The organism is Streptomyces fractus (assembly GCF_049844455.1).
GTDB lineage: Bacteria > Actinomycetota > Actinomycetes > Streptomycetales > Streptomycetaceae > Streptomyces > Streptomyces fractus.
Genome location: NZ_JBMYHI010000002.1, coordinates 8,639,956 through 8,694,874, shown reverse-complemented (window position 1 = coordinate 8,694,874; position 54,919 = coordinate 8,639,956). Strand labels below are relative to the sequence as shown.

Annotated in this window: 53 protein-coding genes and 6 pseudogenes (2 of these 59 running past the window's edge); 28 read left to right on the top strand and 31 right to left on the bottom strand. The window is 69.9% G+C overall.

Translation table 11 applies throughout. The features are described 5' to 3' along the window. The 5 genes from ACP4E5_RS41620 to ACP4E5_RS41600 form a co-directional block, all read right to left on the bottom strand. Positions 1-1,061: the 5' portion of a TIGR02680 family protein gene (locus ACP4E5_RS41620; RefSeq protein ID WP_425838969.1), read on the bottom strand. 3,181 nt of this gene lie to the left of the window's left edge; 1,061 of the gene's 4,242 nt are visible here — the first part of the coding sequence; it begins with the start codon at positions 1,059-1,061; its stop codon lies off the left edge, out of view. Between the two features lie 2 nt (positions 1,062-1,063). Then, positions 1,064-2,293, bottom strand: a complete 1,230-nt coding sequence (locus ACP4E5_RS41615) for a TIGR02678 family protein (protein ID WP_425838966.1) — start codon at positions 2,291-2,293, stop codon at positions 1,064-1,066. After that, positions 2,290-3,891: a TIGR02677 family protein gene (locus ACP4E5_RS41610; RefSeq protein ID WP_425838964.1), complete on the bottom strand. Its 1,602-nt coding sequence runs from the start codon at positions 3,889-3,891 to the stop codon at positions 2,290-2,292. The genes ACP4E5_RS41615 and ACP4E5_RS41610 overlap by 4 nt, the downstream gene beginning before the upstream one ends. A gap of 319 nt (positions 3,892-4,210) precedes the next feature. Beyond that, positions 4,211-6,973 carry a helix-turn-helix transcriptional regulator gene (locus ACP4E5_RS41605; protein WP_425838962.1) on the bottom strand — a complete coding sequence of 921 codons (2,763 nt, stop codon included), beginning with the start codon at positions 6,971-6,973 and terminating at the stop codon, positions 4,211-4,213. A gap of 168 nt (positions 6,974-7,141) precedes the next feature. Next, positions 7,142-9,025, bottom strand: a complete 1,884-nt coding sequence (locus ACP4E5_RS41600) for an ABC transporter ATP-binding protein (RefSeq protein ID WP_425842061.1) — start codon at positions 9,023-9,025, stop codon at positions 7,142-7,144. 187 nt (positions 9,026-9,212) lie between these two features. Here ACP4E5_RS41600 and bglX point away from each other — a divergent pair, with 187 nt between their 5' ends. Then, complete coding sequence (bglX, locus tag ACP4E5_RS41595) at positions 9,213-11,486, top strand: beta-glucosidase BglX (protein WP_425838960.1); 2,274 nt, start codon at positions 9,213-9,215, stop codon at positions 11,484-11,486. Between the two features lie 87 nt (positions 11,487-11,573). Next, positions 11,574-12,374, top strand: a complete 801-nt coding sequence (locus ACP4E5_RS41590) for a crotonase/enoyl-CoA hydratase family protein (protein WP_425838958.1) — start codon at positions 11,574-11,576, stop codon at positions 12,372-12,374. 88 nt (positions 12,375-12,462) lie between these two features. Here the strand turns inward: ACP4E5_RS41590 and ACP4E5_RS41585 are convergent, their stop codons facing one another. Continuing rightward, positions 12,463-13,320 (bottom strand): GNAT family N-acetyltransferase, encoded by an 858-nt coding sequence (locus ACP4E5_RS41585; protein WP_425838955.1) that lies wholly within the window; start codon positions 13,318-13,320, stop codon positions 12,463-12,465. A 136-nt stretch (positions 13,321-13,456) separates the two neighbouring features. On the opposite strand from ACP4E5_RS41585, the gene ACP4E5_RS41580 reads away from it, so the two are divergent. Beyond that, a complete protein-coding gene (locus tag ACP4E5_RS41580) occupies positions 13,457-14,281 on the top strand; it encodes an SAM-dependent methyltransferase (protein ID WP_425838953.1) in 825 nt (274 codons plus the stop codon). Between the two features lie 134 nt (positions 14,282-14,415). Then, positions 14,416-14,592: a hypothetical protein gene (locus ACP4E5_RS41575; protein WP_425838950.1), complete on the top strand. Its 177-nt coding sequence runs from the start codon at positions 14,416-14,418 to the stop codon at positions 14,590-14,592. Positions 14,593-14,617: 25 nt separating this feature from the next. On the opposite strand, the gene ACP4E5_RS45815 is transcribed toward ACP4E5_RS41575, so the two are convergent. Beyond that, positions 14,618-14,695, bottom strand: a complete 78-nt coding sequence (locus ACP4E5_RS45815) for a 50S ribosomal protein bL37 (protein ID WP_466231358.1) — start codon at positions 14,693-14,695, stop codon at positions 14,618-14,620. Positions 14,696-14,834: 139 nt separating this feature from the next. On the opposite strand from ACP4E5_RS45815, the gene ACP4E5_RS41570 reads away from it, so the two are divergent. Beyond that, positions 14,835-15,740, top strand: coding sequence for an aminoglycoside phosphotransferase family protein (locus ACP4E5_RS41570; RefSeq protein WP_425838947.1), 906 nt, complete (start codon positions 14,835-14,837; stop codon positions 15,738-15,740). Positions 15,741-15,797: 57 nt separating this feature from the next. On the opposite strand, the pseudogene ACP4E5_RS41565 reads toward ACP4E5_RS41570, so the two are convergent. Beyond that, positions 15,798-15,923: pseudogene (locus ACP4E5_RS41565) on the bottom strand (YceI family protein); the annotation flags it as partial. Between the two features lie 123 nt (positions 15,924-16,046). Between ACP4E5_RS41565 and ACP4E5_RS41560 the strand changes: the two are divergent. Then, on the top strand, positions 16,047-16,190 hold the full coding sequence (locus ACP4E5_RS41560) for a helix-turn-helix domain-containing protein (protein WP_425838944.1): 144 nt from the start codon (positions 16,047-16,049) through the stop codon (positions 16,188-16,190). A gap of 191 nt (positions 16,191-16,381) precedes the next feature. Here ACP4E5_RS41560 and ACP4E5_RS41555 read toward each other — a convergent pair whose 3' ends face one another. The 3 genes from ACP4E5_RS41555 to ACP4E5_RS41545 are packed head-to-tail and all read right to left on the bottom strand — an operon-like array spanning position 16,382 to position 16,976. Beyond that, positions 16,382-16,573: a hypothetical protein gene (locus ACP4E5_RS41555; protein ID WP_425838941.1), complete on the bottom strand. Its 192-nt coding sequence runs from the start codon at positions 16,571-16,573 to the stop codon at positions 16,382-16,384. Then, on the bottom strand, positions 16,570-16,731 hold the full coding sequence (locus ACP4E5_RS41550; protein ID WP_425838938.1) for a hypothetical protein: 162 nt from the start codon (positions 16,729-16,731) through the stop codon (positions 16,570-16,572). The genes ACP4E5_RS41555 and ACP4E5_RS41550 overlap by 4 nt, the downstream gene beginning before the upstream one ends. Beyond that, a complete protein-coding gene (locus ACP4E5_RS41545) occupies positions 16,728-16,976 on the bottom strand; it encodes a hypothetical protein (protein ID WP_425838935.1) in 249 nt (82 codons plus the stop codon). Before ACP4E5_RS41545 ends, ACP4E5_RS41550 begins: the two co-directional genes overlap by 4 nt. Before the next feature lie 37 nt (positions 16,977-17,013). Here ACP4E5_RS41545 and ACP4E5_RS41540 point away from each other — a divergent pair, with 37 nt between their 5' ends. The 4 genes and pseudogenes from ACP4E5_RS41540 to ACP4E5_RS41525 form a co-directional block, all read left to right on the top strand. Next, on the top strand, positions 17,014-17,487 hold the full coding sequence (locus ACP4E5_RS41540) for a DNA-processing protein DprA (protein WP_425838932.1): 474 nt from the start codon (positions 17,014-17,016) through the stop codon (positions 17,485-17,487). A gap of 25 nt (positions 17,488-17,512) precedes the next feature. Continuing rightward, positions 17,513-18,847 (top strand): NsdA family TPR-like regulatory protein, encoded by a 1,335-nt coding sequence (locus tag ACP4E5_RS41535; RefSeq protein WP_425838930.1) that lies wholly within the window; start codon positions 17,513-17,515, stop codon positions 18,845-18,847. A gap of 270 nt (positions 18,848-19,117) precedes the next feature. Then, the gene (locus ACP4E5_RS41530; RefSeq protein WP_425838927.1) at positions 19,118-19,663 is read left to right on the top strand and encodes a transposase; all 546 of its coding nucleotides are present in this window, start codon (positions 19,118-19,120) and stop codon (positions 19,661-19,663) included. Between the two features lie 41 nt (positions 19,664-19,704). Continuing rightward, positions 19,705-20,634 (top strand): annotated as a pseudogene (locus ACP4E5_RS41525) (IS3 family transposase); the annotation flags it as partial. A 192-nt stretch (positions 20,635-20,826) separates the two neighbouring features. Here ACP4E5_RS41525 and ACP4E5_RS41520 read toward each other — a convergent pair. Continuing rightward, a complete protein-coding gene (locus tag ACP4E5_RS41520) occupies positions 20,827-21,723 on the bottom strand; it encodes an SDR family NAD(P)-dependent oxidoreductase (RefSeq protein ID WP_425838924.1) in 897 nt (298 codons plus the stop codon). Positions 21,724-21,774: 51 nt separating this feature from the next. Here ACP4E5_RS41520 and ACP4E5_RS41515 point away from each other — a divergent pair, with 51 nt between their 5' ends. Both ACP4E5_RS41515 and ACP4E5_RS41510 read left to right on the top strand, forming a co-directional pair. After that, positions 21,775-22,341, top strand: coding sequence for a TetR/AcrR family transcriptional regulator (locus tag ACP4E5_RS41515; protein WP_425838921.1), 567 nt, complete (start codon positions 21,775-21,777; stop codon positions 22,339-22,341). A 54-nt stretch (positions 22,342-22,395) separates the two neighbouring features. Beyond that, a protein-coding gene (locus ACP4E5_RS41510) for an IS5 family transposase (protein WP_425842058.1) occupies positions 22,396-23,228 on the top strand; the annotation gives its coding sequence in 2 pieces (ribosomal slippage) (positions 22,396-22,891 and positions 22,891-23,228; 834 coding nt in all). A gap of 9 nt (positions 23,229-23,237) precedes the next feature. Here the strand turns inward: ACP4E5_RS41510 and ACP4E5_RS41505 are convergent. Beyond that, positions 23,238-24,152 (bottom strand): alpha/beta hydrolase, encoded by a 915-nt coding sequence (locus ACP4E5_RS41505; RefSeq protein WP_425838918.1) that lies wholly within the window; start codon positions 24,150-24,152, stop codon positions 23,238-23,240. 107 nt (positions 24,153-24,259) lie between these two features. Here ACP4E5_RS41505 and ACP4E5_RS41500 point away from each other — a divergent pair, with 107 nt between their 5' ends. Beyond that, a complete protein-coding gene (locus ACP4E5_RS41500; protein ID WP_425838915.1) occupies positions 24,260-24,694 on the top strand; it encodes a MarR family winged helix-turn-helix transcriptional regulator in 435 nt (144 codons plus the stop codon). Between the two features lie 66 nt (positions 24,695-24,760). Here the strand turns inward: ACP4E5_RS41500 and ACP4E5_RS41495 are convergent. Next, positions 24,761-24,880, bottom strand: a pseudogene (locus tag ACP4E5_RS41495) (IS630 family transposase); the annotation flags it as partial. Positions 24,881-25,285: 405 nt separating this feature from the next. On the opposite strand from ACP4E5_RS41495, the gene ACP4E5_RS41490 reads away from it, so the two are divergent. Further along, complete coding sequence (locus tag ACP4E5_RS41490) at positions 25,286-25,474, top strand: CsbD family protein (RefSeq protein WP_425838912.1); 189 nt, start codon at positions 25,286-25,288, stop codon at positions 25,472-25,474. Between the two features lie 316 nt (positions 25,475-25,790). Here the strand turns inward: ACP4E5_RS41490 and ACP4E5_RS41485 are convergent. The 9 genes and pseudogenes from ACP4E5_RS41485 to ACP4E5_RS41445 form a co-directional block, all read right to left on the bottom strand. Then, positions 25,791-26,221 (bottom strand): annotated as a pseudogene (locus ACP4E5_RS41485) (IS30 family transposase); the annotation flags it as partial. Further along, positions 26,124-26,804, bottom strand: a complete 681-nt coding sequence (locus tag ACP4E5_RS41480; protein WP_425838909.1) for an IS3 family transposase — start codon at positions 26,802-26,804, stop codon at positions 26,124-26,126. The pseudogene ACP4E5_RS41485 and the gene ACP4E5_RS41480, both read right to left, overlap by 98 nt. Further along, a complete protein-coding gene (locus ACP4E5_RS41475; RefSeq protein ID WP_425838906.1) occupies positions 26,786-27,100 on the bottom strand; it encodes an IS3 family transposase in 315 nt (104 codons plus the stop codon). The genes ACP4E5_RS41480 and ACP4E5_RS41475 overlap by 19 nt, the downstream gene beginning before the upstream one ends. Before the next feature lie 62 nt (positions 27,101-27,162). Then, positions 27,163-27,468 carry a transposase gene (locus ACP4E5_RS41470; RefSeq protein WP_425838903.1) on the bottom strand — a complete coding sequence of 102 codons (306 nt, stop codon included), beginning with the start codon at positions 27,466-27,468 and terminating at the stop codon, positions 27,163-27,165. 1,005 nt (positions 27,469-28,473) lie between these two features. After that, the gene (locus ACP4E5_RS41465; RefSeq protein ID WP_425838900.1) at positions 28,474-28,740 is read right to left on the bottom strand and encodes a hypothetical protein; all 267 of its coding nucleotides are present in this window, start codon (positions 28,738-28,740) and stop codon (positions 28,474-28,476) included. Beyond that, entirely contained in the window at positions 28,737-29,042 is a 306-nt protein-coding gene (locus tag ACP4E5_RS41460) for a hypothetical protein (RefSeq protein WP_425838897.1), read from the bottom strand. Before ACP4E5_RS41460 ends, ACP4E5_RS41465 begins: the two co-directional genes overlap by 4 nt. Positions 29,043-29,070: 28 nt before the next feature. Then, positions 29,071-29,439, bottom strand: a complete 369-nt coding sequence (locus ACP4E5_RS41455) for a hypothetical protein (RefSeq protein WP_425838895.1) — start codon at positions 29,437-29,439, stop codon at positions 29,071-29,073. Between the two features lie 123 nt (positions 29,440-29,562). Beyond that, positions 29,563-30,722 (bottom strand): annotated as a pseudogene (locus ACP4E5_RS41450) (IS3 family transposase). Positions 30,723-30,825: 103 nt separating this feature from the next. Further along, on the bottom strand, positions 30,826-31,080 hold the full coding sequence (locus ACP4E5_RS41445) for a hypothetical protein (protein WP_425838892.1): 255 nt from the start codon (positions 31,078-31,080) through the stop codon (positions 30,826-30,828). A 304-nt stretch (positions 31,081-31,384) separates the two neighbouring features. On the opposite strand from ACP4E5_RS41445, the gene ACP4E5_RS41440 reads away from it, so the two are divergent. Continuing rightward, a complete protein-coding gene (locus ACP4E5_RS41440) occupies positions 31,385-31,672 on the top strand; it encodes a hypothetical protein (RefSeq protein WP_425838889.1) in 288 nt (95 codons plus the stop codon). A 63-nt stretch (positions 31,673-31,735) separates the two neighbouring features. On the opposite strand, the gene ACP4E5_RS41435 is transcribed toward ACP4E5_RS41440, so the two are convergent. Then, positions 31,736-32,077, bottom strand: a complete 342-nt coding sequence (locus ACP4E5_RS41435) for a hypothetical protein (protein ID WP_425838887.1) — start codon at positions 32,075-32,077, stop codon at positions 31,736-31,738. Between the two features lie 605 nt (positions 32,078-32,682). Next, a pseudogene (locus ACP4E5_RS41430) lies at positions 32,683-32,946 on the bottom strand (helix-turn-helix domain-containing protein); the annotation flags it as partial. Between the two features lie 84 nt (positions 32,947-33,030). Between ACP4E5_RS41430 and ACP4E5_RS41425 the strand changes: the two are divergent. After that, positions 33,031-33,354, top strand: a complete 324-nt coding sequence (locus ACP4E5_RS41425) for a tyrosine-type recombinase/integrase (protein ID WP_425838884.1) — start codon at positions 33,031-33,033, stop codon at positions 33,352-33,354. Between the two features lie 149 nt (positions 33,355-33,503). On the opposite strand, the gene ACP4E5_RS41420 is transcribed toward ACP4E5_RS41425, so the two are convergent. Further along, a complete protein-coding gene (locus ACP4E5_RS41420) occupies positions 33,504-34,412 on the bottom strand; it encodes a YceI family protein (RefSeq protein ID WP_425838881.1) in 909 nt (302 codons plus the stop codon). A gap of 279 nt (positions 34,413-34,691) precedes the next feature. On the opposite strand from ACP4E5_RS41420, the gene ACP4E5_RS41415 reads away from it, so the two are divergent. The 9 genes from ACP4E5_RS41415 (at position 34,692) to ACP4E5_RS41375 (ending at position 44,836) form a co-directional block, all read left to right on the top strand. After that, the gene (locus ACP4E5_RS41415) at positions 34,692-35,909 is read left to right on the top strand and encodes a hypothetical protein (protein WP_425838879.1); all 1,218 of its coding nucleotides are present in this window, start codon (positions 34,692-34,694) and stop codon (positions 35,907-35,909) included. Continuing rightward, positions 35,906-37,084 carry a hypothetical protein gene (locus ACP4E5_RS41410; protein WP_425838876.1) on the top strand — a complete coding sequence of 393 codons (1,179 nt, stop codon included), beginning with the start codon at positions 35,906-35,908 and terminating at the stop codon, positions 37,082-37,084. Before ACP4E5_RS41415 ends, ACP4E5_RS41410 begins: the two co-directional genes overlap by 4 nt. 144 nt (positions 37,085-37,228) lie before the next feature. Continuing rightward, positions 37,229-38,392, top strand: coding sequence for an ROK family protein (locus ACP4E5_RS41405; RefSeq protein ID WP_425838873.1), 1,164 nt, complete (start codon positions 37,229-37,231; stop codon positions 38,390-38,392). 41 nt (positions 38,393-38,433) lie between these two features. Next, the gene (locus tag ACP4E5_RS41400; protein ID WP_425838870.1) at positions 38,434-39,702 is read left to right on the top strand and encodes an ABC transporter substrate-binding protein; all 1,269 of its coding nucleotides are present in this window, start codon (positions 38,434-38,436) and stop codon (positions 39,700-39,702) included. Next, complete coding sequence (locus ACP4E5_RS41395) at positions 39,702-40,670, top strand: carbohydrate ABC transporter permease (protein ID WP_425838867.1); 969 nt, start codon at positions 39,702-39,704, stop codon at positions 40,668-40,670. The genes ACP4E5_RS41400 and ACP4E5_RS41395 overlap by 1 nt, the downstream gene beginning before the upstream one ends. Continuing rightward, positions 40,663-41,499: a carbohydrate ABC transporter permease gene (locus ACP4E5_RS41390; RefSeq protein ID WP_425838864.1), complete on the top strand. Its 837-nt coding sequence runs from the start codon at positions 40,663-40,665 to the stop codon at positions 41,497-41,499. The genes ACP4E5_RS41395 and ACP4E5_RS41390 overlap by 8 nt, the downstream gene beginning before the upstream one ends. Before the next feature lie 40 nt (positions 41,500-41,539). Next, a complete protein-coding gene (locus ACP4E5_RS41385; protein ID WP_425838861.1) occupies positions 41,540-42,556 on the top strand; it encodes a Gfo/Idh/MocA family protein in 1,017 nt (338 codons plus the stop codon). Further along, positions 42,553-43,578, top strand: coding sequence for a Gfo/Idh/MocA family protein (locus ACP4E5_RS41380; RefSeq protein WP_425838858.1), 1,026 nt, complete (start codon positions 42,553-42,555; stop codon positions 43,576-43,578). Before ACP4E5_RS41385 ends, ACP4E5_RS41380 begins: the two co-directional genes overlap by 4 nt. A gap of 160 nt (positions 43,579-43,738) precedes the next feature. After that, positions 43,739-44,836: a mechanosensitive ion channel family protein gene (locus tag ACP4E5_RS41375; RefSeq protein WP_425838855.1), complete on the top strand. Its 1,098-nt coding sequence runs from the start codon at positions 43,739-43,741 to the stop codon at positions 44,834-44,836. A 40-nt stretch (positions 44,837-44,876) separates the two neighbouring features. On the opposite strand, the gene ACP4E5_RS41370 is transcribed toward ACP4E5_RS41375, so the two are convergent. Then, complete coding sequence (locus ACP4E5_RS41370) at positions 44,877-45,443, bottom strand: TetR/AcrR family transcriptional regulator (RefSeq protein WP_425838852.1); 567 nt, start codon at positions 45,441-45,443, stop codon at positions 44,877-44,879. Between the two features lie 141 nt (positions 45,444-45,584). On the opposite strand from ACP4E5_RS41370, the gene ACP4E5_RS41365 reads away from it, so the two are divergent. After that, complete coding sequence (locus ACP4E5_RS41365) at positions 45,585-47,063, top strand: MFS transporter (RefSeq protein ID WP_425842056.1); 1,479 nt, start codon at positions 45,585-45,587, stop codon at positions 47,061-47,063. 29 nt (positions 47,064-47,092) lie between these two features. Here ACP4E5_RS41365 and ACP4E5_RS41360 read toward each other — a convergent pair whose 3' ends face one another. Continuing rightward, the gene (locus tag ACP4E5_RS41360; protein WP_425838849.1) at positions 47,093-47,992 is read right to left on the bottom strand and encodes an aminoglycoside phosphotransferase family protein; all 900 of its coding nucleotides are present in this window, start codon (positions 47,990-47,992) and stop codon (positions 47,093-47,095) included. A gap of 92 nt (positions 47,993-48,084) precedes the next feature. After that, positions 48,085-50,199, bottom strand: a complete 2,115-nt coding sequence (locus ACP4E5_RS41355; protein WP_425838846.1) for a phosphocholine-specific phospholipase C — start codon at positions 50,197-50,199, stop codon at positions 48,085-48,087. Between the two features lie 201 nt (positions 50,200-50,400). On the opposite strand from ACP4E5_RS41355, the gene ACP4E5_RS41350 reads away from it, so the two are divergent. Together ACP4E5_RS41350 and ACP4E5_RS41345 are read left to right on the top strand one after the other, a co-directional pair. Continuing rightward, a complete protein-coding gene (locus tag ACP4E5_RS41350; RefSeq protein WP_425838843.1) occupies positions 50,401-51,150 on the top strand; it encodes a DeoR/GlpR family DNA-binding transcription regulator in 750 nt (249 codons plus the stop codon). Continuing rightward, positions 51,147-52,490, top strand: coding sequence for a 6-phospho-beta-glucosidase (locus ACP4E5_RS41345; RefSeq protein WP_425838840.1), 1,344 nt, complete (start codon positions 51,147-51,149; stop codon positions 52,488-52,490). Before ACP4E5_RS41350 ends, ACP4E5_RS41345 begins: the two co-directional genes overlap by 4 nt. On the opposite strand, the gene ACP4E5_RS41340 is transcribed toward ACP4E5_RS41345, so the two are convergent. Together ACP4E5_RS41340 and ACP4E5_RS41335 are read right to left on the bottom strand one after the other, a co-directional pair. Further along, complete coding sequence (locus ACP4E5_RS41340; RefSeq protein ID WP_425842053.1) at positions 52,478-53,881, bottom strand: amino acid permease; 1,404 nt, start codon at positions 53,879-53,881, stop codon at positions 52,478-52,480. The two genes, ACP4E5_RS41345 and ACP4E5_RS41340, sit on opposite strands and share 13 nt — an antisense overlap. Positions 53,882-53,994: 113 nt before the next feature. Then, on the bottom strand, positions 53,995-54,919 hold the 3' portion of the coding sequence (locus ACP4E5_RS41335; RefSeq protein WP_425838837.1) for a proline racemase family protein. 77 nt of this gene lie beyond the right edge of the window; the window shows 925 of its 1,002 coding nt (coding positions 78-1,002); the start codon falls outside the window, past its right edge — the gene reads right to left on this strand; its stop codon occupies positions 53,995-53,997.

Below are 54,919 nucleotides of genomic sequence, written 5' to 3'. Positions count from 1 at the left end.
GCGTCCCGCATTTCCGGGCCCTCGCGCAGGGCCGTGTCCTGCGCGGTGAGTCGGGCGGAGGTCTCGGCCAGCCCGGCGAGCCGCTCGGCGGCCGTGTCCCGGTCCGCTTCCGCGGTGGACTTCTCGCCCTGGTGCCGGTTCAGGTCCCGATGGAGGGTCTCGTACCGTACGTGTTCCTCACGCGGGAGCCGGGCGCGGCGGCGGGAGACGACACGGGCGTAGCGGCGGTAGTGATCGAGGAACGCGGTCGCGGCGCGCTGTGCCTCACCGGCGGCGCGCAATTCCTCCTTCTCCTCGTCGAGGGAGCGGAACGCCTCGGCGACGTCCGCGACCACGGCCTGGTCCATCGGCGGGAGCGCTTCGGTCAAGGCCCGTGACAGGGCCGCCTCGTTGGGGCGTTTGGACAGCTGTGGCTGGCGGAGTTGGACGAGCAGGTCGACGAGGGCGGTGTAGCGCTGTTCCCCTAGCCCGAACAGAGCCTCGTCCACGGCCCGGCGGTATGCCCTCGCGGTGTCGTGGACCATGCCGTGCCCGGCGACGGCCTCGGCGAGCCGGTCGCGGGAGAGTGCCGTGCGGGTGGCGTCGAGGAGGCTGAGGTCCCGCCCGATCCGCTGGTCGGTGACGGCGAACCAGTGGCGGGCGATGCCCCGCCCCGCCACGGCTTTCAGGCCGCATACGAGAGTACGGAAGTGGTCCTCACCCGTGGCCTCGTCGCGGCGCCCGAACTCGATCCAGGTGTAGCCGAGACGTTCGGAGTGCGGGTGCTCGCCGCCGAGCAGCAGGTTCCACTCCATGCGCTTGTGCGGGTCACCGTCCGGCTCGACGCGCCGCGCGGAGAGGTCGCCGTCGAGGAGGAACGGCAGTGTCAGTGCGAGGACCTTGGACTTTCCTGTTCCGTTGTTGCCGCGCAGCAGGAGCTGACCGTCACGGAACCAGAACTCCTCGTCGTCGTAGTAGAAGAGGTCGACGAGCCCGATCCGCAGTGGCTTCCAGCGGCCCGGCGCCGGTTCGGGAAGCGCCTTGAGGGGCTGTGTGGTGGGCAGGTCGGCAGGGGCGGTCATGGTCACGTGCCCTTCCGGGGTGTGGCGGTGCGGGTGGTCCGGGTGTCGAGTACGACGGTCTCGCCGACGGCGTAGCGGGCCAGCGCGGGCCGCGCCCGCACGGTGGCGCCGTCACGTGCGACCAGGCCCAGGGCTTCGAGCCGGGTGACGGCTCGCTCGACGAGCTCGGGTTCGGCCCCCGGCTCCTTCGCAGTCTTGGACCAGAAGCTGCCGTGCTCCGCGGCGAGTTCGCGTACGCGTGCGTGCAGTGCGGTCAGGGTGACGGGTTCGGCCCGGGCAGCGAGGTGTTCGGCAAGGAGCAGGGTGATGTGTCCGTGGGTGCCCTGCTCGGGCATGCGGAGATCGGTGAGCTCGTCCTTCGGGTCGACCATCGCTATGCCCTCGGCTCGCACCTCGGCGACGAGTCCCGTCAGTTCGGTGATCCGGGCGGTCAGGAAGGAGCGCTGACGGGTCAGGTACGAGAGTTCCGCGTCGGTGAGTTCGTCGTAGTAGAGGACGGGGTCGTCGAGCAGACGTCGGGTGAGGGTGTGGCGGATGGCTCGGAAGCGAAGGTCGTCGCTGTCGAGGGCTGTTTCGGCTGCCAGTGCGACGAGACGATCCTCGAAGGTGGCGGCGTCGACGAGCGAGGGGCCGACCCGCGTGGCGAGCAGTCCGGCTAGCACGCGGCGCTCGACGTCGTAGAGGACGTCGCCCGCGCCGTTGACGTACGCGTCCTCGTCCCCGGCGACCCGGCGCAGCACGCCCAGGCGCAGCAAGAGACGCACGACAGCGGCAAGGTCGAGGCGTTCGTCGCGCCGGTCCAGGGTGAACTCGATTCCGGTGGCCGCGAGTTGAGGGTCGGCGGCGTCGAGGACGATGTGGTCCGCGAGCCGGCCGAGTGCGATCTGCGCCTCGCCGCGCTCCAGGGCCGCGAGGGCGAGGCACAGCAGGACGTAGCGGCGCCGTGTGAAGGGGCGGGCCGCCGTGTTCGGCTCGCGCGCGGGGTGGGTGGCATCGTGGCGGGTGCCGGGGGTCTTGCGCAGGCGGGCGGCCTGCGCGTCGACCCGCAGTGTCCAGCCGGTGTTGCGGTCGAACCAGTCCCGCAGGTCGTCGGCGTGCGCTCGCACCAGCCGGAACTCGTCCGCGTACGGGCCGGTGGCGAGCAACAGCGGCTCCTTGAGCAGCGCCCGCGCGGCCCGCTGGAAGTCGGCGGCGCGCTGCCCGTCGAGGACTTCGGTGGTCGGCGTGGTCATTCGGCGACTCCGTCCAAGGCGGCGTCTTCCGCAGCGACGTCCGCGTGGCCCGCCGTCAGGTCGACGATCTCCACGAGATGGTCGGGCCCCCGGAAGATCCCGTCCGGCATCCGGATCTCGGCCTGGCCCGAGTCGCCGGGCAGGGCGGTGAGCCGGATCTCCATGGCTCCGTCGTTACTGGTCGCGACGGTCCGCGTCATCCCGGGCCGCCAGGTGGCAAGGGCATCACCGAGCAATTGCAGGAACAGGCCGAAGGCGAGCGGATCGAGTTCACCAAGCCGGGAAAGGCGTATCTCCCCGTGGGTGGCGAGCCGGGCGCGCGCGACGGCGGTCTGCGCGGACTGCTTCGCTGCGAGCGCCGCGAGGTGGCGTCGGGCGTCCGAGCGGTCCTCGACCCTTCGAGCCTTGCCCCGCCGCTCGTAGCTTCCGGTGCGACGTAGCTGAGGGCTGATGCGCAGAGGTGGCGCCTGTGCCCAGGGGGTCGCGGCGCCAACCGGCCGAGTGCCCCGCTCGCGCTCCGTCTCCGCGTCCACGGAGAGGTGCCGGGCGGGGTAGAGGCCGAAGGCGGTGCGCCACAGCTGGTGCCGGGCCGCGTCGTCGGGAGCCTCGGCGAACCAGCGGGCGAGCGTACGGAAGTCCGCCGACCGGTCCGAGCGCCCGGCCCGTCGGTCGTTCAACGATCGCACTACAGCCAAGAGTTGGGGGATGGCGCCGAGCGCCCGGCCGCGCAGGAGGCGCGCCTGGGACTCCCGTCCGGCCCCGGAGACGAACCAGGCGGCCAGACCGCCCCAGCGCCCGCTCCATCGTTCATGGGCCAGCTTCTCGGCCCGGTCCGCCTCCTCCGGCGCCGCGTCCCCGGCCTCGCGCGCCGCTGCTATCCGTAGCAGCGGTTCGACGCGTCCCTCCAGCTCCCCGATGAGCTGGGCGATACGTCCGCCGAGCGTGATCAGGTCCTGGACGAACCGCTGGAGGTATTCGATGAGCCGGTCCTTGTAGGCGAGGAACACCTCGACCTCGACGCCGTGCAGGTCGATGGTGCTCTGCAGGGACCCCATGAACGCGCGGGCATTGTCGGCCAGCTCCGCGAACCGATGGGTGAGGGCCCCCAGCGTCAGGTGCACCTTCGCCGGATCGCCCGCCCCCGCCTCCACGTCCGAGGCGAGGACGAGCAGGGCACGCAGCTGCGTGATGATGTCCTCCAGGGCGACGGCCTGCAGCGCACCGCGCCGCCCGAGCGCGTCGTCGTACGCCCGCAGCGCCTCCTCCGCGGCCTCGCCCGCCCGCGTCAGTTGATAGATGAACCGCTTGCGGTAGAAGTCCTCGACGGCAGTGACGCGCGCCGTGTCGGGGTCGGCCCGCAGGTTCCCCCACCGCACCAGGGCATCGAGCGCCAAGCCGACCTGCTCGACGTCGGCGGGGCGCTGCTCGACCGGCAGCATCCCGTGCACATCCTCGGGCCGCAGGTGCACGGCGAAGCGCTCCTTCGCCTCGAGGAAGGTGCGCATGACCGCGCGGTACAGGGCGGCGTTCGGCACGGTGAGGTGCGCGAAGGGTGAGTAGTCCTCCGCGGCGGCGTGCGGTGGTCGTTCTTCGATCATCGCCGCCCATTGTCCCCGACGACGCAAGCGCGCGAACGAGTAATCGACACATCACAGCCGGTCAGAGGCGTCGCAGGCGGCCGGAGCCCGCGCGGCGGCGCCGACTGCATCACCTGGCGTACTCCCCTGGCGCCCGATCCCAGGGTTTTCCCCGTGGCCCAGGGGCCCGGCCGGGTCCATCGTGGAGACACGAAAGCACACGGGGGCTTTCGTCACGGGGGAACCGACGGGGGAACAACGGGGAACCCACGGGGGATACGGGGGACTGGGGGTGCCCGATGTGGGCACCCCCACTGTCTTGCCGCACCTTCACGGCGGGTCAGACGTGCGCCGACTCGCTGAGCAGGCGCACGAGTTGGGCCCGCCGGTGCACCCCGTCCAGCTTGCGGTAGATGTTGCCCAGGTGGAACTCGACCGTCTTGACGCTGAGGAAGAGCTGTTCCGCCGCCTGATGGTTGGTGACGCCGCGGCCGACGGCCAGGGCCACGCGGAGCTCCTGAGGGGTCAGGGCGTCCAGCGGGGTGGGGCCCGAGTCGACGCGGTCGCCGCCCGCCGCGTGGAGTTCGGCGGCGGCGCGGCCCGCCCAGCCCGCCGCACCGAGGCGTTCGAAAGTGGCGAGGGCGCGCTGAAGCCGGCGGCGGGCCTCGCTGCGGCGGCCCAGGCGGCGCAGGAGTTCTCCGCACGCGAAGTCGGTGCGTCCCCGCTCGAACGGGGCCTGAATGTCGGCCAGTTCGGCGAGGGCGCGGTCCATGTGCCGCTCGGCGTAGGCCGGTTCGAGCATGCCGCGGCAGCGGGCGGCCGCCGCCGCGGTGATGGGGCGCCTGCCGCGGCCCGCCTCGTGTTCAAGGACGCGCAGCACCTCGTACGCCTCGTCGGTGCGGTGCAGATGGACGTAGGCCTCGGCGAGGTCGGCGGCCCAGGAGAGATAGAGGCCGTCGCCGCGGCCGTTGGCGAGGGAGAAGGCGCGTACTACTTCCAGATGGGCTGCCGCCTCTTCGTAGTGGCCGAGGCCGAGTTCGAGGAGGCCGAGGGCGCCACGCGCGCGTGCCGCGTCCATGGGGAGTTCGGCGGCCGCGGCCAGGGAGCGGCACTGCGCCTCGTGGTCGCGGCAGTCCGCCTCCCTGCCCAGGACCGCTTCCGTGCGGGCCTGGGCCGCCAGAGCGCGGCACACCTCGATGACGCGGCCGGTGTCCTCGCCGAGCCGGACGGATTCGTCTGCGTGGGCGAGCGAGGCGTTCCACTCGCCGCGCCAGAACTCGACGACGGAGAGCGTGCCGAGGAGGTGGGCGAGGAGGCCGACCGTGCTGGAGGAGCGGGCCGCGTGCACGGCGCGGTCGAGGAGCGCGTAGCCCTGGTCGAGTTCTTCCGTCGCGAGGTAGCACAGGCCGCCGACGCCCGGGACCGGATAGGGGAAGGACAGGTCCGGTACGGCCAGGGGCTTTTCGAGGTCGTGGAGCAGGGCGCGGCCTTCCGCCGCGTCGCCGCCGAGGAGTTCGACCAGCGCGTGCAGGAGGCGTACGGGCAGGGCCGCCGCCGCGTCGCCGAAGGCGTTCGCGAGCTGCATCGACTCGGCGGACGTGGCGCGGGCCGCCGTGAGGTCGCCGATGGCGAGTTCGGTGAGGGTGATGCCGCCGAGCATGACGGCGGCGAGCGCGGGGTCGACGCGGCGGGCCTCGTCGACGGCGGAGCGCAGCTGTTCGCGCGCGCGGGCCGGGCGTCCGCGTTGGATGTCGACGTAGCAGCGCAGTTGGCGCAGGTCCAGGCGGGTGCGTTCGTGGGCGGCGTGGTCGAGGGCGCGGTCCAGGAGGTCGGCCGCCTCGTCGAGGGAACCGGCGGCCTGGGCGGCGCGGGCGGCGGCGAGCAGGCGGCGCGCCTTGCCCTCGTCGTCGGGGGTGAAGCGGGCGGCGTGGGCGTACAGGCGGGCGGCGAGCGGGAAGGTGAGGCTGCCGGGGCCGCCCGAGGCCGCCTTCGCGAGCGCGGCGGCGACCTCTTCGTCCGGGTCGGCGCCCGATTCGGACAGGTGCCAGGCGTAGCGTTCCAGCGCGGCGGGGGCGCGGGCGCCCCGGAGGGCGAGCGCGACGGTGCGGTGGGCGCGCCAGCGGCGGACGGCGCTCGCGCCGTGGTAGACGCCGGAGCGGACGAGCGGGTGGCGGAAGATGTACGCGCCTTCCTCGACCGTCATCAGGCCGGCCCGTTCGGCCGGTTCGAGGTCCGCGTACGTCAACTGGTGTGCGCGCAGGACCCGTTCGGTGCCGGCGAGGGGGCGGGGGCCGAGGACCGCGAGCAGCAGCATGGCGTCCCGGGTGGCGTCGGGGAGCCGCGTGATGGCGCTGTGGAAGGTGCGGGCGAGGATGTCGCCGATGGGCAACGGGGCGCCGCTGTCGGGGCGGTGGCCGCCGTGGGCGATGAGGGCGGGAAGTTCGACGAGGGCGAGGGGGTTGCCGCGGGCCTCGGACAGCAGCCACTGGACGTCGTGCGGAGGCAGCGGCTGCGCGGCCTCCTCGGCGACGAGTTCGCGCGCCGCCCCGGCGTCGAGGCCCCGGAGGCTGAGGGAGTCCACGGGCGCGAGACGGGAGGCCGTCTCGTCGGTGTCGCGGGTGGCGAACAGGGCGACGACGCCTTCGCGGCCCAGACGGCGGGTCGCGAAGGCAAGGGCGTCCAGGGAGTACGGGTCGAGCCACTGGGCATCGTCGACGACGACGAGGACCGGCCCGGACTCGCTGATCGCGCCCAGCAGGCTGAGCGTCCCCGCGGCGACCGCGAACCGGTCCTGCGCGACGGCCGGGCCGAGGGCGAGCGCGCCGGTGAGGGCGGCCGCCTGCCGTTCGGGGATGCGGTCGAGGTGGTCGGTGACCGGCCGGAACAGGTCCGCGAGCCCCACGTACGGCAGTTCGCTCTCCGCCTCGATGCCCTGTGTGCGCAGCCGTGTGAGGTCGCGGGCGACGGTCTCGGCGTAGCCGAGCAGGCTGGTCTTCCCGATGCCCGCCTCGCCACGGACGACCAGGGCGGCGCTGTGCCCGGTGCGCGCCCCGTCGACGAGGTCCGCGAGGCGCGCGCATTCCGCTGTACGGCCCACCAGCATGCGATCAGGGTAACCCGCGGTCACGCTGGGCGGGAGTTGCCAACTGGCCTGCTGTGCGGACGTATTGGGAACTCCACGCCCCTGTGACGGGTGGGCAGATCAAGCCCCTGCGGCGATTGAGCAGCGGGGCCCGGGGCAGAGCCCCGAGACCGCAACCACGGCGCCCGGTCACGCCGCCTCCGCGACCTCCGCTCCGCCGAACTGCGTCCGGTACAGCTCCTCGTACCGGCCGCCGCTCTCCACCAACTCCTCGTGCGTGCCCCGCTCCACGACCCGCCCGTCCTCCACCACGAGGATCTGGTCCGCGGACCGGATCGTCGACAGGCGGTGGGCGATGACGACCGCCGTACGCCCCTCCAGCGCCTCGGCGAGAGCCTCCTGCACGGCCGCCTCCGAGGTGTTGTCGAGGTGCGCGGTGGCCTCGTCGAGGATGACGACGCGCTGGCGGGCGAGGAGCAGCCGGGCGATGGTCATGCGCTGCCGCTCCCCGCCGGAGAGGCGGTAGCCGCGTTCGCCGACGACCGTGTCGAGGCCGTCCGGCAGGTCGCGGACGAGCGCGTCGAGGCGGGCGCGGGTCAGGACGTCCCACAGGTCGCTCTCGCTCGCTTCGGGGCGGGCGAGCAGCAGGTTCGCGCGGATGCTGTCGTGGAAGAGGTGTCCGTCCTGCGTGACCATGCCGAGCGTGGCGCGCAGCGAGACGGCACTGGCGTCGCGCACGTCGAGGCCGCCGATGCGGACGGCCCCGCCATCGGTGTCGTAGAGCCGCGGCAGCAGTGACGCGATGGTCGACTTGCCGGCTCCGGACGAGCCGACGAGCGCCACCGTCTGGCCGGGTTCGGCGCGGAAGGAGACTCCGTGCAGCACCTCGGCGCCGCCGCGTGTGTCGAGGGTGGCGACCTCTTCGAGCGACGCCAGCGACACCTTGTCGGCGGACGGGTAGGCGAAGCGGACGTCGTCGAACTCGACGGCGACGGGGCCGTCCGGGATCGCGCGGGCGTCGGGCTTCTCGTCGATGAGCGGCTTGAGGTCGAGCACCTCGAAGACCCGCTCGAAGCTGACGAGGGCGCTCATGACCTCGACGCGGGCGCCGGCGAGCGAGGTGAGTGGCGCGTACAGGCGGGTCAGGAGCAGCGCCAGGGAGACGACCGCGCCCGCCTTCAGGGTGCCGGTCAGCGCGAACCAGCCGCCGAGTCCGTAGACCAGGGCGAGTGCGAGCGCGGAGACGAGGGTCAGCGCCGTGACGAACGCCGACTGCGCCATGGCGGTGCGGACGCCGATGTCGCGCACCCGGCGCGCGCGTTCCGCGAACTCGGCCGACTCGTCGCCGGGGCGCCCGAACAGCTTGATGAGGGTGGCGCCCGGCGCGGAGAACCGCTCGGTCATCCGCGTCCCCATGGCCGCGTTGTGCGCGGCGGCCTCGCGCTGGAGGCGGGCCATGCGGGAGCCCATGCGGCGGGCGGGAAGCACGAAGACCGGCAGGAGGACGAGGGCGAGCAGCGTGATCTGCCAGGACAGCGTCAGCATGACGGCCAGGGTCAGGATGAGCGTGACCACGTTTCCGACGACGCCCGACAGCGTGTTGCTGAAGGCGCGCTGCGCGCCGATCACGTCGTTGTTGAGGCGGCTGACCAGGGCTCCCGTGCGGGTCCTGGTGAAGAAGGCGACGGGCATGCGCTGTACGTGGTCGAAGACGGCCGTCCGCAGGTCGAGGATGAGGCTCTCGCCGAGGTTCGCCGAGAGCCAGCGGGCCAGCAGCCCGATGCCCGCCTCGGCGATCGCGATGACCGCGATGAGGAGGGCGAGGCGGATGACGTGGCCCTCGTCGTGACCGCTCACGATCGCGTTGACGACGGTGCCCGCGAGCATCGGGGTCGCCACGGCGAGCAGTGCGGTCAGGATGCTCAGGAACACGAACTGGGCGATGCGGCGCCGGTGCGGCCGGGCGAAGACGGCGATCCTGCGAAGGGTCGCGCGGGCGAAGGGGCGGCCTTTCGGGCCGCCGTCCTGTGCATTCATGACGCTGTGCAGCTGCGTCCAGGCTGTGGTCTCCATGCTCATGTCGATGAGGTTAGAACCTCAAGCAATCTTGAGGTCAAGACCGAAGGTCACGAACGAGGCCGAACGCCGGCCGACATCCCGGTCGCATCTCTTGACCCTCAGGTAACCGGAACGTAACTTCGCTTCAATTCTTGTGCCCGCCACACAAGTTGCGGGCCTCGGTCTATCGGGAAGCGAACACATGCCGCAGCTGCACAGGCGTACCCTGCTGTCCGCGATCGGCGTTACCGCCGCCGCTAGTGCCGTCGTGACCAGCCAGGCCAGTGGCGCGACCGCCGCGGTCAGGGGAAAGCAGAACCCGTACGAGGCCAAGGTCCAGAGCCTCCTCGCACGTATGACTCTCGAAGAGAAGCTGGGCCAGCTCCAGCAGCTCCCCTGGTCCTACGACCTCAATCCGGGCTCGGGCACGACGAAGGCGGTCGAGGACGCGGCGCGGGCCGGGCGGGTCGGTTCGGTGTTCAGCATCTTCGGCGCGAAGACCACCAACGAGTTGCAGCGCCTCGCCGTCGAGGAGTCCCGGCTCGGCATCCCGCTGCTGCTCGGCCTCGACGTCATCCACGGCTTCTGGACGAACTTCCCGATCCCGCTCGCCCAGGCGTCCAGCTTCGACCCGGACGTGGCCCGCGCGGACGCCGAGGTGTCGGCCAAGGAGGCCCGCTCCAACGGTGTGCACTGGACGTTCGCCCCGATGATGGACGTCACGCACGAGCCGCGCTGGGGCCGCATCGCCGAGGGCAACGGCGAAGACCCTTATCTGACAGCCCAGTTGGCGGCGGCCAAGGTGAAGGGCTACCAGGGGTCTGGCTACGGCTCGAAGGACACCGTCGCCGCGTGCGCGAAGCACTTCGTGGCGTACGGCGGCGCGGAGGGCGGGCGCGACTACAACACGGTCGACGTGTCCGAGTCGCGTCTGCGCAACCTCTATCTCCCGCCGTTCAAGGCGGCGTTGGACGCGGGCGTCGCCACGGTGATGGCCTCCTTCAACACGATCAGCGGCGTCCCGGCGCACGGCAACGCGCACACGCTCACCGACATCCTCAAGAAGGAGTGGGGGTTCGAGGGGCTCGTCGTCAGCGACTACACGGGCGTTCAGGAGCTGATCGCGCACGGCTTCGCCGAGGACGGCGCGGACGCGGCCCGGCTCGCCCTCAACGCCGGCGTCGACATGGAGATGACCAGCACCAACCTCCTCACCAACGGCAAGAAGCTGGTGCGCGCCGGGAAGATCAAGGAGCGGCGGATCGACGACGCGGTGGCCCGAGTGCTCCGCCTGAAGTACGAACTCGGCCTGTTCGACGACCCGTACGTGGAGGAGTCGAAGGCGATCGACGAACCGTCGGCGGAGGCCCGCAAGGCGGCGCGCACGGCGGCGTCCCGCTCGATGGTCCTGCTCAAGAACGAGCAGGGCGCGCTCCCGCTGAAGAAGTCGGCCAAGTCCCTCGCCGTCGTCGGCCCGTTCGGCGATTCCTCGGATCTGCTGGGTACGTGGGTGGTGCCCGCGTCGGCCGAGAAGTTCCCTTCGGTGAAGGTGCTCGACGCCGTGAAGAAGGCGGCGCCCGGCGCCAAGGTCACGTACGCGCGCGGCGTCGACCCGGAGGGCAAGGACACCAGCGGCATCGCCGACGCGGTGGCCGCCGCCAAGTCGGCGGACGTCACGGTCGTGGTCGTCGGCGAGCCGCCGTCGATGAGCGGCGAGGCCGCGGCCCGCAGCGACATCTCGCTGCCGGGCGCGCAGGAGAAGCTGATCGCGGCGATCGCGGAGACCGGCAAGCCGTTCGTGGTGGTCCTGGTGGGCGGCCGGCCGTTCACCGTCGGCGACTGGCTGGACAGCGCGCCCGCCGTCCTGGAGGCCTGGCACCCCGGCATCGAGGCGGGCAACGCGATCGCGGACGTCCTGTTCGGCACGGTCAACCCCGGCGGCAAGCTGCCGGTGTCCTTCCCCCGGACGACCGGCCAGATCCCGATCCACTACAACCACGAGTCGACGGGCCGCCCGTACGACAAGGACAACAAGTACACGTCGAAGTACCTGGACCTGCCGCCGACCCCGCAGTTCCCCTTCGGGTACGGCCTCAGCTACACGACGTTCGCCTTCGGCACGCCGAAGCTGAGCCGCGCCTCGATCCCGGCGGCCGCGCTGCGCAAGGGCGACACCTTCGAGGTCTCCGTCGAGGTCCGCAACACGGGCTCGCGCGCGGGCGACGAGGTCGCGCAGCTGTACGTACGCGATGTGGCGGCCTCGCTCACCCAACCGGTGCGCAGGCTCCGCGGGTTCAAGCGGGTCACGCTGGACGCGGGCGCGTCGACGACGGTCCGGTTCCGGCTCGGCGCGGAGGACCTGGGCTTCTGGACGAACGACTCCAGCGGCGAATTCCGGGTCGAGGAGGGCGCTTTCGAGCTGTACGTGGGGAACAGTTCGACGGCGGATGCGAAGCTGAAGCTCACCGTCAGCTAGGTCCTGTCGTTCGGTCCTGCCGTTAGGACCTGCCGTTAGGACCAGGCCATAGCCGGCCATAGCCCGCCCCTCCGAAAGGTTCCCTTCATGTCGCCCGTCCGCGTCGAACGCCAAGGCCCGGTCACCACGGTCGTCCTGTCCCGCCCCGAGGCCCGCAACGCGGTCGACGGGCCGACGGCGGCCCAACTGGCGGACGCCTTCCGCGCGTTCGAGGCGAACGACGAGGCGCGGGTCGCCGTGCTGTGGGGCGAGGGCGGCACGTTCTGCGCGGGCGCCGACCTCAAGGCGATCGGCACGGAGCGCGGGAACCGGGTGGCGGAGGACGGGGAGGGGCCGATGGGCCCGACCCGCCTCCGCCTGACGAAGCCCGTCATCGCGGCGATCGCGGGCCACGCGGTGGCGGGCGGCCTCGAACTCGCCCTCTGGTGCGACCTGCGGGTCGCCGAGGAGGACGCGGTGTTCGGCGTCTTCTGCCGCCGCTGGGGCGTCCCGCTCATCGACGGCGGCACGGTCCGCCTCCCCCGCCTCATCGGCGAGAGCCGCGCGAGCGACCTGATCCTGACCGGCCGCCCCGTACCGGCACGGGAGGCGTACGAGATCGGCCTCGCGAACCGCCTCGCACCGCCCGGTGGTTCCCGCGCGGCGGCGGAGACGCTCGCCGCGCAGATCGCCGCCTTCCCGCAGGACTGCCTGCGCAGCGACCGGGCGTCCCTGCGGGAACAGCACGGCCGGGACGAGGCGGCGGCGATGGGCACCGAACTCCGGTACGGAATGGGTGTGTTGGGTGGGGCGCTCGAAGGGGCGGGACGGTTCGCGGCGGGGGCGGGGCGGCACGGGACGTTCGAGGACCATGGGGGCCATGGGGGCCACGGGCCGGGGCGCGACTGAGGCTGTAGCGCCACTGAAGGCGGACCGCAGCTGATCCCACCCCAGCTCAAGAGCCGACTTCCCCCGAGCTCAAGAGCTGACTAACACCTCACCCGAGCTCAAGCGTCGTCACGGCGAAAACCCGCTCCTGGGCGAACTCCCGGACCGGCCCGGTGTACATCCGCGCCGTCTCGAACCCCGGCACGAGACCCCGCCCCTCCGCGAGGGCGACCGCCGCTGGGTTCGAGGCGGGCACATCCAGGCCGACCGGCCGCCCCGCCGGAGCGAGCGCGTCGAACAGGGCCCGCGCGTCGTCCGCCGTGTCCGCGAACAGCGGCCCGATCCGGGGCATGTCCTGCCCCTCGCGCAGCACGCCGTACCCGGTGACGCGCCCGCCGACGACACGGGCGCGGGCCACGTGCCCCTCCGTGGTCAGCCAGGACTCCAGGAAACGGGGCCGGTCCGCCGGGTAGCAGCCGCTGTCGTACGCGAGGAGTGGCGCGAGATCGCCGTCGACCGGCACGACGCCGTCGGCGGTCCCGGGAGCTGCGCCGGTCGCGATCCCGGTGAACCGGACGGTCCGGTGGGCGAGTTCGAAGCCGGACTTGCGGTAGTTGCCCTGCTGGGCGACGACACCGTCCAGGCCGACGGTGCGCCCGCCCGCGTGCGCGAGCCCCGCCTTCCAAGTGGCGATGCCATGGCCGAGGCCGCGCAGGTCGGGACGGACGAGGTAGCAGCCCAGAAAGGCGTACGCGTCCCCGTAGTTGACGACGGAGACGGCCGACACCGGTTCGCCGTCGATCCGGCCGAGGAAGAACCCCTCGGGGTCCTGGGCGAAGAAGCTCACCCCGTCCGCCAGGCCGGGGTTCCAGCCCTCGTCGGCGGCCCACCCGCGGATCACGGGCCAGTCGTCGAGCGTGGCCCGGGAGATGTCGAGGCGTGCGGGACGCCGGGGGACGTCACTCATGCGCGGTGCTCCTGTCGCAGATTCCACTCCGACCCGCCATCCTCTCCCATTGCGGCCACACACTTCACACACGTACGGCAGGATGCTCGTGCACCTGCCCGAACATCCCCGGACGACAAGGGAGTTGCTGACCTCCATGCCCTCGACGCCCGACACTTCCCCCACTCCACCGCGCATCGACACCAGCAGGCCGCACCCGGCGCGGGTGTACGACTGGTACCTCGGCGGCAAGGACAACTATCCGGTGGACGAGGAGCTCGGCCGGCAGATCACGACGCTGGAGCCGACGTCCAAGTACGTTGCGCGGCACAACCGTTGGTTCATGCACCGCGCGACCCGGATGCTCGCGGCGCGCACTGGCGTCACCCAGTTCCTCGACATCGGCACCGGCATCCCGACCGAGCCGAACCTGCACCGCATCGCCCAACTCGCGGCGCCCGAGGCGAGCGTCGTGTACGTCGACAACGACCCGATCGTGCTGCGGCACGCGGAGGCGCTGCTGCGCGGCACGCCGGAGGGGGTGACCCGCTACGTCCAGGCCGACGCCCGCGAACCGGCCCGTATCCTCGAACTCGCCCGCGAGATCCTGGACTTCGAGCGCCCGATCGCGGTGTCGCTGATCGCGCTCCTGCACTTCATCCCGGACGATCAGGGCGCGTACGACATCGTGCGCACCTTCGTCGACGCGCTGCCCTCCGGGAGCCACTTGGTCCTGTCCCATGTGGCGTCGGACTACGACCCGTCGCGCACGCAGCAGGCGATCGACATGTACGCGGCCGGCGGGGTCACGCTCGCGCCGCGCACGCACGCGGAGATGACGAAGTTCTTCACAGGGGCCGGACTAGAACTCATGGACCCCGGTGTGGTCTGGCTCCCGGACTGGCACCCGGAGTTGGCCGTCGACGAGGACCGGGACGGCTCTCCGGTCCCGATGTACGGGGCGGTGGGCCGCAAGGGCTGAAGTGGCGTACGGGACCAGGCGACTTGACCGGGACAGGAGTCATCTGGTTGACAGGCATGACGAAACTCACACATGGCGATAGCCACGTGACGGACCGCAGCGAATAGGCGTACGGATCCCCTACGCTCTTTCACATGTCCGCCATCCCAGCCCCACGCACCGTCCGGTCCGCCGACGTGGTCAACGAGCAGATTCGTGACCTGTGGGCGCGCACGGGTGGGCACCTGAACCCCGAGGACCGCGCCGAGTACGAGACGCTGGTCACGGAGTGGGCGGCCGCGATCGGCGGTGGGGTCGCGCAGCGCGCGTGACCCCGCCCCGCGGCCGCCTCCGCAGTCAGGACTGCGGACGAGAGCCGTGATTCGCCGCGTGCTTACGGCGCGCTTTCTTCTTCCGACGACGCTTCGAGGACATGGGACCTCCCGGGGAGGAAACGGGCATTTCGCCTGTTAACCCTTCCATGGGGGCCGCCCGGCCGCGAGCGGACGCCTGACACCCAGCGAGGAACGAGAGCCACCGCGAGCCGCCCGCCGCCTCAGTACTGTGGCTTCGCATGACCGACACCGAGATCGAGATCACCGCAGACCTGGTCCGCGACCTGCTCCTCGAGCAGCATCCGGACCTCGCGGGGCTGCCCGTCCGCGAGGTGGCGGGCGGCTGGGGCAACCGAATGTGGCGCCTCGGGGACGGGCTGGCCGTGCGCATGCAGCGCATGGACCCCACGCCGGAGCTCCAGCTCAAGGAGCGGCGGTGGCTCCCCGAGCTGGCTCCGCGCCTGCCGCTCCCGGTGCCGACCCCGGTGCGGTTCGGCGAACCGTCCGAGCGTTTCCCCAAGCACTGGACCGTGATGACGTGGGTTCCCGGCGAGCCGCTGGACCACGGCTCGATCAGCCGCGGCGCCCACGCGGCCGACACGCTCGCGGGCTTCCTCCGGGCGCTCCACGTGGAGGCGCCCACCGGGGCGCCGGTCGCCACGGACCGCGGCGGCCACCCCAGGGACGGCACGGACGGCTTCGAGAACTTCCTCCAGGCCGTCGCCCCCGCCGACATCGCCGACATCGCCGCCGACGTCCGGGGCGTCTGGGACGACGCCGTCGCGGCCGACGCGTGGCACGGCCCGCCGGTGTGGGTGCACGGCGACCTCCACCCCGCGAACGTCGTCGTCTCGGACGGAACGCTCGCGGGCATCGTCGACTTCGGCGATCTCTCCGCCGGCGATCCTGCGTGGGACCTCGCCGCCGCATGGGTGCTGCTCCCCGCGGGCACGGCCGCACGGTTCTTCGACACCTACGAGCGAGCGGATGAGGCGGCGATCCGGCGCGCCCGGGGGCTGGCCGCCGTGAAGAGCCTCTTCCTGATGCTCATGGGCCAGAACGGAGCCCGCGGCCTTCCCGGCGGCAAGCCGCACTGGGGCCCCGCCGGCCGGGCTGCGCTCGATCGCGTCCTGAAGGGGGTCTGAGGTCACCCCACGCGGCGACGCCGGGCCGCGCGGCCCGGCGGCTGCGCCCCGCCTCGCCTACTCCGGCGGCGTGGGCGTGTCCGCGCTGCGGTACATGGCCTGGATGTCGAGTTCGAGCTTGACCGTGGGGCCGACGACCGCGATGCCCTTGGCGAGCATGGTGCGCCAGTTGAGGGTGTAGTGACTGCATGGGGTGTGTAAATCGGATGCAACTACGCTCTGTGTTCCGCGCTTTCGGTACACACGCCACGACCTGCCCGACAGGCCGTCGGCCACCGCATTCGCGTCCGGCGCCTGCACCTGAACATGACCCAGGAATCCCTGGCCCACGAGTCCGGCCTGGACCGCAGCACCATCCAACGGATGGAAGCCGGCCAGGAGATGAAGCTCAGCCACTTGCTGCACGTTGCGCACGCGCTGCGGGTGCACGTTGCCGACCTCCTCCACTAGGGACGGGTCGCGCGGGGTCTGGGCACGGCGGGCGCTTCTTACTTTCGCGTTCAATGTCATATGCCGTAACCCGTGCACAGTACAAGAGTCCTGGCACTCTTTTCACACCCCGTGTGTACCACCCGTCATGCCACGTAGTGCGTGGAGGCCCGCCCGCCACCGGAAAACCGCCGTAGGTGGCGGGCGGGAGTTCAGTCGAACTGGGTCTCGCCGTCGCGCCACGGCCACCGCACGCCCGGCCGGCGCCCCTTCGAGTCGGTGACGCCGGACAAGTAGTCGTAGTGGTCGCCGTCGTGCGCGGGTGGCTCGGTGCATCGGATGACGTCGCCGGGCTTGCGGATGAAGCACACGTGGGTGATCTCGACGCGCGGGTGGGTTTTCACGTCCGCCTCCCCTCGTCGGTTCGGTAGTTGCGGGCGTGCTCGGGGCAGGCGTACACGGCGCGCCCGGTGCCGCTGGACGTGGCGCGCGCGACGACGACGGCATCGTTGGTGAGCTTGCCGCAGTGGCAGCAGTGTCGGGGCTCGTGGATGACGGTCATGGCGCTGCCTCGACTGTGGCTCCGAGGAGGTAGGCGATGCGGTCGGCGCATGCGGTTTCGTTGCCGCGGTCGCCGATCTCGTAGTCGAACCCGGTTACGTAGTGGCCGCGTCGGAGGACGACTTCTTCGGAGAGGAGGCTGCTGATCGGGTTGGTGACCTGGAGGCGGTTCTCGGGTGCGCAGACGGCGATGGTGAGGCCGCGCGCTTTGAGTTCGTCGACTAGGTTTTGCAGGTCGGTGTCCACGTGAAGACGATCTCAATGGGCTGGTGGGGTACGGGATATGACATCCAGTGACACGGAGTTGATCATGCGGACGGTGGCTGTCACCGGGACCCGGAACACAGGGCATCGCAGCCCCGCCGAGTACGCGGACCTGTTCGCCGACTACCTGGGCCCGTTCGCCGACGCGCACTTCTACATCGGCGGCGCGAAAGGCATCGACAGCCTCGCCCTGCTGTGGCTCGCCGGGAACACTCAGGCCGCCATCACGATCGTCGTGCCGGGCCGCGTCGACCAGCAGCCGGCCGAAGCCCGGCAGGCCATCACCCGTAGCCGGGACCGCATCAAGGGCATCATCGAGTTGAAGGCGGTCGAGTTGCGGTCGTTGGCGTATCACGAGCGGAACCGGTACATGGTCGACCGGGCGTCGATGGTGGTCGGGTTTCCGCACCGGGATGAGGCGGAGTCGGGGACGTGGCAGACCCTCAACTACTGCGCCCAGCTGGGGCGTCCTCGATTGATCGTCCCCATCTAGGGGTATTTCGCGCCATGATGGCTGAGTGGACGACAGAACGGCGGGGGCTGCCGCACTGAAGCGGCTGCGCACACGGCGCGGCCTGTCCCTGTCCGGGCTCGCCCACGCGCTCCTCGACTCGGCTACGGCACTGCATCTGCGACACATGCCGTCCGTCGCCTCGGTGCAGCGCAACGTGTCCCGGTGGGAAGCCGGAACAGCTATGCCCGACGGCCGCTACCAGCTGCTCCTCGCGCACGTGTACGCGCGCACACCCGGCGGGCAGGCGTCGCTCGGCGCAAGCTCCGACCTTGCGGAACTCCTCCACGCGTTGGGCCTGTTCGGAGAGTCGGAGCGGCAGGTCGCCGATGCGCGGACCGCGGTCATCCGTGCGGTGACCGATCAGGGCGGGGCGGGCATGCTGGCGCTCCTCACGCCGGGCGCCCAGGACACGCTCGCCGCGGCGATAGCGGACCCGTCCCGTACCGACGACACCGTGTGCGAGGCCCTGTCGGCGGCGGTCGTGAACGTCAACTCGGAGGTCGGCAGCCTGCCGTTCGTGCGCCTTCAACTGCTGCTGTCCCCCACGGTGGAGGCGTGTCGGCGGCTGCTTGCCGGGCCTGTGCCTGTCGAGCTCCTGCCACGTTTAAGGGACACTGCGGTCGCCGCCTCCACCCTCGCCGGCCGACTCGCGTTCGAGACCCGTGACGACACCGCGTCCCGCGCCCTCTACCGGGAAGCCACCCGGCAGGCCGGTGAGCTGTTGGAGCCGTGGCGGCAGGCCCGGGTTCACATGTCGCACGCCCTCGTCACCCTGTACTCGCAGGACGGGCTGGACCAGCCGCGTGCGCTCGTCGACTCGGCGGTCCGTGCGGCCCGCTCCGGGGACAGCGTCCTGGTGCGGGCGCGGGCGCATGCGTTGCAGGCGGAGATCGCGGCACGGGCGGGCCTCGACCGGCAGACGGACGCTGCGCTGGGGTTGGCCTGGTACGACATGGAAGCCGACCACACCAGCGACCCGTCGGCGACGTCGTTCACGGCCGGGCATCTGCGCGGCTTCGAGGGCGTCTGCCAGCTGTGGGTGGGGGATCCGTCGGTGGCGCACGACCAGTTCTCTCACTCGGTCGCAGCGTTGGAGGGGCGGCGGGAGCAGGTGCAGCGGGCGATCGTGCGCACCGACCAGGCCCTCGCCCGGATCCGCATGGGTGAGCCCCGGGATGCGGCTGGGCTGTTGCACGAGTGCGTGACCGCGGCGTCGACGACGGGCGGCCGAGTGCCTGCGATCCGGTTGCGTCGTGCCCGCCGGGAGTTGCGGCCGTGGCGGCGGGAGGACTGGGTGCAGGATCTCGACGATCACCTGATGGACGTCCTCGGCACGTGATCGGAATATGCCGGTTTCGCTGCCCTATGGATCACTGTCAGTGGGGCGGACTAGCGTGGTCCACATGCCCCCCACTCCCCCGGCCCCTGGGCCTGTGCGCTCTGCTGCTGCGGTGAACGCGGAGATCCGTGCGCTGTCAAGCTCCGTTCCGATCACCGCCGCACCCTGGTCCGACAGCGCACCGCCATCGCCAACAAACTGCGCTGGTTCCTGCACGAGATCGACCCCGAGCTCGCCGTCCCTTCGCGCGGCCTGAAGCGCCTGTGTGTCTTGGACAGCTTGGAAGCGGACCTCGCCGACTGGTGCGGCGTGGTGGCGGAGATCGCGTTGGACCTGGTCCAGGAATGCCGGCGCCTGACCGTGCGCATCAACGCGATGGAGTCCCAGCTACGGCAGTTGGTGCGCAAACTGGCCCCGAACCTGCTGGCGGTGCCCGGATGCGGGGTCCTGTCGGCGGCGATGATTCTCGGGGAGACCGCCGGGGCCGCCCGCTTCAAGTCCAAGGACGCCTTCGCCCGGTTCAACGGCACCGCCCCTATCCCCGTCTGGTCCTCCAATACGGTCCGCGTCCGCCTCAACCGGGGAGGCAACCGCACCATCAATAGCGCCCTGCACATGGCTGCGGTCACCCAAGTCCGCAGGGAGGGGCGTGGTGCCGCGTACTACGCCAGGCAGATCGCCGCGGGAAAGACCGTGAAGGAGGCCCTGCGGCTGCTGCGACGCCGAATCTCCGACCGGGTCTTCCGGGCCCTGCTGGCCGACGAGGCGGCCCGTGACGACCAGCAGATCATCCAGGAACTTCCGCAGGCTGCTTGACATAGAAGCATCGCCGAGCTCGACCGGCCACACACACGCTCGTAGCGTTCATCGACGAGCACAAGGGCCGCTTCGGCGGCGTCGAGCCGATCTGCCGGGTCCTCACCGACCACGACTGCAAGATCGCACCCTCCACCTACTACGCCCACCGCAAACGCCAGGCCGCACCCGCGGCCCGCACCATCCGTGACACCGAGCTGAAGCCCTTGATCAGGGATGCGTACGAGACCAACTACCGGGTCTACGGCGCCAGGAAGATCTGGCGGCACCTGAATCGGCAGGGCCATCCCGTGGCCCGCTGCACCGTCGAACGCCTCATGCGCGACCTCGGCATCACCGGCGCCGTCCGCGGCAAGAAGGTGATCACCACGACCCCGGATCCGGCCGCGCCCAGGGCGCCGGACCTGGTCGACCGCGACTTCGTCGCCGACGCACCGAACCGCTGCTGGGTCGCGGACTTCACCCACATGGCGACCTGGACCGGTGTCGTCTACGTCGCCTTCGTCGTGGACACCTTCTCGCGCCGCATCGTCGGCTGGTCGGCGGCCAGCACGAAGGAAACCCGGCTCGCTCTGGACGCGCTGGAGATGGCCCTGTGGCGGCGCGACCGCGATCAACACCACTATGTGCGGGGCGAGTTGATACATCATTCGGATGCCGGGTCCCAGTACACCTCGTTCAAGCCGGCCGAACATCTCGACGTCGCCAGCATTGCGGCGAGCATCGGCTCGGTCGGGGATGCCCTGGACAACGCCCTGATGGAGTCGACCATCGGGCTCTACAAGACCGAGCTGATCAAGCCGCAACGGCCCTGGAGGACGCTGTCCCAGGTCGAGCTGGCCACCGCCGAGTGGGTCGACTGGTACAACCACAGCCGACTCCACGGTGAGATAGGGCACATCCCACCCGTCGAATACGAAGCAAACCACTACCTCAACACCACGAAACCCCAGGTCACACCCAGTATCTGAGATCTCTACCGAACCCGGAACGGTTCAGACCGTGTCCTGCGCGGTGAGGCCGCCATGATCGTTCCCAGCATGTCTAGCCCATGGCGGGCGAGCGAGCAACGCACATTGCCGGGCCCTCGTGGTGACCTGCCAGTCGGTCGTACCGAGTGAACGGCTGAGTAGGGGCGGGGGTGATCGGGGATGCGGGGCTCTTCAGGCTCCCGTGACTTGGCGAGACGCATCCATCACGGCCTTTTGGATCACAGCATCCGTGCGGATGGCGTACCTGTCTTGAAAGATACCGGGCTTGTTCCACATGAAAGCCGAAGCCCCTTCGCCGGCAAGGAGCGCCTGCACGACGTTCTGTGCTGCCTTTTCAACACTGTTGGCCAGCAGTGGCGCGGTCAGCGCGACATAGGCCTTGACGAACCAAGGGGCTTGGTCGAAGATGCCGGTCCTGACGAGCCCGGGGGTTACGCAGCCGGCGAAGATCTTCGGGTGGGTCTTGGTGAGGTAGTCCGCGTAGTACATGCACGCGCCGTTGACCTGAGAGACCGCCGTCCGGAAATTGAACCGTTCGAAATACGGGAACAGTTCCGGGTCGAGCTTGGGAACCTTGCTCAGATTCGCCGTGAGCATGACGATTTTGGGGTGCTCTGCCAGAAGCAGCTTCGGGACGAGCAGCTGTGTCAGGTGGTAGCGGCTGAGGTAGCTCAGGGCAAAGAAGAGCGGGAGGCCGTCGGCTGTCCTGGTGTCGCTCGTGTCGAACACAGCCGCCGAGTGCAGCAGCCCGTCGATGCGATCGGTCAGTTCATCGACCCGCCGCGCCGTGTCCCGGACGCCGTCGTGGGTCGAAAGGTCCACGGGGAGGAAGCTCGCCCGGTCACGAGCCTGGCCGAATGATTCCAGAGCCGTCTCACCCTTCAGCTTGTCTCGCCCCAGGAGGACGACGCGATGGCCCGCGGCCAGGAGTTCACGAGCCGCTTGGAGCCCTATGCCGCTGTTTCCGCCAGCAATGACAAATGTCTTCATGATCCAGTGACCTCCGCGGCGCGCATGGGGGACGGCGACGCCCGAATTAGCGTCAGAGACCGACACCTTAAGCGTCATAGTCTGACGCTACACCGTGTCAGGCTCTGACGTAAATGTTAGGATGCGCTCATGCCTAGAAGTGGGGAAGACGCACGTCGGCGCCTCCAGCAGGCCGCAGTCGAACTGTTCCTGGCGAACGGCTTCGACCAGACGCCCGTGGAAGCGATCGCTGCACGTGCTGGTGTCACCGAGCGCACCTTCTACCGCCACTTCGCCGACAAGCGCGAGATGCTCTTCGACGGAGAGAGCGAACTACGCGACCGGCTCGTCCAGGCCGTTGCAGCCGTTCCGCACGGCATGAAACCGCTGCCCACCCTGCGCGCTGCCTTCCAAGAAACGGTGCCCCTGTTCGAACGCAACCGCCCGCTCACCGAGCCCGGCGCCCGGCTCATCGCCCAAACCCCGGCTCTCCAGGAACGCTCTCTGGCCAAGCGGGCCCTTTTGGTCGAAGCTTTGACCGATGCCCTCAAGGCCCGTGGCGTCGATGCCCGCACGGCTCCCTTGTGTGCGCAAGTCGCCATGGACACCTTCGCTGCGGCCACTCATCGGTGGATGCAGGAACCGTCAGTTCCCCTCCACGACCAGCTTGACCAGGCCTTCCGAGAACTACGCCTGGCCTCCGCCGCTCTCAAATAGCCTCCCGGGCCTTGCAGTCCGTGTGACGCTCAGCGCGGCCTCTTGGGCGGTGTCCTGTGCGGTGAGGCGGACGTTGAACCGGTATGGGGCTGGATCGTGCCGGACGGTTTGTGGGAGAACGCAAGGCCGCTGATCCCACCGTCGAAGGTCCGTGGGCAGGGCGGTGGTACGCAGAACACGCCTGATGAGACGGTGTTTGCCGCGATCATCTATGTACTGGTTAGCGGGTGCGCCTGGCGCATGCTGCCGCCGTGCTTCGGAATATCGAAGTCGACGGCCCACCGACGGTTCGTGATCTGGTCACGGGCAGGGGTGTGGGGCCGTCTGCACGAGGCGATTGTGCACCGGCTGGACGACGCTGACCTCGTCGACCTCTCCCGTGGCGTACTCGACTACGCCCACGTCAGGGCCCAAAAAGGGGGCGAACACACAGGTCCGAGCCCCGTGGACCGGGGCAAGCCGGGTTCCAAGATGCACGTCCTGTCGGACGCAAACGGACTGGCCCTCCTGGTCGGTGTCTCGGGTGGGAATGTCCATGACAGCGAGGGCCAAAGCCGATGGTGACCGGTCACCACACGAGACACGACCCCCACCGCGGCCGGTACTTCAAGATCCAGCGGCTGCATGCCGACAAGGCCTACGACATCCCTCACCTGCGGAAATGGTTACGCGGCAAACGTTTTGGTGTCCGTATCGCCCGTAAGGGCATCGAATCCAGCGAACGACTGGGCCACCGCAGGTGGGTGCTCGAGCGCACGATGTCGTGGCTGTCCGGCTACCGCAGACTCAGCCCCCGCTACGAACGCAATCCACGCAACTACCTGGGCTTTCTCGGCCTCGCCGCGGCCATGTGCCGCTACAAACGACTCGTCCGCCTCACCACATAGGACACGGTCTTACAGGTTGTTCGCATAGAAGCTGGTGAGTCGTTCGACGGCGGCGTCGACGTATTCGGGTTCGTCGTACATCTCGTAGTGGCCGGCGCCGTCGATCACCATGAGGTCGACGGGGTTGGGGGCCAGCTTCCACAGCTGCATGCCGGTTTCGTAGGAGCCGGTGTTGCCGATGCGTCCGGCGAGGATGACCTGCAGTGGCTGGGTCATGAGCTGGTCGACCAGGTGGAACGCGTCGTAGCCGAGCAGGAGGGAGTCGCTGCGCGAGAGGCGGCGGTTGGTGGAGTGCTCGCAGCCACCCCGCTCGGTGCGGTAGTAGGTGATGGCCTGGGTGGTGTCGATGTCGGTCAGACCGGCTGCCGCGGCGTCCTCCAGGGTGTCGGGCAGCCAGTTCACACGGGTCATCTCGCCGGAGCGTGTCTCTTCGATGCGCGCGTCGGCGAGGGCGTCGAGTGCGGCGGCCGGGCCGTCGGGCTGGAAGCTGCGGAACGAGGTGCCCATATTGCCGGGGACTACGGTTCCGACCGCCTTGATGCGGTGGTCCGTGCGGGCGGTGTGCACGGCGTAGCCGCCGCCGGCGCAGATGCCGAGGACGCCGATGCGCTGCGGGTCGATGCCGGGGATCGTGCCGAGTGCGTCGATGGCGTAGGAGAGGTCCTCACCGCGGCGGTAGGGGTCTTCGAAGTCGCGGGGCTCGCCTCCGCTCTGCCCTTGGTGAGCCGGATCGAAGACGAGCACCGCGATGCCGCGGGCGGCGAGGCGGGACGCGTAGTTCGCGCCGATCTGCTCCTTCACGCTGCTGCCGGGCGTGGAGAGCACCACGGCGCGCAGCGGCGCGGTGCTGTCGGCGTTGTCCGGCAGGTGGAGGTCGGCCGCGAGCTCGATCGGTCCGCGCGGGATCGTGAGGTGCTTAAGCATGCGTGGCTCCTTCGGTGAGATTGTTGTTCCATAGGAGTCCAGTACGGAATGGCATCTTGTACGATCTAGAACTAATACGAAACCGTACCACCTGAATGGAGACTCGCATGCCGGTCGACGGGGCGCAGCTGTGGACGCTGAATCAGCGGCTGCTGGGCGTCGTGATGGACGCCTGCACCCGGGAGCTGGCGGAACTCGGGTTGGAGACGAAGGAGTTCTTCGTCCTGGCCGAGGTGGAGGCATCGCCGTACCCTGCCGAGATCGCGACTGCGCTGCTGCTGCCCAAGGCGAGCGTGACGGTCTACGTTCGCAACCTCGTTACCAAGGGCTTTGTCCGCCGCGAGATCGACGAGGCGGACTTGCGGCGTCATCGGCTCGTACTGACCGCCGAGGGCACGCAAGCACGCGATCGAGCACTTGCAGCGCTCGCGGCGGAGTACGACCGCAGGCTGGCGATGGTTACCCCCCAGGACCGCGTCGAGCTGCAACGTATCCTCAAAGCGATGCTCGCCTCGCCCGCGTCAGGCCGTACGCACGAGTGATTCGTCTGTCCGGTGTTCTGCTGCACCTTCGGGCTACGACCGCATGGATTCGTCAGACCGTTCAGCGTTCTTCTTCGCCCAGCGATGGATGTCGGCGTCTTTGTGGGCGGACAGGTTGTCCAGGGTCACGTGGATCGGGGCGCCGTCTGGCCGGGCAGCACGGATCGATTTCAGCGCGGCCAGCGTGCGCCACCCGAGAACAGGCCCACCAACTCATCGGATTCCTCATGGACGCCCTGTCAGGCCCACGACCGTGACCTCACCCGGCGTCGCCCTCACAGGTCGAACGCGACCCACGAACCGATGAGATGCCACAGGCCCTACTCCAAGCCACCGAAGGTGTTGGCCGTGTTCTCGCGCTGGCGTCTACGGGGCAATCTCTAACTGCAGTTCAGAGAAGTGACCAGGCCGAAGCTGATGGCCCCCGACCAGACCGTGTGGGGCATGACGTACCTCCGAGACAGCCCGAGAACCCCAGCCTAGGCACAACGGAAGCTTCCGGCACGCTCAGCGACCGCTCCAGATGCGGCCCCCCACCAGGCGCTCATACCGTGGCAGGAATCCTCAGCCCCACCACGCAAGGGAGTAGTCATGGGCGACAGCGCCATGGACAAGGCCAAGGGCAAAGCCAAGGAGATGGCCGGCAAGGTCACCGGCAACGACCGGATGAAGACCGAAGGGCAGACCGACCAGGCCCGCGGCAAGGCCAAGGACGGCGTCGAGAGCGTCCGCGACAAGGCGGAAGGCGTCCGCGACTCCCTGCGCAACGACGACGAGTAGCCGTTCGCGCGCCGTGCCCTCCCGCGATACGGGAGGGCACACGCATGTACACCGGCGGGATTGTCAGTGCCGTGTCCATGATTGTCGATATGGCGATCACGATGGATGACTACGGCTGACCTGGACCGACAGCGACGGCAGAAACCATGCCCCCGTCTGCCACTACGACAAGGGCAGCGCCGAAGACCGGAAAGCCGAGCTCGAGGCCGCCGGCTGCACCGCGGTCGAGGTCGTGGCGGTCAAGGTCGGGCAGGTGCTGCAGCCGAAGGGCTGACGGGCACGTGTCGTTGCCGACCGCGGCGGGCGGACCGTGAGACTGCTCGGCCTTGATGCCGTCGGGCAGCGCGACGATGGCCGTGTAGCGGCTGCTGCGCTCGACGAGCGTGGCAACGGCCGAGGGCCGGGTGCCCATCACGAGGTCACCTCCCAATGGCCCGGGAACTTGCGGTCTTCGACCTCGGAGGGGCGGGCGGTGATGGACACCATGCCGCGGATGATGCCCCGCCCCGTGGGCCGGCGGGCGATCTTCGGACGGCGCATGGGCCTGCCTGACCGCAGCTTCTGGGTGAGGCTGCGGTCGATCGCCTGGCGCCGGCGGGGATCGTAGAGCGAGAGTTAGATCGCTTCGTGCGAAATCTGCATGAAGGCGTCACCAGGAAACTGTCGTCGCAGCCATCCTGCGATCTGCTCGGACGACCAGCACAAAGCAAGCTTGGCCTCCACCAAGGCGCGCAGAGCGGGCCGTTTGAAGTTCCCCCATGGCCATGGACAGCGGGTACTTACGCTGCGGGGTGAAGTCGTGCTGCAGTCGGGCGCGAGTTTCGAGTGGGGTGATGTACCCGAACTCGGGGTGCCGGCGGAGTCTGCTGCGGTTGTACTCGACCTCGATGAAGCGGAAGACATCGGCGCGGGCTTCGGCCCGGGTCGCCCATACGCTGGTGCCGATCTCGGATTTCAGCACGGCGAACCCGCTTTCCGCTGCGGCATTATCGTAACAGGAGCCGACACGGCCCATGGATTGCCGCATACCCAACTCCCTTATCCCTGTGCGGAATTCCTCACTCGTGTATTCCGATCCGCGGTCGGTGTGCATGACGCAGCCGTCCTCCAGCCGCCCCCGGCCGGCTGCCATCCGCAGCGCCGCCACCGGCAGCTCGGCCCGGTGATGGTCCGCCATCGCCCAGCCGATCACTTCACGCGTGGCCAGATCGATGCAGGTCGCCAGATAGACCTTGCCCTCGGCGGTGACCAGTTCGGTCATGTCGCCGACCAGACGTATGCCCGGCCGCGGCGCGGTGAAGTCCCGCCGGATCAGGTCGGCGGCGAACACCGCCCCTTCTTCGCCTGCCGGGTCAGCCCGCGCCGTCGGCGCCGGGTAATCCCGACGATGCGGTGCTCGCGCATCAGCCGCTCGACCTTCTTCGCGTTGACCACCCGCCCGGCCCGGCGCAGGGCAGCATGGATCCGCGGGACGCCGTAGGCACCCCGCGAGCCGGCGTGCAACACCCGTATCACGCCGACGAGTTCACCTTCCGCGAGCTGTCGCGCCCTGACGGCGGCCCTCGCATCCCGCCAGGCGTAGTACGCCGAGCGGGACACCTTCAGCGCCTGGCACAGGAACGCCACCGGACGGCCACCCGGATTGCTCTCGGACGCCTTCTCCGCATCGATGAACGCGTAGCGCGCAGCTACGTCGTCTTCTGCTGCGCGAAGAAGGCGGTCGCTTTTCCCAACACTTCGATCGTGGCTTCCTGCTCACGGACCTTGCGGCGCAGGCGGGCCAGTTCCTCGCGCTCGGCCGTGGTCAGTGCGCCGGCCGGCCCCTCGCCCCGGTCGATCTTCGCCTGCTTCACCCAGTTCCGCAGGCCCTCCGGGCTCACGCCCAGGTCCCGGGCGACCTCGGTGACCGTCTTGCTTGACGACAGCGCCAGCGCGACCGCGTCCCGCTTGAACTCGGCCGTGTACCGCTTACTCGTATTGCTCTTCTTGCTCACTACCTGTGACTGCTTCCTCCGGGACCTTCCGTCCCAGTATCAGTCTGTCCAGGTCACGGGGGGAACCTCAGTGGGGCTGTCAGCAGCCGTTGGGGTTGGCCCCATCGGCTCCGGGGTTTCGGCCGTCTGCTCCGGGGTTGCGTCCGTCGACTCCCGGGTTCTGGCCGTCTGCCGTGCCGTCGGCTTCCGCTTCGCAGCACCAGAGCGGCTTGTGCAGGGCTCCCGGGGTGGCAGCCTGAACGTGACGGCGCCACCTACTCCAGTTGAGCTTCTTGGCCAGCATTAGCCCCCCTTGGGCAGCAGGTACGTTCCCGGGGTGTTCATCGTCGTGGTGACGCTCGGCTCCGTCGACTGTTCCGGCGGTGAAGATGCTGTGCCTGAGCTGCCGATTCACGCTACTTCCGGCCGGTGCGTCGCCGGCACCGCCGTTCGTCTGCCGTAGGTGAGCGGGTTGCTCCACGCCATCGGCACGAAGCACGGTCCCGCCACCGATCGAAAGCGATGGGGTCCTTCATCTCATCGTCGTCGAAGATGGGTTCGCACTGCCTGAGCAGTCTGTACTACCTGTTCCTGCTTCCGCAGCTTCCTTCGAGCGCCTCGCGGAGGCGGAGCTCATCTTCGCAGAGGCGCAGGTACAGCACGCATGCCTTGCGAATGCCAGAGTCGTCTGAGACCTGGTCCGGGCTGGGTCGATCTGTAGTGCAGCAGCGTGCGTGACCACGGCGGTGTCGACGCGCTCCACGGGGTTGCCGCGCGGTGAGGGCTGCGTGATCAAACATGCCGATGATGTCCCAGTAGCGCTCGAAGTAGGCGTTCTCGAGGTCCCGCAGTCGCGCCTTCGCCGTACTACGGAGGGCTGTGTAGACGCCGATGCCAGCGAGAACAACCGTTACTCCCCCACCGATGAGCTGTCCCAGATCCACCAGATCCGCCATGGCGACCTCCTGGGCGTGCTCTTCCAGGATGGTCCTGTGTCGGCTGGGGCGCGCGTTGGCCCGCTGTTCGTCAGCTACCACCTAGCGGGGGGGTGATCTCAACGACAGTGACGGTGACCTCGTTGTCGTTGATGGTGACTACGACGATGAGCCGGCTGAGTCCTGCGGTGCGCATGCGGACGGGACTGTCGGGGACTTCGAGTCCGTAGGTGTCGGTGATCTGCTCGGCTTCGCTGGGGAGCCGGTCGAAGAGGGTGATGAGCTCGGCTTGGTCGGCCACGGGCAGCGTGGCGATTTGGCGCCGGATGCTGGGTGGGACGATGAGCTCGTAGGTCACGCCGCGTTAGTCTGCCGTTTCGCTACGTTGTCGCGCAGCTGGTTGAGGAAGTCGCTGGTGCTGCCGTCGTCCGCGTACTCGGGGGGCAGCTCGCCGCCGTGGTCGCGCGCGTATTCCAGGATGCCGTCGAGGCGAGGGACGGTCTCCCCGCGCCAGCGTTCGACGAAGCGCTGCCAGCGTGCAAGCACGTCGGGCAATTCGGGCAGCGGGGTGAGGTTGACCTCACGTAGAAACGTCTGCCGGGTGTCGGCAGCGGGGATGGCATGGGCGATGGCGTCGATAGTCCACGGCTGCTCGATCATCGGGCGCCTCCTTGCCAGCGTTCTCGGCCTAGGCCACCACCGTAGCGTCTGCCCGGCCGGGCGGGCGGCCGACCGGGCCAAGGCGCCGGAATGGTCGGGCGAGGTAGGCGGAGAGGCCGTTCCGCGCCCGGCAAGCGGTGCGTGCGGCGACAAGGCATCGCAGCACGTCAGAGAACTGCTGGCCCCGGTAGACGTGGATGCCGAAGACGATGTCCCATGCTGCGTCAACTTCCGCGGGCTGGCATTCGGCCCTGGTGCCGTAGTGCGCAGCGAGGCTCAGATCGAGGGCGTCCGTGGGGAGCCGGCCCGCGCGTGTGGGCGGGAGTTCGAGCGACGCCGCGATGTAGTCGACGATGGTGTCGAACTCCGTGCCGGTGTGCTGTCGCACCTGATCCATCTGGGCGTGGGTCACGTGTAGCCGGTGAGGCCAGTTTCTCGCTGGGCCGAAGCGGGTCGGGTCTGATGCAGCTTTGGGTGACAGGTTTGACCTGCCCCACCATTTGGGCTCCAGTCGCGGTGACTAACCGGCAGCAGAGATGGTGTCGTTCTTGGAGAGTAGTTCGTACTCGATGGGGGTGCGGTAGCCCAGTGCTGAGTGTCGTCGCTGGCGGTTGTAGAAGATCTCGACGAACTCGAAGATCGCGTTGGCCAGTTCGACCCGGGTCTTCCAGCGCTTGCGGTTGAGCAGTTCGATCTGCATCGAGGACCAGAACGATTCCATCATCGCGTTGTCCAGGCCGTCCCCGACGGTGCCGAACGACGGCAGAAGGCCGGCGGAGCGGATCCGCTCCCCGAAGACCCAGGAGGTGAACTGGGTGCCGTGATCGGCGTGCACGATCCCGCCCGGCTTGGGACGGCGGTTGCGGATGGCCATGTCCAGCGCGTTGACCACGAGGGTGGCGTCCGCCCGTGAGTCGATGGACCAGCCCACGATCCTGCGGCTGAACGCGTCCAGCACCGCCGTGCAGTAGACCCACCCTTCCCTGGTGCGGTGCTGCGTGATGTCGGTGACCCACAGCTCGTCGGGACGCAACCGGTGGAACTTGCGATTGACCAGGTCACCGGCACTGACGATGCCGCGCAGGTGCTTGATGCGCACCGGTCCGGGCAGGCCGTGGATCCCGGCCTGTGTCATCAGCACCGACACGGTTCTGGTGCAGACCTGGATGCCCATGCCCAGGGTGAGTTCGGCGTGGATGCGGCGGTAGCCGTAGGTGCCACGGGAGGCGACGTGGACCTCCCTGATCAGCCTGGTCAGCCAGTCCCGTCGCAGCTGCCGCGGGGTGGTCGGTGTGCGTTTGTGCTTGTAGTAGTTCTGCCGGGCGACGCCAAGGATCCGGCAGCATCGGTCGACCGGTGCCCCGGCATCGACGATTCGGTCGATCACCGGGTAGAGCCTTTTGGGTGGGGCTTGTCCTGGTCGAGGAACGTCGCCGCCTGCCGGACGATCCCCAGCTCGGTTTCCAGCTCACGGATCCGTCGGCGGGCGGCCCGCAGCTCGGCGGACTCGCTCGACGGCGTTCCCGGCCGCCGCCCGTGGTCGATGTCGTCCTGCCGCAGCCACTTCGACAACGTGACGGGATGGATACCGAGTTCGACGGCGGCCCGCTTGGCCTGCTTGCCGGCCCGGACCAGGGCGATGGCCCGCGCCCGGAACTCCGGAGGATAGGGGCGAGGCATGACTGTCAGCCTTCCGTGAAGGGCCGTCAGTTAGCCACCAGAACTGGAACCCAGGACGTGGGGCAGGTCAAACCTGTCACCCAAAGCTGCATCAGACCCGTGATCAGGTTTTGGCGATGGTGGCCAGTGCCTTGCTGACATCGCCTATCGCTTTGAGGATTGTACTGTTCGGCTTCGAGACGTCCCGGGCGAGGCCGGTGAGGGCGGTGATTGCTGCGGCGAGGTCGCTGTTGCTTTGGGCGAGGGCGAGGTTTGTTGTGGCTTGCGCTCGGGCGATGTCGTCGGGGTGCGCTGTACGTTCGCTGGCTTTGCGGACTGCGCTCTCCGCCTTGGTGATCAGATCCCTGGTCTGCGGCATAGGTCCCCCTCCGCGTTCGTTGTGGCGTGCCCCGGCCAAGGTAAGTGCAGGGTGCACACGCCGCCAGAGGGCCTCACGCCGCTAGGCGGGCGGGAGTTGGAACACCGGCGGCTCCTGGCTTGCTAGTTGGCGGTCGTGAGTGGCGGGCGAGCGTCCCGAAGGAGGCAGGGGCTGTCGCGGAAGCGAATGCGGGCAGGGTCGGTGACATCATCCGTGCGGTGCTGGGCTAGGCGTCGTGCACGCTGGCCAGTGCGTGAGTCAGTCCCTCACGGAAGGCAGGAGAGTGCCCCGAGGCCGTGACAAGATGAAGTACTTCAATGTAGACGGCACCGAGCTGTCGCTTTATGCCAGCGGGGCCGCACGGCTGGCCCACGTGGAAGAGCACGCCCCCGTCGGGCGATTCCTGAACGCACCCACGGGACGGGAGTGGGGCCCGCTGGACGTCCGCAAGATGCAGGACACCGGCCTGTGGACGGTCGAGTGGCTGGAACCCGGTGACACCAAGCGGGAGGGGGCCTGGCTCATCGTCGGCCTGACCACATTCGGGCGCAACGTCCTCGCCAACTGGCGCAAGCGTCAGAACGCACAGTGAACTGGACGTCGAGAGCACGGTAGCTGTGCTGTCGAGGCTCGCCGCCCAGATGCCGTCGCGGCCTCAATAGTTCCAGCAGGTTCGGCACCGCTTGAGGACGCCGCCGTCCAGCAGCTTGGCCTCCAACTCTGGCATCGGCCGGAAGCCCTCTGCGCCCTCGCGAGTGTGCGTGGTGCGACTGCAGGGGTCTGCGGCTCGGTGGTAGACCGTGCGGCGCGCCCCTAGGCTGCTCCGAACAAGAACTTTGGGGTCGCTGACCTCTCGGCGTTCTTCCTGCTGCGCCTGTGCGATGCGTGCGTCGAGGTCGGCAAGCCGCCCATCGAACTCGTCGCGCTGGCGCTTCTGTTCGGCGAGGAACGCGTTGATGAGCTGCTGTCGCTCAAGCTCGAGTGAGTATGAGTGCATGGTCGATCACTCCCGTATCAACTGCTAAGCACGGATAGCACTTCAGCAACTCCGTGTATCCGGACCGGTGGTGGTAGTTGGTTGAGCTGCGGATACAAGGTCGAGAGTTGCGTTCACTCGCCCTCCTTCTCGAGCGGCCAGCGGGCGCCGTCTGCGGCGCACTCGGCGACGGTGGGCCCGTCGTGGCAAGGGATGCCGCGGCCTGGTGCGGGCGTCCGGAGGGCGTACTCGATCTGGCTGGCGATGTTGGAGACGGTGTCGCACCACAGCGCCATCGGGTGATCCATGGGGAGCTTCCCGTCGACGCCGGTCTCATGTTCGGCGACCTGAGCGCGGAGTTCGGCGACGACGCCGCGGTCGCGGTCCCGGACGCCCCCGATGCTGTCGGTCGCTCGGGTCACTGCCACGCTGACGCCGATGGTGGCGTGGCCGACGACGGGGCCGGGCTGGTCGGTCAGCTGCTCGTCCCATCTGGGTGCGCCCGTGGCGTTCGGTGCAGGGTTCGCAGTGATGGGGGCCCGTGTGGTCAGGCTGGAGAGTGCACCAGCAGTCGCCGACCCAGTCGACGGGCGGCTCGGCGCCACAGATGGGCGGCTCGGTGTCGGGTCCTGCCGCAGGTAGATGATCTTGCCGACGACTTCGATGTGTGTCGCGTTCGGTGACGTTTTCGGCGCCCTGGAGAGGGTGCGCAGGCCCTCGATGCCCGCGGCCTGGTAGCGGCGGTGCCAGGTGTAGTACGCCTGTCGGGAGATCCCGAAGTACCGGCAGGACAGCGCGACGTTCCCGGTGACTTCCTCGCCGTGGCGTATGACGGCAAAGCGCCGCTTGGCCTCTCGGTCAAGCGGCTTGGAGGGGCTCGGCTTCGACATGGTGATCTCCGTAGTGATCGGAGACCCAGGTGTCAACCATGATCCTCAGTTTTAGACATCAGCCCCCACACACAGGGCGGGCCGGTGCGCCGTGACTCGTGGAACGAGCGTTACTGGAAGTCGGCTCTCGTTCATGCCGGCGTCATCGCCGCCCACCCGGACTCGAAGCCGAGCACCCGCAGCAGGCAGCTGATGAAGTTTGTGCCGTCGCGCGAGCACGGGTTCCACGTCCTGCGGCACACGTTCGCGTCGGTGATGCTGGATGCGCGGGAGCCGATCGTGGCGGTGTCTGCGTGGCTGGGCCACGCCGACCCGTCGATCACGCTTCGGATCTACGCGCACATGATGCCGGAGGCGGACGGTCGCGGCCGTGCGGCCATGGATCGCTGGTTCGAAACGGATTCCTAAAAGATCTCCCCAGATTCTCCCCGTCGCGGAGATTTGCACTGCGTACCGGGACTGGCGGGCCGTTAGGCCGAGTGACGCGGCGGACCATGCCGCCGCGTCATATTGAGTGGAGAGGCGTCCGGATGGACAGGAAACCCCAGCTCAGACGACTACTCCGGCGGCGTAGGCGTGTCCGCGCTGCGGTACATGGCCTGGATGTCCAGTTCGAGCTTGACCGTGGGGCCGACGACCGCGATGCCCTTGGCGAGCATGGTGCGCCAGTTGAGGGTGTAGTCCTCGCGGTGCAGTTCCGCCGTGGCGAGGGCGGCGCAGCGCAGTTCCTCGGCGTAGCCGCCGTTGACGACGCCGAGGTAGCCGGTGTCCAGGTCGACCGTGCGGCTCACGCCGTGCATGGTGAGGGCGCCCTGGACGGTCCACTTGGAGCCGCCGCGGTAGATGAAACGGTCCGAGCTGAAGTGGACGTACGGGTAGTTCTCGACGTCCAGGAAGTCGGCGGAGCGCAGGTGGTTGTCGCGGGTGTTGTTGCCCGTGGTGATCGACGCGGCGTCGATGCGGACCTCGACGCGCGAGTCCGCCATGTCGGGCGCGATCTGGATGCCGCCCTCGAAGCGCGTGAAGCGGCCGTGGACGTGGGCCATGCCGACGTGCTTGGCGATGAAGCGGATCGCGGTGTGCGGCGGGTCGAACAGCCAGGTGCCGGGCTGCGGCAGCTCCGGGGAGCGGCCCACGTGCAGCTGGATGCCGGTGAGCGGCAGCGTCTCGCCCGCGACGACCTCGACCGTCTGCTGGAACGGCTCCAGGCCCTGTGCGGCGATCAGGACGCTGTAGCGGCCGGGCTGGAGGGTGACGAAGACCAGGCCGAAGGGGTCGGTCGTGGCCTTCACGGAGACGCGCCCGCTCTGGGAGTCCGTCACCGTGACCTCGGCGCCCGCCATGGGCTGGCCGAACGGGTCGGTCACCTCGCAGTGAACGCCGCCCGCACCCTGCGGCATGGAGTGGACGGGGCCTCCCCGCCCTGCGGAACCGGCGCTCTTCCGGCGGAACAATGCGAGGGGCATGAGGGGCCTTTCTTGGACATCTGTACGAGCGCGCCCACCTTGCCATGAACCCCGCCTGCCCAAATGGGACGGAGTCGCGTATTCCGGCAGGCGTGATCCCGCCATTTCACAAGACCCACACCTTTCCGGCGCCGCCCGCCCCCTGGACGTCACTGTTTTCCTCTTGCGTCCCTCGCGTATTCACGGGTTCTCCGCAAAGCGTTGACGAATCAGGAAGCGCTCTGGCAAGGTCGCGAACCCGGCGCCACCCCCACGTGGAACCGAGGAGACCCCCACCCGATGATGTCAAGGCCCGCCTTCGTCCGCAGGACCGCGCCCCACAGCCCCGCCCTGCGGCGCTTCGCCGAGACGTACTGGGCCAGGGAGCCGGTGGTCGTCACCGACGCCCCGGCGCTGGGCCTCGACCCGGCGGACGCCCACGCGCTGCTCCGCGCGGCGGCCGAGCACCCCGATTCCGCACCTCTGCGGCTGACCACGGCCGACGGCCTCCTGTGCGAGCCGGGGGCGCTGCTTCCGGGCCGGGCGGACCGGAATCTCGCCGGGTACGTCGCGCGCCTCGCCTCCGCGCCCGGGCTCGGCGGCGACGGCTGGCTGCTGACCGCCACCGACCCGCTGCGCCCGGACTTCTCGGCGTGGTCCCGCGTACGGGACGCGCTGGCCGCGCTCTGGCGGTACGCCGGGTGGCCCGCGGTCCCGGTCACCGCGGAGCTGGCCGTCGGCGACCGGCACCACGCCGTCACCGAGGCGGGCGACCCCGGATCCGCGTCGCTCACCTGGGTCGTCGACGGCGAACTGACCGTGCGCGTACGCCCCGAGCACACCGGAACCGAGTACGAACTCCGGGCAGGCGCGGGCGACTTGGTGCACTGGCCCGCCGGGAGCCGCCATCTCGATCATCGTACGGGGCCGTGCACGACGCTGCGGGTGGGCGTGCCCGCCCGGGCGGCCTCGGCCCTGCCACTGGTCACGGAGGCCGTGCGGGGGCTGGCACGAAGACGGGGCGCGCACGCGGACACCCCCGCGGCGCTCCCCCATCCGCTGCCCGCGAGAGCCGACGGGCGGCTGACACTACCCGCCCAACTCACCGACTCCGCCCGCCTGTTCACGGACACTCTGGCCGATCCGGACGTCGAGCGGGCCCTGCTCGCGCGCTGGGCCGGACTGCGCTCCGCCGCGGGCCTGGATCCGGCGCCCGCGCCACGCCCCGCCGCGCCCCTCGCCTCCCGGCACCGATTACTGCTCGTCAGCGAGATCATCCGGGTCGCCACCGGCCCGGACGACGCGCTGTGGGCGGCGAACGGACTCGTGTGGCCGGTGCGGGGCCGCGCGGCCGACCGCGTGCTCACGCGCCTGCGCACGACACACCAGGACACCACCGTGGCCGACCTGGCGCGCGCCTCGGGCCTGTCCGACCGCTCTCCTCACCTGCACGGTGTGCTCCGCGAGTTGTGCCGTTCACGGGCCGTCGCCATCACGCCACCGGAGACGCACCCGTGACGGCGGGCGCCGCCACCCCGGTCGACGTCCTCGACTCCGTCGACGGGTGGATCGACCGGCAACGACTCGCGGAGGACCACTGGGACCGCAGGCCCGCGCTGCTGCGCGCGCCCCGTGCTCGCGGTCACGCCGTCCCTTTCGACTCCCACGAGGTCTTCGAGGGGGCCGTCGCCGCCTCGCACCACGCCACGGCGGACACCGGCGAACGGGTCCGGTTCGCGGTGGGGCCGCGCCTCCTCACCGACCCCGGCGATCTGCTGCCCCGGCCGGAGGACGGCTCGTTCGCTGCCTACGACCGCCGCCTCGGCCGGCAGCTGGGCGACACACCGTTCGCCCTCGTCGTCCGGGAACTGCACGCGAGACACCATCCGCTGTGGGCGAGGGAGCGGGCCTTCCTCGCCGGCCTGTGGGACGCGATCGGCCGACCCCAAGCACCGATCGGTACGACGCTGTGCCACGGAACCTGCACGCCGCCACGCCCCTTGCCCTCCCGCCCTTCCCACCACCGAGCTGCAACGTTCCTCTACGTCCTCCACGGCCGCCCTCAACTCCGCCTCACGGGCCCCGGGGACCGGCACTGGGCGGCCACGGCCGTCCCCGGCGACCTCCTCTACTGGCCCGCCGACCACGAACACGCCGTGCACGTACCCCGCTCCCCCACCACGACCGTGCACATCACCGTCCCGCGCACACCGGCGTCGCTCCTCAACCACGCGTCCCCGCACGGGACCTGGGGCTCCGTCGACACCCTCGTACCGCAGAGCGAGCCACCTGACGACCTGCCCGACACGCTGCCACCGGCCGTCGCGGCGGCGCTCCACCACCTCCGCCAGGAGGCCCGCCCCACGCCGCTCCACCGCCGCCTGGCCCACGAGGTGTTGCGGCAGGCCACGGACGGCGGCCTTCGCCCGGCACCGGCGCCCACACGGCCCGGCTACTTCACCGACGACGACGCGGTGCGCGCCACGGAACGCGTGCTGTGGATGCCGGCCGGCGGACAACGCCTCGTCGCGGCCTGCGGACACGTCACCCGCACCGGCCTGACGGCGCGCGAACTGGGCGCCCTCATCACCCGCTTGAACGACGGCGAACCGCTCCCGGTGAGCGAACTGACACCGCCCGCACGGCGGTTGCTGGCGCGCCTGGCGGCGTTCCGGGCGGTGGAGCGGTTGTAGGGCGGCAGAAGGCCCCGCTCCCGCCGACGCCAGTGCAATTGGCAGGACTTCTGCAAAATTATCGTTCCGACGGGGTTCCCTGGCCGCCAACGTTATGCAACAGTCCTGCGCAACCGGACCGACGACGGGGCGGAGGCACACTCCATGGCGAGACACGACCGGGTGCGCGGGCACGACCTCGCTGCCCTTCGCGGACTCAACACCGCTGTGGTGCTGCGGGCGTTGCGCCAGGAGAGCCCGCAGACCGTCGGCCGGCTCACCGGCTCCACCGGCCTGTCCCGGCCCACAGTCGAGGCGCTGGTCGAGGAGCTGGCCACACAGGGGTGGATCGCGGAGACGACCGCGCCGCCCGCCGTGCGCTCACCCGGACGGCCCGCGCGCCGCTTCAGATTCCGGGCCGAGGCCGGGCACATCGTCGGCGTCGACGTCGGCCTCAAGAAGCTGGTCCTGCTCCTGGCGCGCCTCGACGGCGAGTTCGTCGCGCGGCACCGCGAGGAGTTCCCCGCGGACCTGACCGGTGCGGAGCGCATCGAGCTGCTGCGCACCCGGCTGCGCGGCTTCCTCGCCGACCACAAGCTCGGCCCGCACGACGTGTGGTCCGTGGGCATCGGCGTGCCGGGCATGGTCGACGACACCGGCCGGATCCGCTCGGTGATCGTCCCGGACTGGACCGACCTGGACCTGGCGCGCCGGCTCGCGGACGAACTCCCCTGCCCGGTTCTGGTCGAGAACGACGTGAACCTCGCGACGCTCGCTGAGCACTGGCAGGGCGCGGCCGAACTCGCGGACGACGTCGCGTGTGTGCTCGTGGGGCGGCGCATCTCGTGCGGCGTGATGATCAACGGGCGCCTGCACCGGGGGCGCCGTGGCGGCGCGGGCGAACTGGGCATCCTGCCGCAACTCGGCCTGCTGGAGGCCGGGGAGGCACTCGGCTGGTCCGGCGACCGGCAGCCCGGCGAGTCGGAGACCGACGCGCTCGCACGCGCCGTCCGCGCCGAGGACCCGGAGGCGCTTGCCGTTCTGGACCGCTACCTCGCCGGGGTCGCACCCGGCATCGCCGCACTGATCCTCGCCCTCGACCCCGAACTCCTCGTTCTGTCCGGCGCGCTGTCCCCGGTCGGCGCCCCGCTCGGCCCCCTACTCGCCGCACACCTCTCTCCCCTGACCCTCCACGTCCCACACATCGCGGTCAGCACACTGGGCCGCGAGGGCGTAGCCATCGGCGCTGTACGCCGTGCCTTGGACGAGGTGGACGCCCATCTCTTCGACGGGGCGGGGTCCGCACGCCCGCCGTCGCCCGCCCACTGACACGTCCCCCCTCCCCGTACACCTACCGACCGGAGGCGCGCATGCGCAGGAGAAGTCTTCTCGCCGGTGCCCTCGCGGCGACCCCGTTCGTCGCCGGCTGCAGCACGAGCGGCGGCGATCCCACCGCCGCCACCGCACACAGAGGCGGCACCGCGCTCTCGTACGGCATGTGGGACCCTGCCCAGGTCCCCGGCATGCGGCAGATCATCCGGGCCTTCGAGCGTGAGAACCCGGACATCTCTGTGGAGATCCAGCTCACCCCATGGAACTCCTACTGGACGACGCTGCGCACGGCGATGCGCGGCGGCACGGCACCGGACGTGTTCTGGATGAACGCCGTGAACATCAAGCTGTACGCGGCCAACGGCACGCTGGTGCCGCTCGACGAGCACATCACCCGTGCCCGTACCCCGGTCGGCAGGCACCCGGAGGCGCTGGTCGACATCTACAAGTACGGCGGCAGGCAGTACGGGCTGCCGAAGGACTTCGACACGATCGGCCTCTGGTACAACAAGGAGCTCTTCGACAAGGCAGGCGTCAAGTACCCGGACTCTTCGTGGACCTGGGACGACCTGCGCGACGCTGCGCGCGAGTTGACGGACCCGAAGCGGCGGGTCTACGGGATCGCCGCCGAGATGGACCGGCAGATCAAGTTCTATCCGACGATCTTCGGCGCCGGCGGCTATGTGCTGCGTGACGGCCGCTCCGGCTTCGCCGACCCTCGCACCATCGAAGGCCTGCGTTTCTGGACGGACCTGGTGGATCGTGGCTGGTCGCCGCCGCAGAGTGCCATGTCGGAGGTCAGGGCGCGCAATCTGTACCTGTCCGAGCAGGTGGCGATGAACTACGACCTGTCCGCGATGGCCTCGTTCATGTACGGCACGCCGGCCATCAAGGACCACGGCGGGGTCGCGGTACTGCCGAAGGGGCGTGAGCGGGCAACCGTCATCCACGGCCTCGCGAACTGCATCAGTGCCAAGTCCCGCAAGCAGGAGGCGGCCTGGAAGTTCGTGGACTTCATGGTACGGAGCCGGGCCGGCGAGATCCAGGCCGAAGGCGGTGTGACCATCCCGTCGTACGCCGGGACTCAGGACGCCTGGCTGAAGTCGATGCCCGAGTTCGACCTGCGGTGTTTCCTCGACATGCTCGACTATGCCTCCCCCTACCCGAGTTCACGGAACACGGCGGTCTGGGAGGACCTCGAGTATCTGCTGCTCGGGGCGCCGTTCAGCGGCAAGGGCGGCATCGAGGGCGCGGCCCGCACGCTCGCGAAGCAGATGAACCGGGCTCTGGACGAGGAGGACAACTGATGGCCGTGTTCCCGTCGACGGCAGCCGCGGAGGCGGAGGGCCGCATCAGGAAGCCTCGTACGAAGGCAGGGCGCGACGGTACCGCGCGTGGACCCAACTCTCGCACGCAGAAGGCTGCATACATCTTCATCGCGCCGATCGGACTCGGCTTCCTGCTGTTCTACCTCTGGCCGATGCTTCTGACCTTCGGTTTCAGTTTCACGCACTTCGGCCCGTTCGGCGGCAACACCTGGACCGGTGGCGAGAACTACGCGCGGGTGGTCCAGGACGTCACCGTCTGGCGGGCCATCGGCAACACGCTCCTGTACGGGGCGATCGGGCTCCTCACGCTGCCGCTGTCGATCGCCGTCGCGGCCCTGCTGAACCGGCGCGGCCTGCGCGGCGTCGCTGTCTACCGGGCCCTGTACTTCATCCCGTTCGTGACACTTCCCGTCGCGGTGGGCCTGGTCTGGAACTGGCTCTACAACGGCAACTTCGGCCTTCTCAACGAGGTGCTGTCGTGGTTCGGAGTGTCGCGGCACTTCTGGGCCTCGGACCCGTCGACCGCGCTGTGGGCCATCGGAGTCGTCGCCGTGTGGCAGAGCGTCGGCTACTACTTGATCATCTTCATCGCGGGGATCAAGGGCATACCGCAGGACTACTACGAGGCTGCCGAGCTGGACGGCGCCGGACCCGTGCGCCGGTTCTTCACCATCACGATCCCGCTGCTGAGCCCGAGCATCTTCTTCGCCGCCGTCATCTGCGTGATCAACTCGCTCCAGCTGTTCGACCTGATCTACGTGATGACGAGCCCCACGAACCCGGCGCTCGGCTCCACGCAGTCCGTGGTCAGCCTCTTCTACCAATGGGCGTTCCAGCAGAACAACCAGGGCGCCGCTGCGGCCCTCGCCTTCCTCCTGATGCTGCTCACCGCGGCCCTGACGTTCCTCCAGTTCCGGCTCCAGAAGAAGTGGGTGCACTATGCGTGACTCGCTGCGCCGCGTGAACGGCGGCTCCGTCGCCACGCACGCCCTCCTCTCGCTCGGCGCACTCGTGATGGTCTTCCCGTTCCTGTGGCAACTGCTCACGGCGCTGAAGACGCTCCCAGAAGCGGTGCACGTACCGACGACGTTCCTGCCGCAGCAGTGGAACTGGGAGTCCTTCACGGAGGTGTTCACCGCCCTGCCCTACGGGGAGATGCTCGGCAACAGCCTCATCAACACGGTCGGTCGCACCGCGGGACAGCTGGTGTTCTGTTCGCTCGCGGCCTACGCGTTCGCCCGGATGCGGTTCCGGGGCAAGAATGTGCTGTTCGCGCTGTTCCTGTCGGTTCTGCTCGTCCCGTCCTCGCTGCTGATCCTGCCGCAGTACGACATCATCCAGCGGCTCGGACTGCTGAACTCGCCGCCCGCACTGTTCCTGCCTGGGATGTTCAGCGCCTTCGGCACGTTCATGCTGCGACAGTTCTTCCTTTCCCTGCCACGAGAGTTGGAGGAGGCGGCGCGCATCGACGGCGCGGGTCCCTTCCGCATCTTCTGGTCGATCATGCTGCCGCTGATCCGCCCCGCGCTCGCCGCGCTCGCGGTGATCACGGCGATGTGGTCGTGGAACGACCTGCTGTGGCCGCTCGTGGTGAACACAGACCCGGCGAAGATGCCGATCAGCGCCGGACTGACCTCGCTGGAGGGGCAGTTCGAAACCAACTACCCCGTGATGATGGCCGGTTCACTGATCGCGAGTCTCCCGATGATCATCCTCTATCTCTTCCTTCAGCGGCACTTCGTGCAGGGCATCGCCCAGAGCGGCACGAAGGGCTGACCCGAAAGCCCCCGAACCGTACCCTCTGCAAAGGAGCTTCATGGCACGCCTCGACGTGGGCCTGATCGGTGCCGGCGGTATCGCCCGTGCCCATCTGCCCGCCTGGACCGCCCTGGGCGCGCGCGTCACGATCCTGTCCACCGATGGCCACGCCGAACAACTGGCCGCCAAATACTCCGAGTTCGGCGTGACGGCTGTACAGAGCCTGCCCGAACTGCTCGCCCGGTGCACCGTCGTCGACGTGTGCACCCCTACGTACACGCACAGGCAGCTCGTCCTCGACGCGATCGCCGCGGGCAAGGACGTGGTGTGCGAAAAGCCGCTGTCGCTCGATGTCGATGAGGCCCAGAAGATGGCCGACGCGGCGCAGGCGGCGGGTGTGTTGCTGTTTCCCGCTCACGTCGTGCGCTACTTCCCCGCGTACGCGGCGCTCGCCGGTGCGGTCGCGGCCGGGGACGTCGGGAACCCGGCCGTGCTGCGGTTCACGCGGTCCGGATGTTATCCCGTGTGGGCGCCGTGGTTCTCCGATCCCGGCCTGTCGGGCGGCATTCTCGTCGATCAGATGATCCACGACCTCGACTTCGCGCGGCTCCTGGCCGGTGACGTCGTGCGGGTGCACGCACAGGTGCGCGGCAAGCAGGACGCGGGCGCCGTCGCGGGAGACGTGGCGACCGGTACGGCGGTCCTCACGCACGCCTCCGGGGCGGTCAGCCATGTGCTCGGCGTGTGGGGGCTGCCGGACCTGCCGTTCCGGACGACGTTCCGGGTCGCGGGCCCCGGCGGGATCCTGGAGCACGACTCGACCGCCCGCCCCGGTTTCCGGGTGCTGGCTCAAGGGGCGCGCCAGGCTGGTGAGGGCATTCCGGGCAGCCCGATGACAGAGAGCCCGTATCTGACGGAGCTGCGGGAGTTCGCGGCGGCCGTCCAGGGCGGGCCCCCGCCCCGCGTGACGGCGCACGACGGCGTCGAAGCCGTGCGGATCGCGTGCGCCGCCGCCGAGTCCGCGCGTACGGGCGCGCCCGTCGAACTGAAGGTGACCGAGGAGGCCGGGCTGTGAAGGGCGTGCGGGACGTGAAGGTGGGTGTGCTGTCGTTCGCGCACGTGCACGCGGGCGGGTTCGCTCGACAACTCGCGGCGATGGACGGAGTTCAGGTGCTCACGGCCGACCCCGACACGGATCTCGCGGCGCCGGGCGAGGTTCGGGGGAAGGAGTTCGCGTCGCGCATCGGCGTGAACTACGCGGACAGCTATGAGGAGTTGTTCGCCTGGAGGCCCGACAAGGTCGTGGTCTGCTCGGAGAACGTGCGACACAGGGAGTTGGTGGAACGCGCGGCCGCACACGGTGTCGACGTGCTGTGCGAGAAGCCGCTGGCCACGGCTCCCGAGGACGGTGCGGCGATGCTCGAGGCGTGCCGGGCCGCGGGGGTACAGCTCGCGGTGGCGCACCCGGTGCGGTTCAGTCCGGCCTACCTCGCGGTGCGCGAGGCGGTGCGGGCGGGCACGACGGGGCAGGTGCTCGCGGTGGCCGGCGCCAACAACGGGTACATGCCGGGCGCGAGGAGCCGATGGTTCACCGATCCCGAACTCTCGGGCGGTGGTGCCATGATGGACCACACGGTGCATGTCGTGGACCTTCTCGACGATCTCTTCGACGGCTCGCCCGCGCGCTCCGTCTACGCGCAGACCAACAACCTGCTGTACGAGGGCCGGGCTGCTGTCGAGACAGCGGGCCTGCTCACCGTGACGTACGCGAACGGGGCCGTCCTCACGCTCGACTGCAGCTGGAGCCAGCCGCAGCACCATCCGGCGTGGGGCGGGCTCTCGATGCAGGTCGTCGGTGAGCGGGCGGCGTTGGAGATGGATGCCTTCGACCAGAAGGTGCACGGATTCAGCGAAACGGCGCGGGCGCCCGTGGAACTCCCGTACGGCGTCGATCTGGACGCGCTGATGCTGCGTTCGTTCTTGTTCGACGAGGGGCCCGTGGACATCACCGACGGCGCGTCCGGGCTGCGCGCGGTGCGGATCGTGGCGGCGGCGTACGAGTCGGCACGTACCGGGAGGGTCGTCGACATCACGTAAGGGGGCGGCGGCGGAGTTGCGAACGGGTTGTGCAGAATAGGTGTGGCCGCGGCCCCGCCGACACCCGTCCCCGACCGAGCAGGTTCCACGTGACGAAGCATCACATATCCGCCCACGACGCCCCGCCGGCGCCGGTCGGCCCTCGTGCGGGAGGTGCCCGATGAGTCGCGGCGTCGAGCTCCACGATCTGGCCCTCGCCGGTGTCGCGCTGCTCGGCGGCCTGTTGGCGGGGCTGTTGTTGCGCACGCTGCTGCGCTGGCTCGGCGTGCGCGCCGGGCAGACGCGGTGGGCCGGGGACGATGTGATCGTCGACGCGCTGCGCACGCTGGTGCCGTGGGCGGCGTTCGCGGCGGGCGGCGCGGTGGCCGCCGAGGTGCTGCCGCTGACGGCGCGCACGGGGCGGAATGTGAACATGGCGCTCACAGCGCTGCTCATCGTCGTGGCGACGCTGACGGCGGCACGGGTGATCACGGGGCTCGTGCGGTCGGTCGCGCAGTCCCGTGCGGCCGTGGCGGGTTCGGCGACCATCTTCGTGAACATCACGCGGGTCGTGGTGCTCGCGATGGGCTTCCTCGTCGTGCTGCAGACGCTGGGGATCTCCATCGCGCCGTTGCTCACCGCCCTGGGTGTCGGCGGGTTGGCCGTGGCGCTGGCGCTTCAGGACACGCTCGCCAACCTGTTCGCGGGCGTGCACATCCTGGCCTCGAAAACGGTGCAGCCCGGTGACTACATCCGGCTGAGCAGCGGCGAGGAGGGCTACGTCGTCGACATCAACTGGCGGAACACGGTGGTGCGGCAGCTCTCCAACAACCTTGTGATCATTCCGAACACGCAGCTGTCGGGCACGAACATGACCAACTTCAGCCGCCCGGAACAGGAGATGACCCTCACCGTGCTCGCCGGGGTCGGCTACGACGTCGACCTGGAGGACGTGGAGCGGGTGACCATCGAGGTCGTCACCGAGGTGATGAAGGGGGTCGAGGGCGCGGTGCCGGACCACGAACCGCTCGTGCGCTTCCACACGTTCGGCGACTCCCGGATCAGCTTCAACGTGATCCTGGGCGTGGGCGAGTTCAGCGACCAGTACCGGATCAAGCACGAGTTCATCAAGCGCCTGCACGCGCGCTTCCGCGCGGAGGGCATCCGCATCCCGTCACCTGCGCGGACGGTGGCCCTGACGGCCGGCAGCCCGTCGGTCGTGATCCCGCATCAGCGGGACACGCAGGAGGCGACGGTACCGGTGAAACCGACCTTGTAGCGGCACATTTGACGACCAGTCACAAGCGGCGAGCCGGACGTCACAGCAAGCGGTCGACCAGCCCCTCGACGTACTCCGGCGCCAGTGGGCCCATGCCGAACAGGACGCGGATGTACATCGGGGCCAGGATGTGGTCCAACACGTCCAACGCGTCGGGGGCTTGCTCGCCGCGCTCGCGGGCGCGGTCGAGCATGGACTGCAGCTGCCGCATGCGTTCGGCGCGGAGTTCGTCGGCCGCCTGCAGACCCTGCTGACCGTTGCCCGACAGGGCGAAGGCCAGATGCAGCACCGCCGGGCCGTCGGGTCCGGTGATCTCGCGGGCCACTTGGGCCGCGTAGGCGCGCAGGTCGCCGTCCAGGCTCCCGGTGTCGGGCATCGGCGACCGCGCGTTGAGGCGGGTGAGCACGACGTCGCTGAGCAAGGCCTCCAGGTTGCCCCACCGCCGGTAGACGCTGCTGTCGGCCACGCCCGCGCGCGCCGCGACCTCGCCGACGGTGAAGTTGCCGTAGCCGCGCTCACCGATCAGGTCGGTGACGGCCTGGTGCACCTCCGCGGCGACGCGGGCGCTTCGCCCGCCGGGCCGCCGGGCCCGCTGTCCTTCGTTCATGCCCACACCTTAACGCAGTTGGCACTTGCGTTTATGAGGCGACCCTCCCTATAGTCGACTAACGCAGTCGATGACTGCGTTAGTGCTGGGTCGGGGCGCTCGACCACGGTCGGGCGCGATCAACGTTCGAGAGGACTCCCCATCACCGCATCGCATGCGACAACGGCCTCACGCAGTCGGTCCAACCGGACCGTGCTGCTCACGGTGACCTGCCTCGGTCAATTCATGGTCCTGCTCGACAACACGATCGTCGGAGCGGCACTGCCCGACATGCGGCACCGGCTGCACACCGAATTGACCGGTCTGCAATGGATCGTCGACGCGTACGTTCTGCTGGTCGCCATGCTGCTGCTGTCCGGCGGCATCTTCGCCGACCGGTTCGGCCGCAAGCGTGTGTACCTCACCGGCGTCGCGGTGTTCACCGTCGCGTCGCTGCTGTGCAGCCTCGCGCCCTCGGTCGGCTGGCTGGTCACCGGCCGGGTCCTGCAAGGGATCGGGGCCGCAGCGCTGAGCCCCGCCTCGCTGGCCCTGCTCGCCGCCGCCCATCCCGTGCCGCAAGAACGCGTCAAGGCGATCGGACTGTGGGCCGGGATCAGCGGAATCGGCCTGGCCGCGGGCCCCGTGGCCGGCGGCGTACTGACAGAGGCCTTCGGCTGGCCCGCCATCTTCCTGGTCAATCTGCCCATCGGCGTACTGCTTCTGGTGCTCGGTCTGCGCAGCCTTGAGGAGGCCCGCAATCCGGGCGCCCCCGCGATCGACGTCCCGGGGACCGTGCTGTCCGTTCTGGGGGTGGGGACGGCGACCTACGGACTGATCGAGGGCGGCGCCCGCGGCTGGACGTCGCCGGTGATCCTGGGCAGCTTCCCCGCCGCGGTGGTCCTGCTCGCCGCCTTTGTCGCCATCGAAGCGCGCCGCCGCGCTCCGATGCTGCCGCTGCGACTGTTCCGGCAGCGGCTGTTCACCGTGTCCAACACCGCCATGGTCGTGGTGGGGTTCGCGCTCATGGGCTCGTCGTTCTTCTTCTCCCAGTTCTTCGTGTACGTCCAGGGCAGCTCGATCCTGCGCGCCGGCCTTCAGACGCTGCCCGCCACCCTCGCCATGGTGGTCGTCAGCCCGTTCGCGGGTCGGCTCGCCGCTCGGTACGGCTTCCGGATCGTGGTCACCGCCGGGCTTGCCCTGGCCGGCCTTGGACTGCTCGCGCTCGGCATGGTGCACGCCGACACCGGCTACGGGAACGTGTGGTGGCGCCTCGGAGTCGTCGGCGTCGGCTTCGCCCTGGCCATGTCGCCACTGACGGGAGCCGCCATCCAAGCGGTCGACCCGCAGGAAGGCGGCCTCGCGTCAGGGATCAGCAGCACCACACGGCAGATCGGCGCGGTGCTCGGCGTGGCGGTGCTCGGGGCCGTCGTCCGCGCCCGGCAATCCGGCGGCGCCTCCTTCGAGTCCGGGCTGGGCAGCGCCTTCGTCGCAGCGGGCGCCGTCACGTTGGCCACCGCCGTGTTCACCGGCCTGTGGCTGGCGAGGTCCAAGTCCGCGGAAGAACCCGCCGAGGCGCAGGGTTCCAACGCTGCTTCAGCTGCGGTCGCCGTCCCGAACGAGGCGTCCGCGAGCGGCCGTTGACACCTGCTGGCGGAGGCCGCCCACGCCGCTCAGGCGCGGGCGGCCTCCGCCAGGATCTCGCCGACCACACGCGACGCGCTCCGCACCATGAACGGGTTCGAATCCCGGTAGTACGCCAGCTCGTGGACCGCGATGGTCAGCGCCCAGCCACGGGCGCGCGCCCACACGCCGTCGTCGACCGCCACGGCCTCCCGGAAGACCCGCCGCTCCGGCCCGCCCAGGACGTACCAGGCGGTGATCAGATCGACGGCCGGATCGCCCGTGCCCATGCACCCGAAGTCGATGACCGCGCCGAGCCGCCCCCGCGACACCAGGAGGTTGCCCGGCTGAAGGTCCGCGTGCAGCCACACGTCACGGTCCGCGCCGGGCGTGCGCACCGCCTCGCCCCAGACCGCGAGGGCCGCCGCGGAGTCGAGCGTCCCGTCCAGGCGGCGGATCACCTCGCGGGTCCCGTCGGCCCGTTCGGCGAGCGGCCGCCCACGGAACGACTCCGGCGCCCCGGCGGTGTCGATCGCGCGCATCGCCGTGACGAAGCCGGCCAGATCCTCCGCGAGCGCCTCCGCCTCGGGCCGGTCGAGCCGCCCCACGACCGGGTTCTCGCCGGGCAGCCAGCGGTGCACCGCCCACGGCCACGGGAAGCCGTGCCCTGGCTCCCCCTCGGCGACCTGCTCGGGCACGGGCACCGGCAACCGGGCCGCCAGATACGGCATCCACTCGCGCGCGTCCGCCAACTCCTGTACGACGCCGGGCAGCCGCGGCAGCCGCACGACCCACTCCTCGCCGAGCCGGTACAGAACGTTCTGCGTGCCGTTCGAGTCGACGTACTTCAGGGGCAGGTCCGCCCACCGAGGGAACTGCCCGTCGACGAGCGCGCGGACGAGGTCCTCGTCGAAGTCTGGCTCGTTCCGGTGCAGCTTGCGAACGCCCATGGTCACCTTTCGCGGGAGCGGCCTTCCTGGCCGGGCAGAGCGTAGCCACGCACGCCCGGCCGGGCGATCGCTTTTCCCGCGCGCCCCGGGAGTTACCCGGAGACCGAGGGCCGCCCGTTCTCGATGTGGCCCAGCAGGCGCCGCGCGAAGTCGGGCTCGTCCTCGCAGCGCACCAGCAGGTCGTACCAGCCGTGGGTCTTCGCGGCGGGGTGCGTGACGGTGGTGCTGTCGCCGGGCGCGACGCGGACCTGCCGCGTGAGGGCGGCGGCGTCGGCCGCGCGGACGTAGGCCTGCGGGCGGACGGTGAACACCTTCGCCTCGGTGCCGTGGTTGGCCAGGGTGATGCGCAGTTCGCGGGTCTTGGCGCGCACGGTCGAGGTGACCTCGGCGGTGGACGCGGCGAGGCCGGCGAACTCGCGGCGGAAGCCGTTGGGCCCGGTGACGGTGAACCGGTAGCGGTCCTTGGCCGGTGTCACGGTCAGGGCGCGGGTCCCGGAGACGTCGCGGTGCTGCGGCACGTCGAACTCGCCCTCGTACGGGTAGAGCGCGAAGTGGGCGCTGGACGCACCGGAGTTGGAGAGGGTGACCTCGACGCGGCCCTCGGCGATCCGTACGTACGCGTCGGTCTGGTACGGCAGCGGGCGCGCGGGCCGGGTGCCGGGTTCCTGCACGGGCATCTTCTGGTCGGCGGGCGGGACCGGCTTCCAGCGGGCGCTCGCCGGCGGCACGTCGCCCGGGTAGCGCACGGCGGGCTGCTTCTCGGCGGTGTCGAAGTCGAACGCGGAGGTCAGGTCGCCGCAGATCCGGCGGCGCCACGGCGTGATGTTCGGGTCCTCGATGCCGGTCCACTTCTCCAGGAAGCGGTTGACGGAGGTGTGGTCGAACAGTTCGGAGCAGACGTGGCCGCCGACCGACCAGGGTGAGATGACCAGCATCGGCACGCGCATGCCGAGCCCGGTGGGCTGCCCCTGCCACCACTCGTCGGGGTCGCCCGGCTCGGGCGCGGGCGGCGGCACGTGGTCGAACAGGCCGTCGTTCTCGTCGTAGTTGATGAGTACGACGGTCTTGCGCCACACCTTGGGGTGCGAGGCAAGCGCGTCGAGGACCTTGTACGGGACGCTGGCGCTCGCGGCGGGGACGGAGACGCTGGGGTGCTCGGAGTCGACCGCGGACGGCACGAGGTAGGAGACCGCGGGCAGCTTCCCGGCGGCGACGTCGGCGGCGAAGCTCTCGGCGAGCGTGCCGGTGGGCACGCGGCGCAGGGCGCGCTCGAACAGGCTCCGCTCGGCCTTGGTGAGCGCGGCGACGCCCTCCTCCAGGAGCCCGAGCAGCCGCTCGCGCTCGGCCGTGTCGCCGGCGTCGTCCGCCTTGCGGACCAGGGCGTAGAACGACTCCATGTACGTGTGCCCGCCGGTCCTGGCCAGCGCCTTGCGGGCGACCGCCTTGAAGGAGGCGTAGAACTCGATCTGGTTGTCGGTGAAGTTCTCCCACTCGGTGTACGTCTGCCAGCTGCGGCCCTCCTTCTCCAGGAGTTCCGCGAAGGTGGGCCAGTCGTAGCCCTTGTGGGTGCCCTCGTCGTAGGCGCCGTTGCCGATGGCGCGGCCGCCGCCCGGTTCGTCGCCGGAGTTGCCGCTCCACAGGTAGTTGCGGTTCGGGCTCGTCGAGCTGTGCATGGAGGAGTGGTAGGCGTCGCAGACAGTGAAGGTGTCGGCGAGCTCGTACTGCAACGGGATGTCGGAGCGGTCGTAATACGCCATGGTCGCCGCGGTCTTGGCGGAGACCCACTGGTTCATCCAGCCGTTGTTCCAGGCCTTGTGGCCGCCGTTCCAGTCGTGGTTGAGGTCGCCGATGTACTGCGGGTCGTGACCCTGTGCCTCGGCCGCCGCGCGCACGGGGAACGGCAGGACTCTCCTCAGGCCGTCCGGCTGCTCGAACACGGGCTTGCCGTCCGGCAGTTGGATCGCGTTGCGGTCGCCGAAGCCGCGTACGCCGCGCAGCATGCCGAAGTAGTGGTCGAACGAGCGGTTCTCCTGCATGAGGATCACCACGTGCTCGATGGCGTCGAGCCCGCCGGACGGCGGCTCCGCTGCCAGCGCGCGTTGCAGGGAGGGCGGCAGCAGGGAGCCCGCCGCCGCGGCGCCGACCGCGCCCGCCCCGAGGGCGAGGGCACGGCGCCGGGACACGGGGCTCGAGAGGGGTTCGGTCATGTCGGCGGCTCCTGGGTTCGGTGGGGACGGGACGGTACGCAGGGACGCTACGAGTGCCGACGGTACGGATGGTGAGCACCGGATGAACTCATGTCGGCACGACTTCCGCGCCACTTCCGCACCACAGTCGACATCACGCAATCAAGCTCTGGACAAATGTGAGCATGGAATTGCGTGAATTTGACGAGTAGTGTGCGCCGCATGCTGGCAGAGCGACGACACCACCTGATCCTGCGTGCGCTGCGCTCCGGTGGGCCCGCGTCCGTCGCCGAGCTCGCCGAGCAGCTCACGGTGAGCCCGGCGACCATCCGCCGCGACCTGGTGAAACTGGAGGAGGACCGGCTCCTCACCCGCGTGCACGGCGGCGCCGTCATGGAGGAGGGCGACCAGCCCTTCTCCGAGGTCGCGCAGGTGCGGGTCCCGGAGAAGGACACCATCGCCGGGCACGCGGCGTCCCTGATATCGGACGGCCAGTCGGTGCTCCTCGACATCGGGACGACCGCGTTCCGCCTGGCCCGCCAGTTGCACGGCCGCCGCCTCACCGTCATCACCAGCAACCTCGTCGTGTACGAGGAGCTGGCCGACGACAGCGGCATCGAACTGGTGCTGCTCGGCGGCATGGTGCGGCGCGAGTACCGCTCCCTGGTCGGCTTCCTCACCGAGGACAACCTGCGCCAGCTGCACGCCGACTGGCTGTTCCTCGGCACCAGCGGCGTCCGCCCGGACGGGCAGGTGATGGACACGACCGTGGTGGAGGTCCCGGTGAAGCGGGCCATGATCACGGCCGCCGACCGCACGGTGCTCCTCGCCGACTCCTCGAAGTTCCCCGGCACCGGCATGGCCAAGGTGTGCGGCCCCGACTCCCTCGACGTAGTAGTGACCAACTCCTCCGCGCCGGCGCCGACTTGTGCCGCGCTCACGGAGGCCGGCGTGAAAGTAGTCCAGGTATGAAACTCACCATTCTCGGCGGCGGCGGATTCCGGGTGCCGCTCGTGTACGGGGCCCTGCTCACCGACCACGCGGAGGGCCGCGTCACCGAGGTCGCCCTCTACGACCTCGACGCGGCCCGGCTCGACGCGATCGCCCGGGTGCTCGCCGAGCAGGCCGAAGGGGTGCCGGACGCGCCGTCGGTCACCGTCACCACCGACCTCGACGAGGCGGTGCGCGGCACGGACTTCGTGTTCTCGGCGATCCGGGTGGGCGGCCTCGCGGGGCGGGCGGCGGACGAGCGGATCGCGCTCGCCGAGAACGTGCTCGGCCAGGAGACCGTCGGCGCGGGCGGACTCGCGTACGGCCTGCGGACGCTCCCGGTCGTCGAGGAGATCGCCCGCCGCGTCGCCCAACTCGCCCCGGACGCCTGGTTCATCAACTTCACCAACCCGGCGGGTCTGGTCACGGAGGCGCTCGCGGACCACCTGGGCGACCGCGTCATCGGCATCTGCGACTCCCCCGTCGGCCTCGGCAAGCGCGTGGCGCGGGCGCTCGGCGCCGACCCGCAGAACGCCTGGGTCGACTACGTCGGCCTCAACCACCTCGGCTGGCTACGGGCGTTGAAGGTGAACGGCCGCGACGAACTCCCCCGCCTCCTCGCCGACGAGGCGCTCCTCGGCTCCTTCGAGGAGGGCAAGCTGTTCGGCACGGAGTGGCTGCGCGAACTCGGCTCGATCCCCAACGAGTACCTGCACTACTACTACTTCAACCGTGAGACGGTCCGCGCCTACCAGGAGGCGGAGGCCACCCGCGGCGCCTTCCTCGACGAGCAGCAGTCCCGCTTCTACGACCGGATGCGCGACCCGGCGGCCCCGCCGCTCAAGACGTGGGACGCGACGCGGGCCGAGCGCGAGGCCACGTACATGGCGGAGAACCGGGAGGCGGCGGGCGCGGGCGAGCGCGACGAGGCCTCCCTCACGGAGTCCGGCGGCTACGAGAAGGTGGCGCTCGACCTGATGCGGGCCATCGCCCGCGACGAGCGGACCACGCTGATCCTCAACGTCCGCAACCGCACGACCCTTTCGGCGCTCGACGCCGACGCCGTGATCGAGGTGCCGTGCCTGGTCGACGCCAACGGCGCGCACCCCGTCGCCGTCGACCCGCTGCCCGGGCACGCCACGGGACTCGTGACGTCGGTGAAGGCGGTGGAGCGGGAGATCCTCGCCGCCGCCCGCTCCGGCTCGCGGGCGACGGCGGTGAAGGCGTTCGCGCTGCACCCGCTGGTGGACTCGGCGAACGTGGCCCGCCGCCTGGTCGACGCGTACCGGCAGGCACACCCGGGCCTCGGCTACCTGCGCTGACCCTCGCGGTGCTCGGCCGAGTTCCGGTACCCGTACGCCGCGTAGACACCGATCCCGATGAGCATCCACACCGCGAACCGGACCCAGGTCACCCAGTCCAGGTTGCTGATCAGCCACACGGAGAAGGCGACGCCGATCGCCGGGACCCACGGCACCAGCGGCGTACGGAAGGAACGCGGCAGGTCGGGCCGCGTCCTGCGCAGTACGACGACGGCGATCGCGACCACGATGAACGCCATCAGGATGCCGATGTTGGTCAGATCGGCGGCCTCCCGGATGGGCAGGAACCCGGCGATCAGCGCCGAGCCGATGCCGACCGGCCAGATCACTCGCGTGGGCACGTGCCTGCGCGGGTGGTTGCGCGCGAAGTACCGCGGCAGCAGCCCGTCGCGGCTCATCGAGTACCAGACCCGGGACACCGCCAGCATGTTGGCGAACGCCGACGTGGTGATGCCGATGACGGCGCCCACGGCCACGACGAGCCCGAGCCCGCCGAGCCCGACCGCCCCCAGGGCGCTGGAGAACGGACTCGCCACGTCGATGTCCCGGTAGTTCTGCATCCCCAACAGCACGACACACACTGCGAGATAGATGAAAGCGGCGATGCCGAGCGAGACGAGGATGGCCTTCGGCAGCACCTTCTTCGCCTCGGCGCTCTCCTCGGCGGCCGCACTCATGGCGTCGTACCCGTAGACGGCGAAGAACGCGGTGGCGGCCCCGGTGAACGCGCCCCCTACTCCGTAGGGAAGGAACGGCGTGTAGTTGCCCGACTTGATGTGAAAGGCCCCGGCGACGACCACGAGCGCGACGATCCCCAGCTTCACCACGACGAGGATGGTCTCGAACCGCGCCGACTCCTTCGTCCCGCGGGACAGCACGAAGGCGAGCAGCAGGCACAGCAACAGCGCGAACAGGTCGACGCGATGACCGGATCCGGTGCCGGGGGCGCCGAGCATCCAGTGCGGCACGTCGATGCCGATGTGCTCCAGGATGTACGAGAAGTATCCGGACACCGCGATGGCGACCACGGCGACGATCGCGGTGTATTCGAGCAGCAGGTCCCAGCCGATCGCCCAGCCGACGAACTCGCCGAGCGCGGCATAGGAGTACGTGTAGGCGGAGCCGGCCTTCGGGATGCTGCCGGCGAACTCGGCGTAGCAGAGGGCGGCGGCGCCGCTGGCCACGATGGCGATGAGGAACGACAGCATCACGCCGGGTCCGGCGTCCTCGTTGGCCACGACGCCGGCCAGCGAGAAGACGCCCGCGCCGACCAGGCCGCCGAGGCTGAGGGCGACCAGCTGCCACAGCCCCATGGTGCGGCGCAGTCCGCCGCTGGTCTCCTCCTCCGAGTCGTCGACGGGCTTGAGGCGGAAGATTCCGGCGCGGGACAGAAGCCCGCCGTCGGGCCCGGCCGGATCGCGGGGTGGATTGGTGGTCGTACGGGACACGGTGACTCCTGAGAGGTCTTCAGGGGCTCTTCCGGGGCTCTTCGAGGGCTCTTCGGTCAGAGCACGAAGCCGTGCGGGAACGGGTCGCGCGGGTCGAGGAGGTAATTGGCCGTGCCGGTGATCCACGCCCGGCCGGAGAACTCCGGTACCACGGCGGCGAGTTCACCGACGCGCGCCGTGTCGACGAGGCGGCCGGTGAACCGCGTGCCGATGAACGACTCGTTCACGAACTCGGTGTGCAGCGGGAGTTCACCGCGGGCGTGCAGCTGAGCCATCCGGGCCGAGGTACCGGTGCCGCACGGCGAACGGTCGAACCAGCCGGGCTGGATCGCCATGGCGTTGCGCGAGTGCCGGGCGGTCGAGTCGGGGGCGAGGAACTGCACGTGCTTGCAGCCGCCGATGACCGAGTCGAGCGGATGCCGCGGCCGGTTGTGCTCGTTGATGGCGTCCGAAATGGCGAGCCCGGCCTTGAGGATGTCGTCCTTGCGGGCCCGGTCGAAGGGCAGCCCGAGCTGGTCGAGTTCGGTGATCGCGTAGAAGTTGCCTCCGTACGCCATGTCGTAGCGGACCTCGCCGTACCCAGGCACCTTCACGGTGGCGTCCAGCTCCAGCGCGAAGGCATCCACATTGCGCAGGGTGACCTGCTCGGCGACACCGTCGCTCACGGCCACCCGCGCCTCGACGAGCCCTGCCGGGGTGTCGAGCCGCACCACGGTCTCCGGCTCACTCACCTCCACCATCCCGGTCTCCACGAGCACGGTGGCGACGCCGATGGTGCCGTGCCCGCACATCGGCAGGAAACCGCTGACCTCGATGTAGAGGACACCCCAGTCGGCGTCGGGCCGGGTCGGCGGCTGGAGGATGGCGCCGCTCATGGCGGAGTGGCCGCGCGGCTCGTCGACGAGGAACCGCCGCAGTTCGTCGAGGTGTTCAAGGGCGTACGTACGGCGCTCGGCCATGGTGTCACCGGGGATGGGACCC

What these genes read in the sequence shown, in the direction of transcription:
- ACP4E5_RS41405 (WP_425838873.1), top strand. Translation starts at nt 37,229, where the DNA reads ATGGCGAGACACGACCGGGTGCGCGGGCACGACCTCGCTGCCCTTCGC.
- ACP4E5_RS41435 (WP_425838887.1), bottom strand. Translation starts at nt 32,077, where the DNA reads ATGCACTCATACTCACTCGAGCTTGAGCGACAGCAGCTCATCAACGCG.
- ACP4E5_RS41500 (WP_425838915.1), top strand. Translation starts at nt 24,260, where the DNA reads ATGCCGGTCGACGGGGCGCAGCTGTGGACGCTGAATCAGCGGCTGCTG.
- ACP4E5_RS41615 (WP_425838966.1), bottom strand. Translation starts at nt 2,293, where the DNA reads ATGACCACGCCGACCACCGAAGTCCTCGACGGGCAGCGCGCCGCCGAC.
- ACP4E5_RS41400 (WP_425838870.1), top strand. Translation starts at nt 38,434, where the DNA reads ATGCGCAGGAGAAGTCTTCTCGCCGGTGCCCTCGCGGCGACCCCGTTC.
- ACP4E5_RS41580 (WP_425838953.1), top strand. Translation starts at nt 13,457, where the DNA reads ATGCCCTCGACGCCCGACACTTCCCCCACTCCACCGCGCATCGACACC.
- ACP4E5_RS41370 (WP_425838852.1), bottom strand. Translation starts at nt 45,443, where the DNA reads ATGAACGAAGGACAGCGGGCCCGGCGGCCCGGCGGGCGAAGCGCCCGC.
- ACP4E5_RS41540 (WP_425838932.1), top strand. Translation starts at nt 17,014, where the DNA reads ATGACATCCAGTGACACGGAGTTGATCATGCGGACGGTGGCTGTCACC.
- ACP4E5_RS45815 (WP_466231358.1), bottom strand. Translation starts at nt 14,695, where the DNA reads ATGTCCTCGAAGCGTCGTCGGAAGAAGAAAGCGCGCCGTAAGCACGCG.
- ACP4E5_RS41490 (WP_425838912.1), top strand. Translation starts at nt 25,286, where the DNA reads ATGGGCGACAGCGCCATGGACAAGGCCAAGGGCAAAGCCAAGGAGATG.
- ACP4E5_RS41355 (WP_425838846.1), bottom strand. Translation starts at nt 50,199, where the DNA reads ATGACCGAACCCCTCTCGAGCCCCGTGTCCCGGCGCCGTGCCCTCGCC.
- ACP4E5_RS41455 (WP_425838895.1), bottom strand. Translation starts at nt 29,439, where the DNA reads ATGGATCAGGTGCGACAGCACACCGGCACGGAGTTCGACACCATCGTC.
- ACP4E5_RS41520 (WP_425838924.1), bottom strand. Translation starts at nt 21,723, where the DNA reads ATGACGCTTAAGGTGTCGGTCTCTGACGCTAATTCGGGCGTCGCCGTC.
- ACP4E5_RS41385 (WP_425838861.1), top strand. Translation starts at nt 41,540, where the DNA reads ATGGCACGCCTCGACGTGGGCCTGATCGGTGCCGGCGGTATCGCCCGT.
- ACP4E5_RS41395 (WP_425838867.1), top strand. Translation starts at nt 39,702, where the DNA reads ATGGCCGTGTTCCCGTCGACGGCAGCCGCGGAGGCGGAGGGCCGCATC.
- ACP4E5_RS41420 (WP_425838881.1), bottom strand. Translation starts at nt 34,412, where the DNA reads ATGCCCCTCGCATTGTTCCGCCGGAAGAGCGCCGGTTCCGCAGGGCGG.
- ACP4E5_RS41590 (WP_425838958.1), top strand. Translation starts at nt 11,574, where the DNA reads ATGTCGCCCGTCCGCGTCGAACGCCAAGGCCCGGTCACCACGGTCGTC.
- ACP4E5_RS41605 (WP_425838962.1), bottom strand. Translation starts at nt 6,973, where the DNA reads ATGCTGGTGGGCCGTACAGCGGAATGCGCGCGCCTCGCGGACCTCGTC.
- ACP4E5_RS41585 (WP_425838955.1), bottom strand. Translation starts at nt 13,320, where the DNA reads ATGAGTGACGTCCCCCGGCGTCCCGCACGCCTCGACATCTCCCGGGCC.
- ACP4E5_RS41360 (WP_425838849.1), bottom strand. Translation starts at nt 47,992, where the DNA reads ATGGGCGTTCGCAAGCTGCACCGGAACGAGCCAGACTTCGACGAGGAC.
- ACP4E5_RS41550 (WP_425838938.1), bottom strand. Translation starts at nt 16,731, where the DNA reads ATGACCGTCATCCACGAGCCCCGACACTGCTGCCACTGCGGCAAGCTC.
- ACP4E5_RS41390 (WP_425838864.1), top strand. Translation starts at nt 40,663, where the DNA reads ATGCGTGACTCGCTGCGCCGCGTGAACGGCGGCTCCGTCGCCACGCAC.
- ACP4E5_RS41440 (WP_425838889.1), top strand. Translation starts at nt 31,385, where the DNA reads ATGAAGTACTTCAATGTAGACGGCACCGAGCTGTCGCTTTATGCCAGC.
- ACP4E5_RS41505 (WP_425838918.1), bottom strand. Translation starts at nt 24,152, where the DNA reads ATGCTTAAGCACCTCACGATCCCGCGCGGACCGATCGAGCTCGCGGCC.
- ACP4E5_RS41560 (WP_425838944.1), top strand. Translation starts at nt 16,047, where the DNA reads ATGACCCAGGAATCCCTGGCCCACGAGTCCGGCCTGGACCGCAGCACC.
- ACP4E5_RS41600 (WP_425842061.1), bottom strand. Translation starts at nt 9,025, where the DNA reads ATGGAGACCACAGCCTGGACGCAGCTGCACAGCGTCATGAATGCACAG.
- ACP4E5_RS41415 (WP_425838879.1), top strand. Translation starts at nt 34,692, where the DNA reads ATGATGTCAAGGCCCGCCTTCGTCCGCAGGACCGCGCCCCACAGCCCC.
- ACP4E5_RS41345 (WP_425838840.1), top strand. Translation starts at nt 51,147, where the DNA reads ATGAAACTCACCATTCTCGGCGGCGGCGGATTCCGGGTGCCGCTCGTG.
- ACP4E5_RS41575 (WP_425838950.1), top strand. Translation starts at nt 14,416, where the DNA reads ATGTCCGCCATCCCAGCCCCACGCACCGTCCGGTCCGCCGACGTGGTC.
- ACP4E5_RS41460 (WP_425838897.1), bottom strand. Translation starts at nt 29,042, where the DNA reads ATGATCGAGCAGCCGTGGACTATCGACGCCATCGCCCATGCCATCCCC.
- ACP4E5_RS41445 (WP_425838892.1), bottom strand. Translation starts at nt 31,080, where the DNA reads ATGCCGCAGACCAGGGATCTGATCACCAAGGCGGAGAGCGCAGTCCGC.
- bglX (WP_425838960.1), top strand. Translation starts at nt 9,213, where the DNA reads ATGCCGCAGCTGCACAGGCGTACCCTGCTGTCCGCGATCGGCGTTACC.
- ACP4E5_RS41350 (WP_425838843.1), top strand. Translation starts at nt 50,401, where the DNA reads ATGCTGGCAGAGCGACGACACCACCTGATCCTGCGTGCGCTGCGCTCC.
- ACP4E5_RS41375 (WP_425838855.1), top strand. Translation starts at nt 43,739, where the DNA reads ATGAGTCGCGGCGTCGAGCTCCACGATCTGGCCCTCGCCGGTGTCGCG.
- ACP4E5_RS41515 (WP_425838921.1), top strand. Translation starts at nt 21,775, where the DNA reads ATGCCTAGAAGTGGGGAAGACGCACGTCGGCGCCTCCAGCAGGCCGCA.
- ACP4E5_RS41610 (WP_425838964.1), bottom strand. Translation starts at nt 3,891, where the DNA reads ATGATCGAAGAACGACCACCGCACGCCGCCGCGGAGGACTACTCACCC.
- ACP4E5_RS41570 (WP_425838947.1), top strand. Translation starts at nt 14,835, where the DNA reads ATGACCGACACCGAGATCGAGATCACCGCAGACCTGGTCCGCGACCTG.